Origin of the sequence: Paraburkholderia sp. CNPSo 3281 (genome assembly GCF_024206515.1) — a bacterium.
GTDB lineage: Bacteria > Pseudomonadota > Gammaproteobacteria > Burkholderiales > Burkholderiaceae > Paraburkholderia > Paraburkholderia nodosa.
In genome coordinates this window covers 1-56,749 of sequence record NZ_JAMBPS010000002.1, presented here as the reverse complement: position 1 = coordinate 56,749, position 56,749 = coordinate 1, and the positions used below count along the sequence as shown (strand labels likewise).

Below are 56,749 nucleotides of genomic sequence, written 5' to 3'. Positions count from 1 at the left end.
GCGGCGACGCGAAACGGGTCGAGGGGGGGAGCGCTCATCGGCAGATCTTGAATGGGTTCGGGGTGCATGGCGCGCATACCGCGTGCCCATGGGGCAGCGCACCTGGCGGCAACTCAGTGCACTGCGGCCGGCGTCTGCGCGTCCATCTTACCCTGATCGCCATGCAGCCGCTCGACGTGCGGTTTGGCCCACGGGCCCGTGATCGCGAAGTCCATCGCGAACGCGTGCTCGAGCGTCTGCGAGAGCACGACGTCGCCGATCAGCGCGCCGAGGCCGAAGAGCGGATTGATGATGGCCGCCGCGATCACGCCCGCGCCCGCGCTGACCGTCGGCACCACGTGGACGCGCAGGTCCTGGGTTTCGTGCGCGAGGTCGACGCTGCCCGCCATCGTCGCGCGCCCGGGGGCGGTGACGAGCTTGAAATCGTTAGTGCTGCCGATGCCGTTCTGGATCTGCGCGGTGGCCGTCGCGCTCGTGAAGGGCAGGCCTTCGCCGATGATGTCGCGGAAGTCCGTCGTGACGAAGCGCGCGAGGCTTTGCAGGCTCAGCACGCCGAGCAGCCTTGCCACGCCCGGATCGACCTTGAGAATCTGACCATGACGCAGGTCGAGCGTGAGGTTGCCGTTGAGCGACGGGAAGTCGATGCGCGAGGGGCCGCCTTGCCATTCCAGGTTGCCCGAGAGCGTGCCCGAGCCGCTCTTGAGCACGTGCGGCTTGCCGGCGCGTACGAGCAGCGCGCCGGCGTCCTTGATGTCCAGATGGAAGTCGAGCGCCGTGCGACGCGGCGTTTGCATGCCGGCGGCGGCCGAGTCGTCGCCGGCCGCCGTGTCGCCCACCGCGCGCCAGTTTTCCGTGGCGGTGAGGTGCGCGTCCGGGTTGCTGATGTCGAGCTGGTCGAGCTGCCAGACCGGCACGCCGTTATCGTCGAAGTTGTGCGCGTTCACCTGGAGGCGGCCGAGATCGCGGTCGCGCACGATGAGCTGGTTCACGACGAGGTCGATCGACGGCATGTTCTGCGCGGGCTGCGACATCGCCTGGCCGAGCAGGTCGTTTTCGGTGGCGGCGGGCACGGTGAGGCGCGCGAGCCGCGCTTCGAGCGTGCCGGGCGCGCCCGGCACGGCGCCCGGCTTCCACGAGACGTGGCCCGAGACCTGGTTGGAGGCGACGTTGGCCTGCCATTCGTTGCCGCGCTCGCCGATGCGCGACGCGCCGAGCACGACGTTCTCCCAATGGCGCTTGAGCAGCGTGAGCGTGCCGACGTGGACCGCGAAGCGCGACGGCAGGAACTGGCCGACCGCGCCGTTGGGCGCGAGCGGTGACGAGGCTGCGGCCGGCGCGGCCGCCGTGGTTGCCGATGCCGGGCTTTGCGGTGCGGCAGTGGCGGCGGCGGGGTTCTCCGCTTGCGATTCGGAGGCGGCGCCCGGAGCCGCGTTTCGAGCCATCCGCTCGGCCGCTCTTTCTGCGGCGGTTCGCGGCGGGGGAACCGGCGCCTGGACACCGCTCGCCGCAGCGCTCGCAGCTGTCGAGCCCTGGGGCTGCGCCGCTACGGTCCCGCGCAATTGCTGCACCACGGCGCGCCAGGCGTCGGCGTCGAAGGTGGGCAGATCGATGGCGGCGGTCACGCCTTCCGAGGGCAGATCTGCCGGGCGGTTCATCCCGATCGCGCCGCGCACCACTTCCGGTATGTGACCTGGATGGCGGCGCATCACGTAACGCGCGGCAAGCGGCCCGAGCGTGAGTTCTGCGTGTTCGAAGGCGGCGTCGCCGGCCCTGGCATCGGTGCCGATGGCGGATTCGGCGGGCACACCCGTGCCCGGCTGCAATTCGAAGTTCAGCGGCATCGGCGTGCCTGCCGCCTTGCCGAACGGCGCGGGCAGGTCGAGCGCGAGGCCGGTGAGATCGGCGTTGGCCCTCACGTCGGGCAGGCGGCCGCGCTGGCCGGCCACCGAAAGCGAGTAGGGCGCCGCGCCCGAAAGGCGTCCGAGCGCCGCCGCCGCCATGCCATGCAGATTCAGGCCGCGCGCCGCATCGACCGCGACGTCGCCGGCCACGTCCACCTTATAGTGCCCGTCGTCGCGCATGCCGCCGCTGGCGCGCAGATCGCCGCCGAGAAAGCGCGCCGTGAGCCGGTCGACATTGGCGCTGTGGTTCGTGAAGCGCACCCGGCCGGTGAGGTTCGAAACGGGCGGCACGTTGTTCGCGGTGAGCGTGTTGTTCTCGAAGCCGATGGCGCCCGCGAGCAGCACCTTCGGCATCGGATGGCGCGGGATCGTGAGCTTGAGCGCGAGCGTGGACTGCCCTTGCGCGCGCACCTTCGCGGTGGCGTGCTTCGAGATGTAGCCGATCGAGCTGTTGTCCGCGTAGTCGAGCAGGTCCGCGAGCGGACCGCGCCCGCTGCCCTCGATCACGATATCGGAGCCCTTGACGCCCAGCTCCTCGATGCGCCCGCTCACGTTGCGCAGCACGAAGTTGCGGTAGTGGCCTCGATCGACGTCGAAGCGCAGCTTGTTCTCATGCATCTTGAACACGCCGTCGATGCCGTCGAACGCCGGCCAGACGTTTGGCGCACCGTTGCGCATCTTGCGCGGCGGGAACGGCGACGGGTCGAAGCGCCCGCCCGTGAACGGCGCGACGATGCGGAACTGGCCCGCGTCGGGGTCGCGCGAGTAGGGGAATTTGGTGAGGTCGCCGTGAATCTCGATCGTCGCGCCTTTCGAGCGCCCCGCCTGCAAGCCGTGGCCGAGGTAGATGCGCGTCTTCTCGCTGATGGCGGTGGGCAGGTAACGCGGGATGGCCTTGACCTTGGCCTCGTCGAAGTGGGCGACGAGGTCGAGCGAGCCGCGCCCTTTGCCGGGATTCGTGTAGTGCGCGGTCATCTTCGCGCGCGCGTCGGCGTTCTCGATACCCAGGCTCGCGACATCGACGGTGAACGCCTTCATCCGGTTGCCGGGCTCGCGCTCGGCGGCCACGGCCCATTTGGCCGCGCCGTAGAGCCGGTCGAGCGTGAGGCGCGGATTGTCGAACACGCCGGGCAGCGTGATGGCGACGTTGTCCGTGTCGAGGTTGATGGTGCCGTGCGACTCGTCGGCGTCGATGTGCCCCCAGAGGTTCTCGACCCCCGGCAGGCCCGCGCGCGGGTGACCGCGCGGCGTGAGGCCCGGCCCCGGCTCCTGCGCGTTCACGCTGATACCCTGCAGGTCGCCCTTGAAGCGATAGTGGGTGACCGGCTCGACGCTCGTGGAGCGCTGCTCGGCGGCCGCTTCGCCCGACTCGGGCTTCGCGCGTTCGAGGGAGAGATCGTAGTTCGCCACCAGCCCGCGCGGGTCGAAGCGCACGAGCGCGCCCTGCACGCGCCCGGGCAGCGGCAGCGCGCGCATGAACTCGGCGAGGATGCCGAGATCGATGCGGTCGCCGTGCACGCTCATGAGCTGGCCGTGCTGGAGCGTTTGCTGGCGAAAGCGCGCGTCGAGCGTTGTGAGGGCGAGCGAGCGCGTGAGCGGCGTGCCGTCCTCGAGCGGCGGTTGGCCCAGTTCCGCATGCATGTCGCGCAGTTTGAGCGCGTAGTCGCCGGGCTGAATGCCCATGCTCCAGTGGAAGCTCGCGACCGGCATGTCGAGCAGCGGCTGGGTGGCACGCGTGCGCAGCGATATGTTTGCGCCTTCCAGCGCGCCGCTCGCCTCGAGGATGTGCCCATTGGCGAAGTGCGCCCAGATCGAGTTGTCGATGCGCCCGGCGTAGGTGGCGATCGGGAAGCTGATGTAGCGCGAGAGCGTGGGCAGATCGACGGGGCCGGTCGAGAGGTAGGTGTCGCCCGTCCAGCTGATCGGCTTGCCGGCCTGTGCGAAGTGCGCGTGCGTGAAGTGCGCGCGGAAGTCGAGCGGGCCGTGCAGCACGGTGCCCTCGGCCGGCGCCTGGAGCGCGACGCGGTGATCGTAGCCGTCGTTGAGAATCGCGAGGCGGATGTGCGAGAGCGCGAGGTCGGGCACGTCGCGCGTGGCGTCGTGCCAGCGCAGCGTGCCGCCGCGCAGCACGATGGCCTGCTGGCGCATAAGCCACGTCGTGAAGGTGGCGTTGCCCGTGTGTGCCGTGGGCACCGGCACGCCCGCGACGGTGAGCGTACCGTCGTCCTCGCGCGCGATGTGCACGTCGGGCTGCTCGACCACGATGCTCGAGAGCAGCGGTTCGAGCAGCACGACCGAGCGCCACGATACCGAAGCCGTGGCGTGCGGCACGTCGAGCGCAATGTTGCCGTGGCGGTCGCGAATCGTCAGATCAGTGACGTCGATGCCGGGCTGGAAGCCCGACCAGTGCGGGGCGAGCTTGCCGATGCGGAACTCGGCGTGAATCTTCGAGGAGACCAGCTGCTCGATGCGCGGACGGAAGTTGTCCACGTACGGCAGCACGACGTAGCGCAGCCCGAGCAGCAGGACCGAGACGATGAAATACAGGACGAGCGCGATGATCGCCAGCACGCGCAGCGTCTGGCGCAGTACCGGGTGATGATGGTGCGGACCCCCTGGCTCGGTAGCCTGGCTGGCATGTCCAGATTGGGGTAGGCCGGCGTGATCGTTTCGCTCGGACATGCTGCGGCGGGTGGGGTATGGTAGCGTTGCGTTCTAACGACGAAATGTATCACAGAGGGCCGCCAGAACGCCCATCCGGGGAAGCCGGGATGGCCGCGCGGCGCGTGACACGCATGATTTTTTGCACTGCGGCGGCTATGCCGGACGCATCGGCGAGGCGGATCGCGAGAGCCGGTGGGCGGTGCGCGCGTGGCGCGGGGCGAACCCTCGCGGTCGAGCCATCGGTATCGGCATCGTCACACTGGCATCGTCATCAACCCAGGCGCGCGATACGACAGCGAGCCTTCCCGGCAAGCAGCACTTCATGACCGACATCCCTCTTCTGAGTTCCAGCTATTCCCGTTTTGCGGCACGTGCTTACGCCGCGCGCCCCGAACTGGCGGCGCAGGTCGAGGCGCTGGCCGCCGCGCCGCTCTCGCGCGAACGCATCGTCGCGCGGCTCGACGCGTTGAGTGGGCAACTGCTCGCCGCAGCAAACGCCGCACCCGGCGCACCGCTGGGCGACGAGCAGTTGAAGAAGGTCCTGCGCCAGTTGCGCGCGGAAGTGATCTGCGCCGTGATGGAGCGGGATCTCGGCGGCGTGGCCGACGTCGCCGAAGTGACCGGCAGCATGACCGATCTGGCCGAAGTCACGATCCAGCGCGCGCTCGCCTGCGTGAGCGCCGACCTCGAGACGCTCTTCGGCGAGCCGCGCGGCCCGGGCGGCGAGCGCCTCACGCTCGGCGTGGTGGGTATGGGCAAGCTGGGCGGGCGCGAGCTGAACGTTTCGTCCGACATCGACCTGATCTTCGTCTACGAGGACGACGGCGAAACCACGGGCGGCCAGCGCTCGCCCATCGCCACGCAGGACTTCTTCACGCGCGCGGGCAAGCGCCTGATCGCCGCGCTGAGCGACGTGACAGCCGATGGCTTCGTGTTTCGCGTCGACATGCGCCTGCGCCCGAACGGCGACTCCGGGCCGCTCGTGTGCAGCCTCGGCATGCTCGAAGAGTACTTCTACGTGCAGGGCCGCGAGTGGGAGCGCTACGCGTGGATCAAGGGGCGGCTCGTTTCCGAGGACGAGAGCGACAGCGCGCTGCGTCTTGCACGCCAGCTCGATTCGCTCGTGAAGCCCTTCGTTTACCGGCGCTATCTGGACTTTGGCGTGATCAGCGCGATCCGCTCGCTGCACGTGCAGATCCGCCAGGAAGCACAGCGGCGCGCCATGATGCGCCCCGACAAGGCCGACGACATCAAGCTCGGGCGCGGCGGGATTCGCGAGATCGAGTTCAGCGCCCAGGTGTTCCAGCTCATACGCGGCGGCCAGGACGCGGGCTTTCGCGTGCGCCCGACGCTCGCCGTGCTCGGCTACGCCGCCGCGCGCGGACTGATCGCGTCGGAGGTATGCGGCGAGCTCACGCGCGCCTACAACTTTCTGCGCGACCTCGAGCATCGCCTGCAGTACCGCGACGACGCGCAAACGCACGCCATGCCCGTCGATGCCGAGGAGCGCGCCGCGCTCGCGAAGTCGCTGGGCTTTGCCGACTACGCCGCGCTGATGACGACGCTCGATGGCCACCGCGACAACGTCGAGCGCCAGTTCGTGCAGATCTTCTCCGACAAGATGGGCGGCGAGGGCGGCTGCGGTGCGTCCGAAGACGGCGCGGCGGCATGGGTCTGGAGCGGCGCGCTCATGGAAGAGGGCGCCGAAGACTCGTTGCTCGAACGTCTCACGGAACTGGGCATCGACGACCCCGCGCCGTTGCTCGCGCGCCTGCGCGGACTCTGGCAGTCGTCGCGTTACGCGGGGCTGCCCGAGAAGAGCCGCGAGCGCTTCGACAGCGTCGCGCAGCGCGCGCTCGAAGCCGCGCGCACGCTCGAGCCGCGCGAGCGCCGCGGCGATACGCTCGCGCGCATGTTCGACCTGCTCGAAGCCGTGATCCGTCGCGGCGCGTATCTCGCGCTGCTCACCGAATACCCAGATGCGCTCAGCCGCGTGCTCAAGGTGTTGGGCGGCTCTCGCTGGGCGGCGGGCTATCTGATCCGCCATCCGCAACTGCTCGACGAGCTGCTCGACGACGAGGCGGTTGCGTCGCCCTTCGACTGGCCCGAGTTCTCGCGCCTGTTGCGCGCACGGCTCGCCGCCGCCGCCGACGTCGAGCAGCAGATGGACCTGCTGCGCCACGCGCACCAGGCTGAGGTGTTCCGCATCCTGCTCAACGACCTGGCGGGGCGGCTCTCGGTGGAGCACGTGAGCGACCGGCTCTCCGAACTTGCCGACGCCGTGCTCGACGCGACCATCGAGACCGTCTGGAAGCAGTTCGCCAAACGCCATCGCGAGGTGCCGCGCTTCGCGGCGATCGCTTACGGCAAGCTCGGCGGCAAGGAGCTGGGCTACGCATCGGACCTCGACATCATCTTTCTGTACGAAGACGAGGACGAGCGCGCCTCGGAGATCTACGCGACCTTCGCGCGCCGCCTCATCACGTGGCTTACCACGGCCACCGGCGCGGGCACGCTGTTCGACGTCGATCTGCGCCTGCGGCCGAACGGCGAGTCGGGCCTGCTCGTGACCGACCTCGACGCGTTCCGCCGCTACCAGCTTCGCGAAGGGGACGCCGCGAACACGGCGTGGGTCTGGGAGCACCAGGCGCTCACGCGTGCGCGCTTCTCGGCCGGGGACGCGGCGATCGGCAGCGCCTTCGAGGCGATCCGCGTGCAGGTGCTGACCACGCCGCGCGACGCCGCGCCGCTCGCGAAGGAAATCGTGGAGATGCGCCAGCGCGTCGAAGATGGCCACCCGAACCGCACCGAACTTTTCGACCTGAAGCACGACCGCGGCGGCATGGTGGACATCGAGTTTCTCGTCCAGTACTGGGTGCTGCTGCACGCGGCGCAGGACCCCGAGCTGATCCGCAACACGGGCAATATCGCGCTGCTGCGCGAGGTGTCGCGCTTCGGGCTGATGAGCGAGGAGGAGGCCGAGACGATAGGCTCGGCGTACCGGCTTTATCGCAAGCTGCAGCACCAGTTGCGGCTCGACGGCATGGAAAAGGCGCGTGTCGATCCGGCGCGTGTGGAGCGCGAGCGCGAGGCCGTGCTGGCGTTGTGGAAGCGCGTGTTTGGGGAGCGGGGAGAGGCGTAGCGCGAGTGCGCTACGCGTCGATGGGCGGTGCGGCTGATGCGCCTCATACGTGAGGCGCAGTCTCGATCACGCCGCCAACATCTCCTTCGCATGCCGCCTGGTCGTCGCGGTAATCTCCAGCCCGCCCAGCATGCGCGCGACTTCTTCCACCCGGCCGCCCTTGTCGAGCGGCGTGACGTCCGAGACCGTGCCGCCGTTGCCGTCGCCGGACTTCGCCACCTGGAAGTGGTGATCGCCGCGCGCCGCGACCTGCGGCAAGTGCGTGACGCACAGCACCTGGCGTGCGCGCCCGAGCTGGTGCAGCAGGCGGCCCACCACTTCGGCTACGCCCCCGCCAATGCCCGTATCGACTTCGTCGAAAATCAGCGTGGGCGTGGGGCTCGCCGCGCTCGCGATCACGGCGAGCGCGAGGCTGATACGCGCGAGTTCGCCGCCTGAAGCGATCTTCGCGAGCGGACGCAGCGGCACGCCGGCGTGGCCCGCCACGCGGAATTCGATCTGCTCCAGACCGTGCGCGCTGCCGATCGGCTCGCCGGTCGAGCTGCTGCCGAGCGCCACGAGCGCGACTTCGAAGCTGCCGCCCGCCATCGACAGTTCCTGCATGCCTTGCGTGACCGCCGTGCCGAGCGCCTTCGCCGCCTTGGCGCGCGCCTTCGAGAGCTGGCGCGCCTGCGCGAGATAGGCGTCCTGCGCCTTCTGCCCGGCGGCGCGCAGGCCGTCGAGATCGGACGCGGCGTCGAGCGCCGCGAGCTGCTGGCGGCGCGCCGCGTGTTCCTCGGGCAGCGTCTCGGCCGGCAGGCGGAACTTGCGCGCCGTCGAATGCAGCGCGTCGAGGCGCCGTTCGACCTGCGCGAGATGCTGCGGATCGAGATCGAGGCGTTGCGCGTAATGCGAGAGCGAGTAGGCCGCTTCCTGGATCTGGATCGCGGCCGGTTCGAGCGCGGCGAGCGCGTCGTCGAGCTCGGCGTCGACTTCGGCGAGAGAGCGCAGCTTCGAGACGATCGAATTCAGCTGCGAGAGCATCGCCTCGTCGGATTCCGATAACGCCGCGAGCGCGCCTTGCACGCCTTCGATCAGATTGGCCGAGTTCGAAAGCCGCACGTGCTCCGCGTTCACTTCTTCCCATTCGCCCGGCTGCGGCGCGAGCTTGTCGAGCTCGGCGAGCTGCCACGCGAGGCGCTCGCGCTCGAGCTGCAGCTCTCGGTCGCGCGACATGGCGCTTTGCAGTGCGAGACGCGCGTCGCGCGCGTCGCGCCACGCGCGCGTGACGGTGGCGGCGAGATCCGTGAGGCCTGCGTGCGTGTCGAACAGTTCGCGCTGCGCGTCGGGGCGCATGAGCAGTTGGTGCGCATGCTGGCCGTGGATGTCCACGAGCATTTCGCCCAGCTCGCGCAGCTGCGCGAGCGTGGCCGGCGTGCCGTTGATGAAGGCACGCGAGCGCCCGCCGCTGTCCACCACGCGGCGCATCATGACCGTGTGCTCGCCATCGCCGTTCGTGAGCGCCTGCTCGTCGAGCCAAAGCGCGGCATGCGCGGGCACATCGAACTCGGCGGTGATGTCGGCGCGGCTCTCGCCCGTGCGCACCACGCTCGCGTCGGCGCGCGTGCCGAGCGTGAGGGCGAGGGCGTCGATCAGGATCGACTTGCCCGCGCCCGTCTCGCCGGAAAACACGGTGAAGCCGCTGTCGAATTCGAGGTCGAGCGCGGCGACGATCACGAAGTCGCGAATCGAGAGATGGCGAAGCATGGCGTCTGGTTCTGCTCTTTTTGGATTGGCTTTGATGACCGTGGGACTGCTGGCTGCATGGCAACGGCCCCGCGCGCTTCACGCGAAGACGCGGGTTTAGTCCTCCGGATCGCCCTGCAGCGAGGGGTGCTCGTTCCAGTGCAGCTTCTTGCGCAGCGTGCGGTAGTAGCTGTAGCCGACCGGGTGCAGGAAAGGCACGGTGTGGCGCGAGCGGCGCACCTCGATCACGTCGTTCAGCTCCAGCGCCGTGAACGACTGCATGTCGAAGTTCACGTTGACGTCGCGGCCCGCCACGATCTGGATACTCACCTTGCAGTCGTCGGGCAGCACGATCGGGCGGTTCGAGAGCGCGTGCGGCGCGATCGGCACGAGCACGATGCCTTGCAGCTGCGGATGCAGGATCGGCCCCTGCGACGAGAGCGCGTAGGCGGTCGAGCCCGTCGGCGTCGCGACGATCAGACCGTCCGAGCGCTGGTTGTACATGAAGCGGCCATCCACGTTCACGCGCAGTTCGGCCATGCCCGAAAAGCCGCTCCGGTTCACGACCACGTCGTTGAAGGCTAGCGCGTGGTAGATCGGGTCGCCGTCGCGCGTGATGCGCGACTCCAGCAGCGAGCGTTCCTCGCGCTCGAACGAGCCCGCCAGCAGTTGCGGCACGACCTCCTGCATCTCGGAGAACGCGATGTCGGTAATGAAGCCAAGCCGCCCGTGGTTGATGCCGATGAGCGGCGTGCGGTAGGGCGCGAGCTGGCGGCCGATGCCGAGCATCGTGCCGTCGCCGCCGAGCACGACGGCCACGTCCGCGCGCGCGCCGATTTCGGCCGGCTGCAGCGCGGGATAGCCTTGCGCGCCGATTTCCTCTGCGGTCTGCGCTTCGAACACGACCTCGAAGCCGCGCTTCGAAATGGTCTGGGCGAGCGCCGTCAGCGGCTCGGCAATGCCTGGCGTATTGCTGCGCCCAACGAGCGCAACCGTCTTGAACTGGCTCTGGATCTTCTGGATCTGCATGCCGGCATTACACCATAGTCAGGTCACGAAAAGAACCTGGCGCAAGCCGGGTGCGGCCCGCCAGGCCTTGCGCGCCGCGCCCTCCAGCCCGAAGCCGGTGACACGGCGATGACAACGCGCGTTGTGCCGGGCGAGGGGGCGTGCAATGTGTCGTGCAATCCGCCGGGCGACGGCGGCCGATACCGGGCCGCCCCACCCTGCGGGCAGGCCCGCCGGGCCCGGCCTGGCGGCGCACTCGCAGCCAACCCGCCATTAGGCTAAAATTTTGAGTCATGCTAGATCCTCGCGCACAAACCCTCCTCAAGACGCTGATCGAGCGCTACATCGCCGAAGGTCAGCCGGTCGGCTCGCGCACGCTGTCGCGCTATTCCGGCCTGGAGTTGAGCCCGGCGACGATCCGCAACGTCATGTCGGACCTCGAGGAGCTGGGTCTCGTGTCCAGCCCGCATACCTCGGCCGGGCGTGTGCCCACGCCGCGCGGCTATCGCCTGTTCGTCGACACCATGCTCACCGTCGAGCCCAGCTCCGACGACGACGCGCTCACGCGCGCGGTGAAGACCACGCTGCGCCCCGGCGAGCCGCAGAAAGTGGTGGCGGCGGCCGCCAGCGTGCTGTCGAACCTCTCGCAGTTCGCGGGTGTGGTGCTGACGCCCCGGCGCAGCCACGTGTTCAAGCAGATCGAGTTCATGCGCCTGTCCGACAAGCGCATCCTGCTCATCATCGTAACGCCCGAAGGCGACGTGCAGAACCGCATCATGGCGACGCAGCGCGACTTCACGCCTTCCGAGCTCATCGAAGCCTCGAATTACATCAACGCGCACTTCGCGGGCCTGTCGTTCGACGAGGTGCGCCGCCGTCTGCGCGAGGAAATCGACGCGCTGCGCGGCGACATGACCACGCTCATGCACGCGGCCGTGACCGCGAGCACCGAAGAGCCCGAAAGCGGCGACACCTTGCTCATTTCCGGCGAGCGCAACCTGCTCGAAGTGGCCGACCTTTCCTCGGACATGGCGCGCCTGCGCAAGCTCTTCGACGTGTTCGACCAGAAAACCAGCCTCCTGCAGCTGCTCGACGTCTCGAGCCACGCGCAGGGCGTGCAGATTTTCATTGGCGGCGAGTCGCAACTCGTGCCGATCGAGGAAATGAGCGTGGTGACGGCTCCCTACGAGGTGAACGGCAAGATCGTCGGCACGCTCGGCGTGATCGGGCCGACGCGCATGGCGTACAACCGGGTGATCCCGATCGTCGACATCACTGCGCGCCTGCTCTCGCTCACGCTCAGCCAGAACTGAGCGCCGCATCGGGCATACCGGCATCGGGCATACCGGCATCGGGCACACCCGCCTTTCCGACGATCATCCCCGCAAGGCGTGGCGCACGCCATCGGCCGAATGGCCAACGCGCGGTGAGTCGCTGCGTCGCGGCTCCGGCTTGGCCCGTCAGGGGCGCCCGCTATAATGCTTGTTTCATGCAATCGTTGCTGCGCATTCGCGCGGCGCCACTGATCGCCTATGCGTTTCGACCTGGAGCGGCCTTCGCAGTCCGCCGCGGCGCATCGCGTCGCCGTGCTGCTCATCAACCTGGGCACGCCGGACGCGCCCACGCCGCGCGCCGTGCGCCGCTATCTCGCGCAGTTTCTCTCGGATCCGCGCGTGGTCGAGATTCCGGCGCCGGTCTGGCAGGTCATCCTGCGCGCGCTGATCCTGCCGTATCGCGGCCGTTCTTCGGCGAAGAAGTACGCGGCGGTCTGGACGCCCGAAGGTTCGCCGCTGCGCGTGCACACGCAGAAGCAGACCGACGGCCTGCGCCATCTGCTGCAGATCAACGACTACACGGTCCTCGTCGATTACGCGATGCGCTACGGCACGCCCGACATCCCGGCGATACTGAACCAGCTCAAGCTGGCGGGCGCGGAACGCATCCTGCTCATGCCGATGTACCCGCAGTACTCGTCGTCGACCACGGCCACGGCGTTCGACGCGGCCTTTGCCGCGCTGCGCCGCATGCGCAACCAGCCGGAAATCCGCACGGTGCGCGGCTATCACGACCATCCGGCGTATATCGCGGCGCTCGCGGCCCAGGTGCATCAGTACTGGCACGCGCACGGCAAACCCAATTTCGCGGCGGGCGACCGGCTCGTGCTGAGTTTTCACGGCGTGCCGAGCCGTACGCTCGATCTGGGCGACCCGTACCACGACCAGTGCCAGCAAACGGCCACGCTCCTCATGCACGCGCTGGAGCTGACGCCGGTCGAATGCCGGGTGACGTTCCAGTCGCGCTTTGGGCGGGCGCAGTGGCTCCAGCCGTACACGGCGCCCACGCTGCGGGAACTGGGCGCGGGCGGCGTGCGCCGTGCTGACGTGTTCTGCCCCGGTTTCACGGCGGATTGCCTGGAAACCATCGAGGAAATCGGCATGGAAGTGCGCGACGAGTTCCTGCACGGCGGCGGCAAGGAGTTTCACCGCATTGCGTGCCTGAATGCCTCGCCGGCGTGGATCGCGGCGCTAGGCGAGATTGTTGCGCAGCACCTGCAGGGCTGGCCCGTGCAGGCCGCAGCGCCGGCTGGCGCAGTGGCCTGACCGCGCGGACTGAGCGTGAACTGAGCGGCGCATCCGGAAAGCTTCTGATGAACTACAAGATTTCGACTGACCCTGGCGCGCGGCTGCGCATCGACAAATGGTTATGGGCGGCGCGCTTCTTCAAGACGCGCTCGCTGGCCTCGGACGCCGTGGGCAAGGGGCATGTGCGCATTGGCGGCGACGCCGTGAAGGCGTCGAAGGACGTGCGCGTGGGTGACCTCGTCGAAATCGAGATCGATCACGTGGTCTGGGAAGTGCAGGTGCTGGGGATTTGCGAGGTGCGCGGACCCGCAAGCATCGCGCAGACGCTTTATGCGGAAACCCAGGCCGGGCGCGAGAGGCGCGCGGCGGAGCAGGACCGGCGCCGGCTCTTTCGCGAACCGGCTGCCGTGTTGCAGGGCAGGCCGACCAAGCGCGACCGCCGCACTATCGACAAATTTTCGCGTGAGGGTTGAAGAGCGCTTCCATCGTAGCGTGCACGCCCCCGTATTCCGTCGTGTTTTCGTTCACGGCGCCCGACATGCAGATGGTCGTAGTTCCGGCGATGAGTACCAGCGCGACCACCGATATGGCAAAGGTCAGTTTCACGGTACTCCCCTTGGGATCGCGGCAAAACGGCCAGTTTCGAGGCCCGGTTAGCGTTTTTATGCGCGGCGATGCCGCTAAAAAATGTGCTGACCGTGGGCCCATTCGGTGCGGTGCCGGGCTCAGGGTAAACGCGCCATGAGCAGCACCTGTTCCTGAGTGTAGGTCAGGGATGTCCCTTACTCAATTTCATTTTTGCGGCGCTGCAGTAATGGTTGTTACGGGCGATTTCGCGGCTTGGATCTCTGTATAAAAAAGCCGCGGGAGCCCCTTGAAACAAGCGATCCGGCACCCATGTGCTGTCGCAATGCACGAAGCCTCTGTCGCGTTGGCGCAACGGTCGTCGGCGCGGTAGAGCGGGTCGCGGAATGGCGCCCGAAACTTTGTTCCCTTTTTCACTATTCAACGACGTTCAGCGACATGGAAAACACGCAAGAGAACCCGACGAGCCAGAACCCCACGCCCGCGGACGAGGCGTCGCAAGCAGCCCAGCCCCAAAAGGCTGACGCCGCCGAGCAGGCAGCCCAAGGCGGCGTGGACCAGAATGCTGCGGCGCCTGCCGAGGCCGCACTGGCCGAAGCCCAGCTTAACGAAGCCCGAGCGAAGGTCACCGAATTGCAGGACGCCTTCATCCGCGCCAAGGCCGAGACCGAGAACGTGCGCCGCCGCGCGCAGGAAGACGTCGCCAAGGCGCACAAGTTCGCGATCGAAAATTTCGCCGAGCATCTGCTGCCGGTGATGGACAGCCTCGAGGCCGCACTCGCCCATAACTCGGACGACCTCGCCAAGGTCAACGAAGGCGTCGAGCTCACGCTCAGGCAGCTGACCGGCGCGCTCGAGAAGGGCAAGGTCCTCGCCATCAACCCCGTGGGCGAGAAGTTCGATCCGCATCGTCACCAGGCCATCTCGATGGTGCCGTCCGAGCAGGAAGCGAACACGGTGGTCAGCGTGCTGCAAAAGGGCTATGTGATCGCCGACCGCGTGCTGCGTCCGGCGCTCGTGACCGTTTCGGCACCGAAGTAAGAATAATGTAAGAAGCGCGGCGGCGTGAAGGAACCAAAAGGAACCCAAACGGCCCTGCGATTGAAAAAAATGATGGAACGCATAGCCCAAACCCCTTGAAATCGCCGTAGCGGCACTTATTTGGGCAGTAGTTCCGTATTGAAGTGGACGCCAGCCGCGCACAAGGGAAAACGCGGCTCGAGCAGGCAGTTACCTGCGCAGCGCGAAAGCGGCGTCCGCACAGCGACCAAAATCTGGAGATTTGACAAAAATGGGCAAAATCATTGGTATTGACCTCGGCACCACCAACTCGTGCGTGGCGCTGATGGAAGGCAATCAGGTCAAGGTGATCGAGAACTCGGAAGGCGCCCGTACGACGCCGTCGATCATCGCTTACATGGACGACAACGAAGTGCTGGTCGGCGCACCGGCCAAGCGCCAGTCGGTCACCAACCCGAAGAACACCCTGTACGCAGTCAAGCGCCTGATCGGCCGCCGCTTCGAAGAGAAGGAAGTGCAGAAGGACATCGGCCTGATGCCCTACAAGATCGTCAAGCACGACAACGGCGACGCCTGGGTCGAAGCGCATGGCTCGAAGCTCGCGCCGTCGCAGGTTTCGGCTGAAGTGCTGCGCAAGATGAAGAAGACCGCTGAAGACTACCTCGGCGAGCCGGTCACCGAAGCCGTGATCACGGTTCCCGCGTACTTCAACGACAGCCAGCGTCAGGCCACCAAGGACGCAGGCCGCATCGCCGGCCTGGAAGTCAAGCGCATCATCAACGAGCCGACGGCAGCCGCACTCGCGTTCGGTCTGGACAAGGCCGAAAAGGGCGACCGCAAGATCGCCGTATTCGACCTGGGCGGCGGCACGTTCGACATCTCGATCATCGAAATCGCGGACGTCGATGGCGAAATGCAGTTCGAAGTGCTCTCGACCAACGGCGATACGTTCCTCGGCGGCGAAGACTTCGACCAGCGCATCATCGATTACATCATCGGCGAGTTCAAGAAAGAGCAGGGCGTCGACCTCTCGAAGGACGTGCTCGCGCTGCAACGTCTGAAGGAAGCCGCTGAAAAGGCCAAGATCGAACTGTCGTCGGGCCAGCAGACCGAAATCAACCTGCCGTACATCACGGCAGACGCGTCGGGTCCGAAGCACTTGAACCTCAAGATCACGCGCGCCAAGCTGGAAGCGCTGGTCGAAGAACTGATCGAGCGCACCATCGAGCCGTGCCGCGTGGCGATCAAGGACGCAGGCGTGAAGGTCAGCGACATCGACGACGTGATTCTCGTCGGCGGCCAGACGCGTATGCCGAAGGTGCAGGAGAAGGTGAAGGAGTTCTTCGGCAAGGACCCGCGCCGTGACGTGAACCCGGACGAAGCCGTGGCCGTTGGCGCCGCGATTCAGGGCCAGGTTCTGTCGGGCGACCGCAAGGACGTGCTGCTCCTCGACGTGACCCCGCTCTCGCTCGGTATCGAGACGCTCGGCGGCGTGATGACCAAGATGATCAACAAGAACACCACGATCCCGACCAAGCACGCACAGGTCTATTCGACGGCGGACGACAGCCAGTCGGCCGTGACGATCAAGGTGTTCCAGGGCGAGCGCGAAATGGCAGCGGGCAACAAGCTGCTGGGCGAGTTCAACCTCGAAGGCATCCCGCCCGCACCGCGCGGCGTGCCGCAGATCGAAGTGACCTTCGACATCGACGCGAACGGCATTCTGCACGTGGGCGCGAAGGACAAGGCCACCGGCAAGGAAAACAAGATCACCATCAAGGCGAACTCGGGTCTGTCGGAAGCGGAAATCGAGAAGATGGTGAAGGACGCCGAAGCGAACGCGGAAGAAGATCACCGTCTGCGCGAGATTGCCGACGCGCGCAACCAGGGCGATGCGCTGGTTCACAGCACGAAGAAGGCCGTGGCCGAGTACGGTGACAAGATCGAAGCCAGCGAGAAGGAAGCGATCGAAGCCGCGCTGAAGGATCTGGAAGAAACGCTGAAGAGCTCGTCGGCTGACAAGGCGACGATCGAGGCGAAGGTCGAGACGCTTTCGACCGCGTCGCAGAAGCTCGGCGAAAAGATGTACGCCGACATGCAGGCACAGCAGGCAGGCGCGGCCGGTGCAGCCGGTGCGGGTGCCGCAGGTGGCGCGGGTGCTGCTGAGCAGGGCGCACAGAACAACGCCGACGACGTGGTCGACGCCGAGTTCAAGGAAGTCAAGAAGGACTAAGTCGGTTCGTGGCGTCATGACCGTTTTGCCTGATCAGCGAACGGTCGTGATCCGATGAAAGCGGCTACGAAAGCGGCCGCATCGGTTACGATGCGTGTCAGCATTGCAGCGCCTGGCGAGCCATCCGGCTCTCCGGGCACATTTGTTTTATGGAGGCCGTTCTCTTTCAGGGGCCGCCGCGGCGTGAGAAGCGCCCGTGCGGATGTTCGAAGGAACGGCAAACGGGTCACGAGATCCAGCATTCAAGAGGAGCCGGCGCGCGCCGTGAAGCGCGAGGCCGGCGTTGAACCGATATGGCGAAACGGGATTACTACGAGGTTCTGGGCGTCGCGAAGAACGCGAGCGACGACGAAATCAAGAAGGCGTATCGCAAGCTCGCGATGAAGCATCACCCCGACCGCAATCCGGACAACAAGGATGCGGAAGAGCATTTCAAGGAGGCCAAAGAGGCCTACGAAATGCTGTCGGACTCGCAAAAGCGCGCGGCTTACGACCAGTACGGCCACGCCGGTGTCGATCCGAACATGGGCGGCGCGGGCGCGCAGGGCTTCGGCGGTTTCGCGGACGCTTTCGGCGACATCTTCGGCGATATCTTCGGCCAGGCCGCTGGCGGCGGCCGCGGTGGCCAGCGCAGCGGCCCGCAGGTGTATCGCGGCGCGGACCTGCGCTACAGCATGGAAATCTCGCTGGAGCAGGCGGCGCACGGCTACGAGACGCAGATCCGCGTGCCGGGCTGGAGCGGCTGTGAAGTCTGTCACGGCTCGGGCGCGAAGCCCGGCACGAAGCCCGAAACCTGCCCGACCTGCCATGGTTCGGGTTCGGTGCGCATGTCACAAGGCTTCTTCAGCATCCAGCAGACCTGCCCGAAGTGCCACGGCACGGGCTCGTACATTCCTGAACCCTGCACGAACTGCCACGGCGCTGGCAAGGTCAAGGAAACCAAGACGCTCGAAGTGAAGATTCCGGCGGGCATCGACGACGGCATGCGCATCCGCTCGGCCGGCAATGGCGAGCCGGGCATCAACGGCGGGCCGTCGGGCGATCTGTACGTCGAGATCCACATCAAGCAGCACGCGGTGTTCGAGCGCGACGGCGACGACCTGCACTGCCAGATGCCGATTCCGTTTACCACGGCGGCGCTTGGCGGCGAGATCGAAGTGCCGACGCTGGCGGGCCGCGCATCGTTCACGGTGCCTGAAGGCACGCAGTCGGGCAAGACGTTCCGTCTGCGCGGCAAGGGCATCAAGGGCCTGCGTTCGAGCATCGCCGGCGATCTGTATGTGCATGTCCAGGTGGAAACGCCGGTCAAGCTCACCGATCACCAGCGCGAGATGCTGCAGCAGTTCGAGAAGTCGCTCGTGGAAGGCGGTTCGCGCCACAGCCCGCAAAGCAAGAGCTGGTTCGACCGCGTGAAGAGCTTCTTCGACTGATGCGCTTTTCCGGCGACGCCATGCAGCAGCAGGTCAATAGCAGGTAGTTAGCGTAATGGCAGTCAATCCTGGCGGCGCGGCGGGTGATGCGACGAGTGTTGCAACTTTCGCGCTGCTCGACGACGGCGACTCGACGGCGGCTAGCCGCTCGAGCCGCCTCTATACGGGGTTCGTGCGCGAGCTTGCATGCGAGCGCGCGGCGGATCTCGACGCAGTGTGCGCGCAAGTGAATGCCGAACTTGGCAAGGGACTTCACGCGCTCGTGATCGGCGACTACGAGTTCGGGCGCACGCTCGAATTCGCAAAGCGCGACACGGCCTCATCCATCGAAACGCAGCACGGCCACGCCGCGCTGCGTTTTTTATTGTTCGAACGCTGCGAAAAGCGCTCGCGCGAGCAAACTGATGCGTGGCTCGCGGCGCAGGAGGGCTGTGAAGCGCCTGCGCCGGCAGGCGTGGCGGGCGTGACGATCGGTGTCGATCGCGAGCGCTTCGAGCAGGACATCGCCGCCGTGCAGGACGCCTTGCGCGCGGGCGACTCGTATCAGATCAACTACACCTACCGGCTCGGCTTCGAGGCGTACGGTTCGCCGCTCGCGCTTTACCGGCGCTTGCGCGAGCGTCAGCGCGTGCGTTACGGCGCGCTGATTGCGTTGCCGGGCGACCGCTGGGTGCTCTCGTGCTCGCCGGAGCTGTTCGTGGAGAAGCGCGGCAAAACGTTGCGTGCGAAACCGATGAAGGGCACGGCCGCACGTTCCGACGATGCAGAGCAGGACGCCGCCGCCGCGCGTTTTCTCGCGAACGATCCGAAGAACCGCGCAGAAAACGTGATGATCGTCGACTTGCTGCGCAACGACCTCTCGCGCGTCGCGCAAACCGGCTCGGTGCGCGTACCGGCGCTCTTCAGCGTGGAGCCTTACCGTTCCGTCTGGCAGATGACCTCGACCGTCGAAGCGACGCTGCGCGAAGGCACGACCTTCGCCGCCGCCATGCGCGCGCTCTTTCCGTGCGGCTCGATCACGGGCGCGCCCAAGCACCGGACAATGGAGCTGATCGAAGCGCTCGAGCATGCGCCGCGCGGGCTCTACACGGGCACGATAGGCTGGCTCGAAGCGCCCACGGCGGCCGAGGCCTGCGGCGACTTTTGCCTCTCGGTCGTGATCCGCACGTTGACGCTCGATGCGCCCTCGAGGGGCGCGGGTGACACGCGCCGCGGTGAAATGGGCGTGGGCGCTGGCATCGTGCTCGACAGCGTGGCCGCCGACGAATACGAGGAGTGCCGCTTGAAAGCCCGTTTTCTGACCGATGCCGACCCGGGCGTCGAATGCTTCGAAACGATGTACGCGACGCGCGCTGACGGTGTGCGCCACGCCGAGCGCCATCTCGCGCGGCTCGCGGCGAGCGCGGCGTGGCTCGGTTTCCCGTGCGACGTTCAAGCGTTGCGAGCAGGCATCGACGAAACCTGCGCCACGTTTGCGGACGATAACGCGCCACACCGTGTGCGCCTCGCGCTCGGCAAGAGCGGGGCAGCGACGATTACCAGCGCACTGCTTGCGCCGCTCGCGCAGGACGCCGTGGGCGTGCTGCTCGCGCCGGATCACGGCTTTGCGCCGGTCGAATCCGCCGACGCGCTGTTGCTGCGCAAAACCACGCGCCGCGCCGATTTCGATCGCGCCTGGCGCGAGGCCGAAGCACAGGGCGCCTTCGACATGCTCTTCTTCAACGAACGCGGCGAGCTGACCGAAGGCGGCCGCTCGAACGTGTTCGTGAAGCTCGACGGCAAGTGGTTCACGCCGCCGCTCGCCTCGGGCGTGCTGCCGGGCGTGATGCGCGGCGTGCTGCTCGACGACGAAGCGTTCGGCGCACAGGAGCGCGTGCTCACGCGCGACGACGTGCTCGACGCCGAAGCCTTGATGCTCACGAACGCGCTGCGCGGCGCAGTGCCGGCGCGCCTGATTCGATGAGATTACGGTCGTAGCGCATCACAAAAACAAAGCGCGCTCCAGACAGAGCGCGCTTTTTTCATCCTGCGAAGCAAAGCTGCCGGATCAGAACACGTGCTCGGGCCCCGGGAACGTGCCTTCCTTCACGGCCTGCACATACGTGCGCACGGCCGATTCGATATCGGGCTGCCCCGTCATGAAGTCCTTCACGAAGCGCGGCCGCTTGCCGGGGAAAATGCCGAGCATGTCGTGCAGCACGAGCACCTGGCCCGAGCAGTCCACGCCCGCGCCGATGCCGATGGTCGGAATGCGCAACTGCTTCGTGACTTCCGCGCCGAGCGCCGCGGGCACGGCCTCGATCACCACGAGCTGCGCGCCCGCGTCCTGCAGCGCCAGCGCGTCGCGAATCATCTGCGTGGCGGCCGCATCGCTCTTGCCCTGCACCTTGAAGCCGCCGAACGCATGCACCGACTGCGGCGTGAGGCCGATGTGCGCGCACACGGGCACGGCGCGCTCCACCAGCATCTTCACCGTAGGCGCGAGCCATTCGCCGCCCTCGATCTTCACCATCTGCGCGCCGGCGCGCATGAGCTTCACCGAGTTTGCGAACGCATCTTCGGGCGTGCCGAAGGTGCCGAACGGCAGATCGGCGATGATCAGCGCCCTGGTTTGCGCGCGCGCCACGCACGCCGTGTGATACGCGATGTCGTCGATGGTGACGGGCAGCGTCGTGGTGTGCCCCTGGAGCACGTTGCCGAGCGAGTCGCCGATCAGCACCGTATCGACGCCCGCGCGATCGCACAGCGCCGAAAAGCTCGCGTCATAGCACGTCAGCATCGCGATGCGTTCGCCTGCATCGCGCATGGCCTGGAGTTTGGGCACGGTGACCGCGCTGCGGCTCGTTTCCTGCAGGTAAGTCATGGGGAAATCCGTTGGGAAAGGGAAAATCGAAGAGGGGCTGCGCCGCTTGATCGTTCGATCGCACCGATGAGGCGGTTATAGCGACGTGCCCTTGACGAAGGATTCCTTGCGGCCGCGCATCGTCTCGATACGTTCGGCGACGAGCGCGAGGTCCGCATCGGAACCTGGCAGATCCAGATGCTCCGCGCCGACGGTGAGCACCGGCGCATGATCGTAATGATAGAAAAAATCGTTGTAGCTGTCGCAGAGCGCTCGCAGGAATGCACTCGAGATAGGCAGCTCGCGCGGCAATGCCCGCTTCTGGATGCGCGCGTACAGCGCCTCGGGGCTCGCCTGCAGATAGACCACGAGGTCGGGCGCGGGCGCGGACGAGGTCAGACGCGAGGCGAGCGCTCGGTAGAGCGGCAGTTCGTCTTCGGCGAGTGTGAGGCGTGCGAACAGATCGTTGCGTTCGGCAAGGAAATTCGTCACGAGCGGTACGCCCGCTTCGCGGCGCGCCGCCACGTCGCGCGAAAGCTGCTCGCGCTGCAAGGCGATATGCAACTGCGCCGCGAGCGCATGTGACGAGGGCGCGGTGTCGCGATACACGCGCTCAAGAAACGGATTCTCGGCGTTCGATTCGAACAGCGTCTGCATCGACCAGCGTTCGGCGAGACGCGTGGCGAGCGTGGTCTTGCCCGCGCCGATCGGCCCTTCGATCACGATGTACTGGAGCGCGGCTGGCCGCGTGGCGCGCGCGCTGACGACGGGCAGGGGTGTCGTGCTCATCGGCAATTGCCGGAGGGCGGCGTGTCTGGCGCGGGGGGCGCGGGGGGCGCGCCCATGCACTGGCACAACGGCTTGACCTTCTCGATGCGCTGGTCGGCCACGGCGGCGAGGAACGCGCTGGCGGGCCCCAGGTCCGGAATCACGAGTTCGGGATCGATCTCGACGAGCGGCACGAGCGCGAACGCGCGACCGGTCATGCGCGGATGCGGCACGACGAGGTCGGTTTCGTCGATCGTGGCGTCGCCGTAAAGCAGGATGTCGATGTCGAGTGTGCGGGGCGCGTTGCGAAAGGGACGCTCCCGGCCGAAGTGATGCTCCACGCGCTGGCACAGCGCGAGCAGCGCGTGAACGTCGAGACTCGTCTCGATCTTCACGACGCAGTTGTAATAGTCGTCGCCGCCCGCGTCGATAGGCGCGGTGCGGTACAGACTCGATTTGGCGACGACGGTGAGGGTGTGCTGTTGTGCCAGGCACACCACCGCGTCTTTGAGGGTCTGGCGCGCATCCCCCAGATTCGCGCCAACTCCCAGCCAGGCAACCGTCATGGCTTCACTTCCTGCGACTTTTGTTGCGGTTCGACACGCGTGCGCCGCGGCTTGCCGCGACGCACGCACGGCGTCAGTCCTCGTGCGGACCGGCGTGCCCGTCATAGTCTGCACTGCTGCTGGCTTCCTGCTCGTCACCGGCTGCGCCGGCTTCCGACTCAGCACCTTCGCCCGTTCTGCGGCTTTTCGCACCGCCGCGGCGGCGGCGCTTGCGCGGCGCGCGTTCCTTGCCGCCCTGCGCGAGAAGGCCCTCGCGCGCGGCAATGTCGCCGGAAATGAAGTCGGTCCACCATTGGCCGACCTCGGCGTCCAGCTCGCCCGATTCGCAGCGCAGCAGGAGGAAATCATACCCCGCTCTAAATCTTTGGTGTTCCAGCAGCTTGATCGCGCCGCGGCCACGTTTTTCGAGGCGCTGCTGCAGGCCCCAGATTTCGCGCATATCCGACGAGAAGCGGCGATGAATCGCGAGCTTTTCCGTTTGCGCGTCGATCACGTCGTCCATCGCGCGATGCAGCGCCGGCACGGGCAATTCACCCTCGGCCGTGTATTGCTGCCAGCGCTGCTGCACGTCGTGCCACAGCAGCGTGGCGAACAGGAAGCCCGGCGAAACCGGCTTGCCCGCGCGCACGCGCGAGTCGGTGTTCGAAAGCGCGAGCGTGATGAAGCGCTCCCCCTGCGGCTGCTCGAGGACCACGTCGAGGAGCGGCAGGAGGCCGTGATGCAGCCCTTCCTTGCGCAGCCACCTGAGGCACTCGAGCGCATGGCCCGAGAGCAGCAGCTTGAGCATCTCGTCGAAAAGACGCGCCGCCGGCACGTTGTTGATGAGGTCCGCGAGCTTCACGATGGGGTCGCGCGTGTGCTCTTCGATCTCGAAGCCGAGCTTCGCCGCGAAACGCACCACGCGCAGCATGCGTACCGGGTCTTCGCGGTAGCGCGTGGCCGGGTCGCCGATCATGCGCAACAGGCGCGCGCGCATGTCGGCCATCCCGTTGTGATAGTCGAGCACCGTCTGCGTGGCCGGGTCGTAGTACATCGCGTTGATCGTGAAGTCGCGGCGCGTGGCGTCTTCGTGCTGCTCGCCCCAGACGTTGTCGCGCAGCACGCGGCCGCTCGCATCGACGTGGTGCGTCTTGCGGTCGAGTTCGTCGCGGCGCATGCGCTTTGGCGGCGCTGCGGGGGGCGCGGCCTCGGCGGACGGCGCATCGACCAGCGCGCGGAACGTCGAGACCTCGATGATTTCCTGGCCGAACTGCACGTGCACGATCTGGAAGCGCCGGCCGATGATGCGCGCGCGGCGGAACAGCTTCTGCACCTGGTCGGGCGTGGCGTCGGTGGCGACGTCGAAGTCCTTGGGCGCGACGCCGAGCAGCAGGTCGCGCACCGCGCCGCCCACGATGAACGCGCGGAAGCCCGCTTGCTGCAGGCCTTCGGTCACGCGCACGGCGTTGCGCGAGATGAGCGCGGGATTGATGCCGTGGACGTCGGCGGAAAGGATGACGGGCGTGGTCGGGTCGGGCGCGCCAATGCCTGCGCGCGGCTTCGAGGTCTTCTGCGCGCTGGCCGGCTTGCGGCGCGCGCGGGTGCTGCCGGCGACGGCGGCCGCGCCCTCATGCGAGGCCGTGTCCGGATCGGCGGCGGGGGCTTCGGTGTCTTGCGCCGCTTCGGCGTCGTCCTGGCCGAACAGCTTGCGGATGAGTTTCTTGATCACTGGGCTTGGAACAAATCGAGAATGCGCCAGCCCGCTTGTTGCGCGTGAGCGCGCAGGGTGTCGTCGGGGTTGGTGGCGATCGGGTCGGTGACTTTTTCGAGCAGCGGAATGTCGTTGTGCGAGTCGCTATAGAAGTAGCTGTGCTCGAAGTCCGACCAGTGCTTGCCGAGCGAGGCGAGCCATTGCTCGACGCGCACGATCTTGCCTTCGCGGTAGCTCGGCGTGCCCGTCGGGCGGCCGGTGAAGGCCGATGCCGGATGGCCGTCCACGGTCTCGACTTCGCACGCGATCAGCTTGTCGACGCCGAACACCTCGGCGATGGGCGCCGTGATGAATTCGTTGGTCGCCGTGACCACGCAGCAGAGGTCGCCCGCTTCCTTGTGCTTTTTCACGAGCTCGACTGCGCTCGGCAGGATGGTCGGCTTGATCACCTCGTGCATGTACTGGTCGTGCCACTCCGTCAACTGCGCGCGCGAATATTTCGCGAGCGGCGTGAGCATGGCGACGAGGTAGGCATGGATGTCGAGCTTGCCGGCCTTGTAGTCGGCGTAGAAGCGGTCGTTTTGCTGCGCAAAGCGCTCGCCGTCGACAATGCCGAGCTTCACCATGAAGCGGCCCCATTCGTGGTCGCTGTCGGTGGGGATCAGGGTGTGATCGAGGTCAAAAAGTGCAAGGTTAGCCATGGGCGCTCATTTTACTTGAAGCGGGAGACGCCGTTGCCGCCGCCGGCGGGCGGCGTCGGCGCGGCGGGGTCCGCAGGGGATTCGGGGCCAGGAGGCGCGTCGTTCTGGGCGGGCGCTTTGCTGTCTTGAGATTGCGGACTAGCCGACGTATCGGGCGTCGACGGTGCCTGTCCCGGTGTCTCGCCTGCGTTCGCCTCGGGTGTGGCGGTTGCGGCCGGCGGATCGAGATCGCCGCGCAGCTCGCCGCTCATCTCGTTGCTCACGTCGGCTTCGACTTCGCCCTGGAGTTCGGTGCCCAGTTCCTTGTGGACGACGTGACGATATTTGGCCCCCAATTCGCCTTCGACGTTGTCGGTCGGCTTGTCGAAGGGCACGCTCGCCGGTGGGCGCGCCTGCAAGGCCGGTGCTTTCGGCGCCTCGTAGGGCTGGGCGTCGTCGGGCTCGGCGGCGGGGGCTTGCGGCTCGCTGGAGAAGAGCGTTGGCGGTGCCGACGGCTCGTCGGCTTCAGCGGGTGGCGTTTGCGCGGCCGCGTTGCCGCTGGCCTCAGCTTCGTGCGCGTCGCTCGCGTCGTCCGTTTCTGCCGGCTCTTCGCTGGCGAGTTCCTCGTCCGTCGGCAATGCGCTCGCTGCGCTCACCAGATCACCCACGCCATTCGCGAGCATCGCGCGCAACAGCGGCAGCGTCACCGCGCGCTTCTGTTCGAGCGAAAAGCGGTCGAGTGCGTCGAGCAAGCCCATCAGGCTCGGCATGTCGCGCCGGAAATGCGTGAGCAGGTAGGCGGGCACGTCGTCGGCGAGCGCAATGCCGCGCTCGCGCGCCGCGAACTTGAGGATGGCCGCCTTGCCTTCGTCGGAGAGCGGCGCGAGGTGGAACACGAGGCCCCAGCCCAGGCGCGTGCGCAGGTCCTCGCGCACGGCCAGGCCCATGGGCGGCGCGTTGCCCGTCGCGACGAGCGCGCAGGCGGGGTAGGAGCGCACCTCGTTGAACAGGTTGAAGAGCGCGATCTGCTGGGCGCCCGAGAGCGAATCGCAGTCGTCCACCGCGTAGATCGTCACGCGCGGATCGAACGTGAACGCCGCCAGCGCGCTTTGCGGCCCCAGATAGCGCACGTGGCCCGGCGGCGCTTCGTCGGCGAGTGCGTGCAGCAGGTGGCTGCGCCCGTTGCCGGGCTCGCCCCAGACATAGAACGTGCGATCGGCGATCGGGCCCGCCATGAGCGCCGCGTCGAGACCGCGCAGGCGCGCGACCAGCTCGGCGTTGGCGCCGATATGGAAGTTGTCGAAGGTCGATGGCGGCGGGGTGCCGAGATCGAGCGTTAACTGTCGCTGCACGGTGTGTCTGGACGGAGTCGGTTCTAGTAAAGCGTGCTCTCGTGAGAACTGCGGAGATCACTGGGCCGCGGCCGCCGCAGCACGATGCCGAGGGCGAGCGCGATCCCGGTCCAGATAACGGCCCGACGCTGGTACGGTGCGAAATGCGGTGTGTTCTGCGGCAAAACTCGGTTTCCGGTTGTGGGGCGCCAAGCGAGGCGCGTTCCAAATCTCGCTCCACCCGCGGCGGCGGGGCGCCGTCAATCGGTTAAAATCGCATTTTACCGACCTTCTGGCGCTTCCCCATGAATCAACCGAAATCCGGCCCCGCTAATCAGGCACAGTCGCAGGACCAAGGCCTCTCCTACCGCGACGCGGGCGTGGACATCGACGCGGGTGACGCGCTCGTCGACCGCATCAAGCCGTTTGCGAAGAAGACCCTGCGCGACGGCGTGATGGGCGGCATCGGCGGATTCGGCGCGCTTTTCGAAGTGCCGAAGAAGTACAACGAGCCCGTGCTCGTTTCGGGCACCGATGGCGTGGGCACCAAGCTGCGCCTCGCGTTTCATCTGAACAAACACGACACGGTCGGCCAGGATCTCGTCGCGATGAGCGTGAACGACATCCTCGTGCAAGGCGCCGAGCCGCTGTTCTTCCTCGACTACTTCGCCTGCGGCAAGCTGGATGTCGACACGGCGGCCACGGTCGTGAAGGGCATCGCGCAAGGCTGCGAGCTGTCGGGCTGCGCGCTGATCGGCGGCGAAACGGCCGAAATGCCGGGCATGTACCCCGACGGCGAATACGATCTCGCCGGCTTCGCAGTGGGCGCGGTCGAAAAGAGCAAGATCATCGACGGCAGCACGATCGCCCCGGGCGACGTGGTGCTGGGTCTCGCCTCGAGCGGCATCCACTCGAACGGCTTCTCGCTCGTGCGCAAGATCATCGAGCGCGCGCAGCCGGATCTCGCCGCCGACTTCGACGGCCGCTCGCTCGCCGACGCACTGATGGCGCCGACGCGCATCTACGTGAAGCCGCTGCTCAAGCTGATGGAAACCATCACGGTGAAGGGCATGGCGCACATCACGGGCGGCGGCCTCGTCGAGAACATTCCGCGCGTGCTGCGCGAAGGCCTCACGGCTGAACTGGATCACGCGGCATGGCCGCTGCCGCCGCTCTTCACGTGGCTGCAGAAGCACGGCGGCGTGGCCGATGCGGAAATGCACCGCGTGTTCAACTGCGGCATCGGCATGGCCGTGGTCGTGGCGGCGGATCAAGCCGATGCGGCGGCTTCCCTGCTGGCCGCCGCGGGCGAGCAGGTGTGGAAGATCGGCGTGGTGCGCGCAAGCAAGGAAGGCGAAGCGCAGACCGTGGTGGTCTAAGCCTCACGCGTTTCCGCGCAAAAAAATGCCCGCCATCGATTGGCGGGCATTTTTGCTTTTGGCCGCAGCGATTGGCGTTACAGCACCGTGCGCACGTGCCACAGTTCGGGGAACAGCACGACGTCGAGCATCTTGCGCAGATACGGCGCGCCATTCGTGCCGCCGGTGCCCTGCTTGAAGCCGATGATGCGCTCGACCGTCGTCACGTGGCGGAAACGCCATTGACGGAACGCGTCTTCGAGATCGACGAGTTCCTCGGCCATCTCGTACAAATCCCAGTACTCCGAAGGATTGCGGTACACCTCCAGCCACGCCGCCTCGACCGTGGCGTCGTGTTCGGTCGGCTGCGTCCAGTCTCGGTTCAGGCGCTCGGGCGCGATCGCAAAGCCGCGCCGCGCGAGCAGGCGTATGACTTCGTCGTAGAACGAGGGCGCTTCGAGCGTCGCTTTCACCTGCTCGAAAATCTCGCCCCGATGCTCGTGCGGCTTGAGCATCTGCGCGTTCTTGTTGCCGAGCAGGAACTCGATCTGCCGGTATTGATACGACTGGAAGCCCGACGAGGCGCCAAGATATGGCCGCATGGCCGTGTACTCGGAGGGCGTGAGCGTCGAGAGAACGCTCCACGCCTGCACGAGCTGCTCCATGATGCGCGAGACGCGCGCGAGCTGCTTGAACGCGGGCGGCAGTGCGTCGCGATGCACGTTGGCGAGCGCTGCGCGCAGCTCGTAGAGCGCGAGCTTCATCCATAGCTCGCTCGTTTGATGCTGCACGATGAACAGCATCTCGTTGTGATCGGGCGAGAGCGGATGCTGCGCGCCCAGCACGGCGTCGAGCGCGAGGTAGTCGCCATAGCTCATCGACTTCGAGAAGTCGAGCTGCGCGTCGTGCCAGCCTTCGCCTTGTGCCTCAGGCGCTTGCGCAGCCGGCGCGGGCGCGGCGGCGCCGTGTCCGAACGGGCAGCCGCCACGTGCGGCGCCGTGGGTCTCACTCGCGGTTTCACCCGCGTCGGGCATACCCGGGACTTGCATGTGATCGTTCATCTGCCGCTCCTCAGGTCACCGCGCCGCGCTCGGCGAATTCCGGCTTGCGCCAGGACTCGGTGGCAAGCACGTCGCGCAGCGTCTCCACGGCGTCCCACACGTCGACGTAACGCAGATACAGCGGCGTGAAGCCGAAGCGCAGCACGCGCGGCTCGCGATAGTCGCCGATCACGCCGCGCGCGATCAACGCCTGCATCACCTCATAGCCGTGCGGATGCTCGAAGCTCACGTGCGAGCCGCGCTCTGCATGCCCGCGCGGCGTGACGAGCGTGAGGTCGTATTCCTTGCAGCGCGTCTCGACCAGTTCGATGAAGAGGTCGGTGAGCGCGAGCGACTTGCGGCGGATCGCCTGCATGTCGGTTTGGAGGAATACGTCGAGACCGCATTCGACGAGCGCCATCGACACGATCGGCTGCGTGCCGCAGAGAAAACGGCCGATGCCGTTGTCCGGACGATAGACAGGGTTCATCTCGAACGGCGACTTGTGGCCCCACCAGCCCGAGAGCGGCTGCGAGAACGCATCCTGGTGGTGCTTGGGCACCCACACGAAGCCGGGCGAGCCGGGGCCGCCGTTCAGATATTTATACGTGCAGCCCACGGCGTAGTCGGCGTTCGCGCCGGTCAGGTCGACCGGCACGGCGCCCGCCGAATGTGCGAGATCCCACAGCGCCAGCGCGCCCTGCGCGTGAATATGTTCGGTGAGCGCGCGCATGTCGTGCATCTCGCCAGTGCGGTAGTTCACGTGCGTGATCATCGCGACGGCCACGTCTTCGCGGATTGCCGCGCGCAGTTCGGCGGGATCGTCGACGAGGCGCAGCTCATAGCCGCGGTCGAGTTGCTCGATGAGCCCTTGCGCGATGTACAGGTCGCTCGGAAAGTTCGAGCGCTCCGAGACGATCACGCGGCGCTTCGGGTCGCGCGCGTTCTGCACGCGCAGCGCGGCGGAGAGCGCCTTGAAGAGATTGATCGAGATGGTGTCGGTGACGACGACTTCGTCGTCGGCCGCGCCGATCAGCTTCGCGAGCTTGTTGCCCAGACGCTTGGGCATGGCGAACCAGCCTGCCGTGTTCCAGCTGCGGATGAGGCCTTCGCCCCATTCGCCGCCGATCACGGCCTGCGCGCGCGCGGCCGAGGCCGAGGGCGGCACGCCGAGCGAGTTGCCGTCGAGATAGATGGTGCCGGCCGCGAGCGTGAATTGCTCGCGCAGGGCGGCGAGCGGATCGGCGCGATCGGCTGCCAGGGCTTCGTTGCGGTCGTTCATGTCTAACGTTTCGTCGTTTGGCGGATTGAGTGGGATTCAGTTGGCGGCGGCGGAAGGCAACTCGCGCAGCACGGCGCGCACCGGGCTGGCGTCGAGCGTCGAGAACTTCAGCGGCAGGGCGATGAGTTCGTAGTCGCCGGGCGCGACGGTGTCGAGCACGATGCCTTCGAGGATCGCCATGCCATGTGCGCGGATGCGGTGATGCGCATCCATCGTTTTCGATTCCTGCGGGTCGAGCGAGGGCGTGTCGATGCCGATCAGACGCACGCCGTGCGCGGCGAGCAGATCGATCGTTGCCGGCGCGACGGCGCAAAACTTGCTGTCCCAGTGGTCCTGCGGCGCGTGCGCGTAGGTGCGCAGCAGCACGCGCGGCGGGATGTCAGGCAATGCGCCTTCCACGTGTTCGGGCAGCACGAGCGGCGCGGCGCCCACGCAATGAATCACGCGGCACGCGCCGATATACGTGTCGAGCGGCACCTCGCCGATCGGCGCGCCTTCGGCGTCGTAGTGCAGCGGGGCGTCGGTGTGCGCGCCGGTGTGCGGCGAGAGCGTTACGCGTGCGACGTTGACCGGCGAGCCCGCCTCCATGCGCCACACGCGCTCGACGCCAACGGGCGTATCGCCGGGCCAGACGGGCGTCTCGGGGTGAATCGACGGGGAAATGTCTTTGATCTGTGTCATGTCAACGGCGCCTTGCATCTACGTTGTCTACCTGATGCTTCGAATGATAGGCAACTCCCCGTGAAATGTGCTTGCGAAAAAAACGCCGCAAACTTCGGTTGTTGGCACATAATTTGTCTTAAGACGGGAATGGAGACCAAATATGAACGCAATCTCGCTGGATGCTACCGATTGTCGTATTCTCGCCGTGCTGCAAAACGAGGGGCGGATCAGCAATCTCGATCTGGCGGAGCGCATTTCGCTTTCGCCATCGGCGTGCCTGCGCCGTTTGCGGCTGCTCGAGGAGCAGGGCGTGGTGGAGCGCTACCGCGCGAGTCTGAACCGGGAGCTTCTCGGCTTCGAGATGGAGGCGTTCGTGCAGGTGTCGATGCGCAACGACCAGGAGAGCTGGCACGAGCGCTTCGTCACGGCGCTGCGCGACTGGCCGGAGGTGGTGGGGGCGTACGTGGTGACGGGCGAGACGCACTACCTGCTGCGCGTGCTCGCGCACAACCTCAAGCACTACTCGGACTTCGTGCTCAACAAGCTGTACAAGGCGCCGGGCGTCATGGACATCCGCTCGAACATCGTGCTCACGACGCTCAAGGTGGAAGTGGGTGTGCCCGTGGACCTGATCGCGCAGCGCGAGCCGAAGAGCGCGCCGGCATAAACGGGAGCGGCGGAGCGCGCGCCCCGCTGTATCAGAGCGACTGGAGCTGGTGGAACGCGCCGCCGTGGAACACGAGCGGCGAAGCGTCCGTGCCGTCCTCGCGCACGCCGCAGCGTTCCACTTCCCCGACGAAAATCACGTGATCGCCTTCGTCGTAGCGGCTGCGGTTGTGGCACTCGAACCACGCGATCGCGCCGTCGAGCACGGGCATGCCGGTGTCGCCGGCCGCGTGCGAGACGCCCTCGAAACGGTCGCCCTTCACGGTCGCAAAGCGCTTGCAAAGGTCGAGCTGCGACGCGGCGAGCACATTGATCACATAATGGCTGTTCGAGCGGAACACGGGCATGGACGCCGAGCGCGTGGCGAGGCTCCACAGCACGAGCGGCGGATTGAGCGAGACCGAGTTGAACGAACTGGCCGTGATGCCGATGAGCGTGCCGTCGGGCGCGCGCGTCGTGATCACGGTCACGCCGGTGGCGAACTGGCCAAGCGCGCGGCGGAATGCGCCGTCGTCGAAATTGGGCGGGCTGGGGCGGCGGATCATCGGTGCAGGCCTTCACGGGCCGCGCGCGCGGCGGCGAGAGCAGAAATCGGGATCAACGTCATGTGGAAAATCGGCGAATTGTCACAATTTTAGCGGAAGCGGCGGATGGCGGGTCGCGCGGGGCACCGCGCAGTGGTGTCCGGCGTGCGGTCCGCGATGGCGTCCGCAGTCACGATCAAAGGAGCGAACAGCATGAGTCAGACAGTCGAAACGGCCACCCTGGGCGGCGGATGCTTCTGGTGCCTGGAGGCGGTGTATCTGCGCGTGGAGGGTGTGAGTGCGGTGGAGTCGGGCTACGCGGGCGGCCACGTGGCGAACCCGAGCTACGAGCAGGTTTGCGACGGCGACACCGGCCACGCCGAGGTCGTGAAGGTGGAGTTCGACCCCGCGAAAATCACGTATCGCGAGATTCTCGACATCTTTTTCGCGATTCACGATCCCACGCAGCTGAACCGCCAGGGTAACGACGTGGGCACGCAGTACCGCTCTGCGATCTTCACGCACTCCGAGGCGCAGCGCGAGACGGCCGACCAGGCGATTCGCGAACTGGCCGCCGAAGGCGTGTACGACGGCAAGATCGTCACCCAGGTGCTGCCGCTCGACGGCAACTACTTCCCCGCCGAGGCGTATCACCAGAACTACTTCGCGCAGCACCCGAACCAGGGCTATTGCTCGTTCGTGGTGGCGCCGAAGGTCGCGAAGTTCCGCCAGAAGTTCGCCCACCGGCTCAAGGCTGAATAAGTTCCAAAAGGCGCGCGGGCGGTTTCGATGCCCGGTTTCGATACCGTTGCGCGCCTCAGTCTTCCTTTTCTTCTTCTTCCTGCTCGCCGGGCGGCGTTTCGTCCGGCGTCGCGTCGCGCGCGGCGTCCAGCGCCATTTCCCCGCGCAAGCGTTCCATCTCGTCCGCAATCGCCCGCGCGAGCTTCGCGCAGGTGAGCGGCGCCGATCCCTCTGCCTTGTTGTTCGTCGTGATCAGCACGGGCTGGCCCGCCATCGCGTAGCGTGCGGCCAGTTCCGCGAGCGTGACGCGCGTATGCGGGTCTTCGTCCACCAGCTTGTCGAACGGCTCGTAGCGCGCCTTCGCCTGCTCGTACTTGAAGCCGCTGTGCAGGCTCCAGCGCACGATCAGCGGGCCCGCCGGGGCTTCGCCGTCCATCAGCGCGAGTGCGGCGGCCTGGCGCAGCGGGTCCGGCATGCGCGCATGCAGGCCGACGCAGTAGCGCACGCCCGCGATGCGCAGCGTACGTACGAAGCGCGGCGTGAGCAGGATCGCGTCTCGGATCTCGACGGCGTAGCAGGGGCCGTCGCCGGCTGCGGCGGGCTCGGTTGATTGGGGCAGCGGCGGCAGCGCGACGAGGAAGGCGGTGAGCCGCTCGACGAACGCCGTCGGGTCGGACAGCAGCTGGTCGGGCAGCGGCGGGAACTGGAACACAAGCGCGCCGGCCTTGCCGCCGAGGCCCGCGAGGCACGGCTCGACGAATTCGCGTGCGGCCAGCTCCGCGTTCAGAAAGCACGGGTTCGCGGAAACGGGCTCGCCCCGCTCGCCGCGCACACTGGCGTCGGTGACGAGCGCCGGCGCCTTCACGATGAAGCGGAAGTGCTCCGGCACCTGCTGCGCGTAGCGCAGATAATCGGTGACGGTGAGCGGCGCATAGAACGATCGGTCGATGCTCACCGAGCGCAGCAGCGGATGCGCGCCGTAGGCCGAGAGGCCGTCGCGGGCGAGCTTCGACTGGCTGTAGTCCTCGCCATAGACGATGCCGCGCCAGCCCGGAAACGACCACGACGAGGTGCCAAGACGCACGCTCGCGGGCAGCGCGGCGGCGACGTCGAGCGTGTCTTGCGTCGCTACGGCGGGCAGCACGCCGCGGCCACGGCGTTTCGGGGCGCCGGCGGGGTTGGGCGTGGGCTTTTTCGGCTTTGTTTCGCGCGGCTCGCCATCTTCGTGTGCTTCGATTTCCGCGTCGTCGTCGCCCATGGCGCGGGTAGGGCGCTGGGTGGCGGATTTCGTGACGGGCTTCGTCGCAGGCGTGGGGGCTGGCGCCGCAAAGCCGAACAAGTCAGGCTGCGGCTCCGCGCGGGCTTCGGCTTTCGGCGCGTTGCGGCGCGCAGCCGGGCGTGCGCCCGGGTGGGCGTCGTCGGGGCCGGAGTCGTTGGCCGGCCCAAGCGTCCTATCGCCAAACAGGTCGTGGCCGTCGTCGCGTTCGTTCATGCAGTGGCGTCGCGCAGTGGGGTCGTGATGGCGGTCGTGGGGCGAAGCCGCCTGGGCCGGGCACAACTGCGGGAACAGTTGATACGCTGGCGGCGCGGCGAACCGCGCCGCCGCCTGCGTCAGAGCGGCTTCTCGTACATATACCGGCGCGACCACGGCAGCGTTGTCGCGCTGCGGCCGGCCTTGCGGCAGACGATCTGGAAGATCGACACGTCGTCGTGCTCGAACGCGTATGCGCAACCCGCCAGATAAACGCGCCAGATGCGGAACTTCTCGTCGTCGACGAGCTGCTTCGCTTCCTCGGCGCGCGCCTCGAAATTCTCCGCCCACAAATCGAGCGTGTGCGCATAGTGACGGCGCAGGCTTTCCACGTCAACCGCTTCGAGGCCGCCGTGCTGCGCCGCCTGGAGCGCGAGGCCGATGTGCGGCAGCTCGCCGTCGGGGAACACGTAGCGGTCGATGAATTCGCCGCCGCCCAGTGCCGTTTCGCCCGATTCGGCGTCCGACGAGGTGATGCCGTGATTCATGGCGACGCCGTCGTCGGCGAGCAGGTCGTGGACCTTGCGGAAATAGCCCGACAGATTCTTGCGCCCGACGTGCTCGAACATCCCCACGCTCGTGATGCGATCGAACTGGCCCTGGATGTCGCGATAGTCCTGCAGGCGGATCTCGATGCGGTCTTCGAGGCCCGCCGCCTTCACGCGTGCGGTGGCGAGATCGAACTGGTTTTGCGAGAGCGTCACGCCCACGCAGCGCGCGCCGAACTTCTGCGCCGCGCGCAGCACGAGCGCCCCCCATCCGCAGCCGATGTCGAGCAATGTGTGACCCGCCTTCACCTGGATCTTCGTGAGGATGTGGTCGATTTTCTTGAGCTGGGCGGTGGCGAGGTCTTCGTCGCCGTTTTCGAAGTACGCGCACGAATAGACCAAGTTCTCGTCGAGCCAGAGCTTGTAGAACTCGTTCGAGACGTCGTAGTGGTACTGGATGGCCCGCTTGTCCGTGGACTTCGAATGCGTGAAATAGCGGCGCACGCGCGCGAGCTTGCCGGCGCTCGTGACGGTGTTGCGCGCGAGCAAATAGCTGATGTTGATGATGTCGGCGAGCTTGCCTTCTATGTCGATCTTGCCCTTCACATAGGCCTCGCCGAGATTGTCGAGGCTCGGCGTGAGCAGGAGCGGCAGCGCCGACGCGCTATTGACCTTGAGCGTGACCTGAGGCGCGGCGAAGTGGCCGAAGTCGTATTGCTGCCCGCTCCAGAGCACGAGGCGGGCGGGCAAGTCGGCCTTGCTGCGCACTTCTTCCACCCACTGTGCGAGTTTTTTCTCCCAGAACATGCGTTTCTCTCCGTGTCAGATGAACGATTGAAGCCCAATGACAAAAGCGAATTGCGATGCAGGTTTTTGGCGACAGCGTTATGGCAACAGCGAGCTACTGAACGACGTGCAACGAAAGCGGTGAGACGAAAACCCGGTGGGCGCGGCGCAAGTGCGGTAAGTGCGGAACATGCGTTACGCCGCGCGCATGCGCTCAGGGCGCGAGCCGCTCGATTTGCCAGGCCGCGCCCGCGCGCTCACGCGTGTAGCGGATGCGGTCGTGCAGGCGCGACGGGCGGCCCTGCCAGAACTCGATGGCCTCCGGCACCAGCCGGTAGCCGCCCCAGTGCGGCGGGCGCGGCGGCGCTTCGCCATACTGCGCGGCGATTTCGCGCTCGCGGGCTTCGAGCGTCTCGCGGTTCGCGATCACTGTGCTTTGCTCCGAGGCCCACGCGCCAATGCGCGAGCCGAGCGGGCGCGAGTTGAAGTAGGCGTCGCTTTCCTCGGCGCTCGTGAGTTCGACCTTACCCTCGATGCGGACCTGGCGCTCCAGCTCGATCCAGTGAAAGAGCAGTGCCGCATGCGGATTCGCACCCAGCTCGCGGCCCTTGCGGCTTTCGTAGTTCGTGAAGAACACGAAGCCGCGCTCGTCCACGCCCTTGATGAGCAGGATGCGCGCGGCGGGGCGGCCCTGTGCGTCGACCGTGGCGACCGTCATGGCGTTGGGCTCGGGCAGCTTGGCGTCGAGCGCCTGGGCGAACCAGGTCTGGAACTGGCGGATCGGATCGGGATCGACGTCGGCGGCGTCGAGGGAGCCGAGCGAGTAGGTCTTGCGGAGATCGGCGAGGGAGGTCATCTTTTAGGCAGACGCTTCAATACGGACAAGTATATCGAACAGGCGAGGAAACAGGGGCGCCCGGCTAGGGGCGCCCGGCCAGGGGCGCCCGGCGAGGGGCGCCCGGCCTCGTTCGGCGAGATCAGGCAAAATACGGGTCCTGCGAGGACCGCGACAGCAGCGTGCGACCGGTCCGCTTACGATTGCCTACCGTCATGTCCAGTACTCCGATTTCCCCTGCCGCCGGCTCCGTCGATCTTACCCCGAGCCCTGCTGACGATGTTGCCGACCGCGCCCGCCGATTCGGCGGAATCGCGCGGCTTTATGGCGCACCGGCGCTCGATGCGTTCGAGCGCGCCCACGTTGCCGTAATCGGCATTGGCGGCGTGGGCTCATGGGCCGCCGAGGCGCTCGCGCGCAGCGCGATCGGCAAGCTCACGCTGATCGACCTCGACAACGTGGCCGAAAGCAACACCAATCGCCAGATCCACGCGCTCGACGGCAACTACGGCAAGCCCAAGGTCGAGGCCATGGCCGAGCGCATCAAGCTCATCGACCCGGCCTGCGACGTGCGTCTCGTCGAGGATTTCGTGGAGCCGTCGAACTTTGACGCGTTGCTGGGCGGCGGCTTCGACTACGTGATCGACGCCATCGACAGCGTGCGCACCAAGACCGCGCTGATCGCCTGGTGCGTGGAGCACCGCGTGCCGCTCATCACGGTGGGCGGCGCGGGCGGGCAGCTCGACCCAACGCGCATTCGCATCGACGACCTCGCGCTGACGATCCAGGATCCGCTGCTCTCCAAGGTGCGCGGCCAGTTGCGCAAGCAGCATGGCTTTCCGCGCGGGCCTAAGGCGAAATTCAAGGTGAGCGCTGTGTATTCGGACGAGCCGCTGATCTATCCCGAGGCGGCCGTGTGCGATATCGACGCCGAAGCCGAGCACGTCACCACGTCGCCGGGTCATCACGGTCCGGTTGGGCTGAACTGCGCGGGTTTCGGTTCGAGCGTGTGTGTGACTGCGAGCTTTGGTTTCGCGGCGGCTTCGTATGTGCTGCGCGCATTGGCGCATCAAGCCAGCGGGCGTTGAAGCCGGGCGGCAAGAACGCAAGAAAGCGTGCCTGATAAGGCACGCTTTCGTATAGCACAGGAAAGCGAACGAACCGCGCGCGTCGGTCGCGTTATTCGACCGCTTCCGCTTCGTGCAGACGCGGCAGCAGGCGATCGAACTCGCGGCGTACGAGACCGTAGCACTCGCATGCGCGCGCTTCGAGGCGCTTGCGGTCGAGTACGCGGATCTTGCCGCGGCTGTGATGGATCAGACCTTCGTCATGCAGCTTGCCGGCTGCTTCCGTGACGCCTTCGCGGCGCACGCCGAGCATGTCGGCGATCAGTTGCTGCGTCACGCTCAGATCGTTCGAGTCGACTCGGTCCACTTCGATCAGCAGCCACCGGCACAGCTGCTTGCTCAGCGAGTGGTGCCGGTTGCAGGCGGCCGTCTGTGCGACCTGCGTGAGCAGTGCATGCATGTAAAGCAGCGTAATGCGACGCAGGAGGTCCGAGCGCGCAAACTGCTGCTTGAGAGCCTGTGCGCTGATGCGATAGGCGAAGCCCGAGCTTTGCACCTGCACGCGGTTGGGCATTGTTTCGCCACCGGTCAGCACCGGTACGCCAGTCATGCCTTCCCGGCCCACGGCTGCAATTTCGACGGAACTGCCGTCTTCCATTGTCGTGAGCATCGAGATGACAGCGGTCGTCGGAAAATAAACGTGATGAATACGCTGGCCGCAATCGCAGAGCAGCTGTTCGGTGCGTAGTTGAACAAGTTCGAGATGCGGCGCCAATGCCTGCCACTCGTTTGACGGAAGTGCGCCAAGCAGATGATTGCCGTGCAGATCGGATTGAAGGGTCAACATGATCGGTCCTCGCGTAAAGCGGCGTATGCCGCCTCCTGTTTTTTCTGTTTCCGGCTGCCGAACTTTTTGTTATCGCCGTTACCCGTACGGCTATTCGTTCGTTGCGCCAGCCCCATAAGCCCCATAAGCCCCATTAGCGTTTTGCGATCTCGATTGTCGGCATCGACGCCTGTGTGGTGAACTCTACTTAGCAGGGGTTATGCCAGCAGCCGCGAAAGTGAGGACGCTTGCGGCTCTGCGCGGCGCGAGTTATTTCCGGGGCGACGCAAAGCCGCATTATTGTTTCAGTTTTGTACAGCGCCAGCGCGGCGCCGTTTGCGAAGTCGCTAGAGTTTGATGTCGCCAACCCCTTGATTTATATGACTACTTTCGCTCCGCGCGCGGATGCCCGGAAATGAGTCCTTGCTGAAACATCGTTGGGCCATCGTCTTGAACGCGTTGTGCGCCTGCCTCTGAAGCGACGCGGTTTTGATTCAGTTCTGTTGGGGGGCCACCGACACTGTCGCAAAAACGTTCGGATGTGAAACATCACATTGCATGGCCGTCTTCGCGCTTCGTGCGTTGCCGCACATAACGATGACTGCACCTCCGTCCCAAAGAAAAATTTCCTGACCGCCCGTGCGATCAATGTGGTTGCGCGTACAGATTCGCGCGATGCGTATTGTTCAAATGTCACCTGTACGCGAACCGATAACGGGACTCGGTGCATGACTTCGGGGGAGTGACCTGAATGAACAACGATGTGGCATCTGCCGGCCTGATAGCCGCGATGAGCGAGGGTGAGGCCGAACTCATCGTTCAGCCCGTTGTGCTGGCGGGCGGTTCCGGCACGCGGCTATGGCCCCTTTCGCGCGAACACTGTCCCAAGCAACTGATCGATCTGCTCGATGGCGAATCGCTGCTCGAGGCGACTGTACGGCGCCTCGATGGCGTGTTCCTGCACGCCGGCGCCGCATTGCCTGAAGCGCACACCGCGGTTCGCAAGGCTGCGCCATTCGTCGTGAGCAGCGAGGACTTGCGCCATCTGACCGCTGACCGTCTCGGTCGCAGTGGCATGGTCGCTCGCTTCGTACTCGAACCGCTCGCGCGCAACACGGCGCCCGCGCTGACGGCGGTCGCGCTTGCCGCCAGCGGCGACGGCGATCCCGTGCTCGTTGCGATGCCCGCCGACCATCTGATCGCCGATGGCGCGGCGTTTGCCGCCGCGCTCGAGGAAGCCGTGGCGCACGCGGCGCGCGGCGCCATCGTCACACTTGGCGTGCCGCCGCAGCGTGCCGAAACGGGCTACGGCTACATCGGCGCGGGTTTGCCGCTTGGCAGCAGCGGAGCGCGCAGCATCGAGCATTTTGTGGAGAAGCCCGATGCCGAGCGCGCTGCAAGCTATGTCGCCTCGGGCAACTATCTTTGGAACAGTGGGATTTTCGTTGTGCGCGCATCGGTCTGGCTCGCGGCGATCGCGCGCAGCCGGCCGCTCATCGCGTCGCAGTGCGCGGCGGCCTTCGCAAGTGCCTGCGTCGACGCTGACGGCACCGTCCACTTGAACCGCGACGCGCTCGCCGCCTGTCCGTCCGATTCGATCGACTACGCGGTGATGGAGTCGGTCGGCGTGAACGCGCGGCTCGCGGGCGTGGTTGTGCCGCTTCGTTCGGGCTGGTCGGACGTCGGGGCGTGGGATGCCCTGTGGCAGGTCTCGCAGAAGGACGAGAATGGCAACGTCGCGCGCGGGCGCGTGTTGTTCGAGGATGCGGCGGATACCTTCGTGCATTCGGACGGCCGGCTCGTTGCCTGCGTGGGCGTGCGGGACATGGTGGTGGTCGAGACAGCGGACGCCGTGCTCGTTGTCGCGAAGGACCGCGTTCAGGACGTCAAGGCGGTGGTTGCAAAGCTCAAGGCGCAGCACAGTGAGGTGGCCCGGCAGCACCGGCGCGTGGAGCGCCCGTGGGGCTGGTACGACTCGGTCGATCAGGGCGAGCGCTTTCAGGTCAAGCGCATTGTTGTCAAGCCGGGTGGCCGGCTTTCGCTGCAGATGCATCACCACCGCGCGGAGCACTGGACCGTGGTGCGCGGCACGGCGCGTGTCACGCGCGGCGACGAGGTGCTCCTGCTTTCCGAAAACGAATCGACCTATATCCCGCTTGGCATGACGCACCGGCTCGAGAATCCAGGCAAGACGGCGCTCGAGATCATCGAGGTGCAGTCGGGCTGTTATCTCGGCGAGGACGACATCGTGCGCTTCGACGACCAGTACGGTCGTGTTCAGCAGGCATAGCTGACTGAACGTAAGGCGACGCTGTAACGCGAGGACGCGCGCGGCGTCCTCAGCGTGCCCAATATCAGTTCAGCGTCGCGCTCAGCTTGCGTCGCCACTCGCTCACGAGCTGCGGCTGATGCGCCGCGAGATCGAACACGGAAAGCATGGTCTTGCGGCCCACGTCGTCGCGAAAGGCGCGGTCGCGCTTCACGATCTCCAGCAGATGCTCGAGCGCGCCCGCGTACTTGTGCCGCGCGATCAGCGCGCTCGCCAGATCGAAGCGCGCTTCGAGGTCGCCGGGATTGGCGGCGACCTGGGCTTCGAGCGCGTCGGTGGGCGGCAGGTCGGCGGCGGCGTCGAGCGCGTCGAGGCGCGTCTTCAGCGCGTTAAAGCGCGCGTCGATGCCCTGTGTGGTCTTGGGCGAGAGCAGCTCGACTGCCTTTTGCGCGTCGTCGGCGCGGTTGTCGGCGAGCAGCATCTCGATCAGGTCCATGCGCACTTCGTCGTTGCCCGGATCGAACGCCAGTGCGGCCTGCAGCGCTTCATAGGCTTCGTCGCGGCGGCCCTCGGCCAGCGCTTCCTGTGCGGCCTGGCGCGCGGCGTCGGCACCGTCGGGGATCAGGCCGTCGAGGAACTGGCGTAGCTGGCCTTCGGGCAGCACGCCCACGAACTGATCGACCGCCTGGCGGTCCGCGAACGCCACGACGTGCGGAATGCTGCGCACGCCGAAGTGCGCGGCGAGCTCCTGGTTCTCGTCGACGTTCACCTTCACGAGCTTCCATTTGCCCGCGTAGTCGGCCTCGAGCTTTTCGAGCATCGGGCCGAGGCTCTTGCAAGGGCCGCACCAGGGCGCCCAGAAGTCGACCAGCACCGGCGCGAGCGCCGACGCTTCGATCACGTCTTTTTCGAAAGTGGCGAGAGTGGTGTCCATTGCGTCCTCGTTGAGATAACCGTTATGCCGCTAGTTGGGGACGAAACGCCCGGGTTTCAATCATCCTCCGAAGCGGCGAGCCGTTAGCGCGGCTTCTTTTCCGGCAGCGGAATCCATTCCGTTTCGCCGGGAACATGCCCCATTTCCTGGCGCGTCCAGGCTTCTTTCGCGGCTTCGATCTTCTCGCGCGAGCTTGCCACGAAGTTCCATTCGATGAAGCGCTCGCCTTCGAGCTTTTCCCCGCCGAGCAGCATCACGCGTGCCCCATTTGCGCTCGAGAGCGTGACGGTTTCGCCCGGCACCAGCACGGCCATGGTGTGCTGTTCGAGCGGGGTGCCGTCGATCGCGAGATCGCCTTCCACGAGATACACGCCGCGCTCTTCGTGCTCCGCGTCGAGCGCGAATGCGCTGCCCGGCGCGAAATCTGCGGCGACGTACAGCGTGCCGGAAAAGGTCTCGACCGGCGAGGTGGCGCCGAACGCCGTGCCGGCGATCACGCGCATCGTGACGCCGTTGCGCTCGATTTCGGGCAGCGTGGCGGCGGCGTGATGGAAGAACGACGGCTGGGCGTCTTCGTGATCGAGCGGCAGCGCCACCCAGGTCTGGATGCCGTGCATGGTGAGGCCGGTGGCGCGGTCCTCGTCGGGCGTGCGCTCGGAGTGGACGATGCCGCGCCCGGCCGTCATCCAGTTCACGTCGCCGGGCACGATCTTCTGGCTGGAACCGATGCTGTCGCGATGCATGAGCGCGCCGTCGAAAAGATAGGTGACCGTCGCGAGCCCGATATGCGGGTGCGGACGCACATCCACGCCCGAGCCCGGCGCGAGCGTGGCGGGCCCCATGTGGTCGAAAAAGATGAACGGGCCGACGAGGCGTGCGGCGAGCGCGGGCAGCACGCGCCGCACATAGAGATTGCCGATGTCGCGTTGATGAGGCTTGAGAACCGCTTTGATCGATGAGGACATGTTGCTTCCTGGATGAGTCGTACGGCACGCTGTGGGCCAACTAGTGGGCGAAATCGGCGCGCGGGTAGGCCGCGCGCGAGGCTGGCGCTCATTCTAACGCCGGCTTTCCCGGCGTGCGGCCAACCCAGGGGCCCGGCGCTGGCGGCTCGGCGCGCCGCGGCGCGAGGCGGTAAGATCGCCGCTTCGAAGAAGAGGCATGACGCAAAAGAGGAGAGAGGGGATGTCGCCGAAGGACTTGTTGCTCGCGCTGGTGGTGGTGCTAGCGTGGGGCGTGAATTTCGTCGTGATCAAGGTGGGGCTGCACGGCGTGCCGCCACTCCTGCTCGGCGCGCTGCGCTTCATGCTGGCGGCGTTCCCCGCGGTGCTGATCGTGAAGCGCCCGCGGATGCCGCTGCGCTGGCTGCTGGCCTACGGCGCGACCATCTCGCTCGGCCAGTTCGCGTTCCTCTTCACGGCAATGTACGTGGGCATGCCCGCGGGCCTCGCTTCGGTCGTGCTGCAGGCGCAGGCGTTCTTCACGCTCGGTTTTGCGGCGGTATTTCTGCGTGAGCGCTTTCACGCGCAGAACGTCATCGGCCTGTTGATCGCCGCGGGCGGTCTCGCGCTGATCGGCGTGCAGTCGATGGGGGGCACAGCGGGCAAAAGTGCGCAAGGCATAACCATCGCCGGTTTCGTGCTCACGCTATGTGCGGCCTGCATGTGGGCGCTCGGCAATATCGTCACGAAAAAGGTGGGCAAGGTGGACCTCGTCGGCCTCGTGGTGTGGGCGAGCCTCGTGCCGCCGCTGCCGTTTCTCGTGCTCTCGTACTGGATGGAAGGCCCGCAGCGCATCGTCGCCGCGCTCTCGGGCATCGGCATGACGTCGGTGGGCGCGATCGTCTATCTCGCGTTCGTGGCGACGCTCATCGGCTATAGCCTCTGGAGCCGCCTGCTCTCGAAGTATCCCGCAAGCCAGGTGGCGCCGTTCTCGCTGCTCGTGCCGATCGTCGGGCTGGCCTCGGCGTCGCTGCTGCTCGGCGAGCAGTTGAGCGCGGCCGAGATCGGCGGCGCCGTGCTCGTGATGGGCGGCCTCGCCGTCAACGTGTTCGGGGGCTGGGTCAAGCAGCGCCTCGGGGCCGTGCGCTCGTAAAGTCTGCGCGCCAGATGAAAAACGCCGCGCGAGCCCGAAGGCTTGCGCGGCGTTTCTGAAGCCGCCGGACGCCTCACACGGCACTCAGGTCATGCGGTTCTTCGCAAGCGGCGGATTGGCCGCGAAATAGCGCTTGATGCCCTTGAGAACCGCGTTCGCCATCTTGTCGCGATAGGCGTCGTCGTTGAGCTTGGTCTCTTCTTCGGGATTGCTGATGAAGGCCGTCTCCACGAGGATCGACGGAATGTCAGGCGCCTTGAGCACCGCGAAGCCCGCCTGCTCGACCGAGCCCTTGTGCAGCTTGTTGATCTCGCCGACCTCGTTGAGCACGAAGCCGCCGTAACGCAGCGAGTCGCGGATCTGCGCCGTCGTCGACATGTCGAAGAGCGCGCGGTTCACGGCGGCGTCGGCCGTCTGCACGCTGATGCCGCCGATCTGATCCGACGCGTTTTCCTTGTTCGCCATCCAGCGCGCCGCGGCGCTCGTCGCGCCGTGCTCCGACAGCGCGAACACCGACGAGCCGCGCGCCTCGGGCGTCGTGAACGCGTCGGCGTGGATCGAGACGAACAGGTCCGCGCCCACGCGGCGCGCCTTCTGCACGCGTACGTTCAGCGGCACGAAGAAGTCGGCGTCGCGCGTCATCATCGCGCGCATGTTGGGCTGGGCGTCGATTTTCGCGCGCAGCTTCTTCGCGATGTCGAGCGCGACGTGCTTCTCGTAGGTGCCCGCGCTGCCGATCGCGCCCGGGTCCTCGCCGCCGTGGCCCGGATCGATCGCGACCGTCAACAGGCGCGTGGTGCCGCCCCTGGTGGACTTCGGCGCGGTGAAGCCGTAGTTGTCGTCGGCGCTGGCGTTGTCGTCGTCGTTGTTGCGCTGGGCGACGACAGGCGGCTTCGGCGCGGCAGGCCTCGGCGGACGCGGCGCAACCACGGGGGGCGCGGAACGCGGCGTGCCGGGCGAGGCGCCCGCGTCGTTCTGCGCGTAGCGCTCGAAAAATGCGTCGCTGTTGTCGTGCGCGGGCGGCGCGCCGATTCCGGCATTGGGACCGGCGAGCGTGGGCGGCGTGGAGGGCGGCACGCTGTCCTTCATCGCTTCGTGCGCGTCGAGCTGCTGCTGCTTGTGCTCGGTTTGCGCCAGCAGGTCCATGAGCGGGTCGGGCGCGACCGCCGGGTAGAGGTCGAACACGAGCCGGTACTTGTACGAGCCGATAGGGGCCAGCGTGAACACCTGTGGCTTCACGCCGCCCTTGAGGTCGAACACCATGCGCACCACGTGCGGCTGGTACTGGCCCACGCGCACGGCCTGGATCTGCGGATCGTTCGGCGTGATCTTGGAGACGAGGTTCTTGAGCGCGTCGTCGAGATCGAGTCCGGTGAGATCGACGACGAGCCGATCCGGGCCCTGCAGCAGTTGCTGCGTGTTCTGCAGCGGCTGGTCCGATTCGATGGTGACGCGGGTGTAGTCGCGCGCGGGCCACACCCGCACGCCGACGACCGAAGTGGCCCACGCGAGGCGCGGCACGGCAAGACCGAGCACGAGCGTGGAGGCGCCCGCCTTCAGAATCTGCCGGCGACGCCAGTTGTGCGTGGCGGTGGCGGCCGATTCGATCGAGCGGAACGGTTTGATTAACATCTTTCTAGACATGCCTTTCCTGATGCGCTGTATGCGTAGGCGGTGAGCACGCGGCCTTCGCCGCTTGCATCCGGCTCCAGCGAGAACACGAGATCGGGTACGCCAAGCAGGCCGCCCGCGCGTTGCGGCCATTCGACGAGGCACACCGCATCTTGCGCGAAATATTCGCGAAAGCCCGAGTCGGCCCATTCGGCCGGATCGCTGAAACGGTACAGATCGAAGTGATAGAGCTGGAGTTCCCCACAGGGCGTGGCGACGGTGTACGGTTCGACGAGCGTGTAGGTGGGGCTGCGCACGCGGCCCGCGTGGCCGAGCGCGCGCAACGTGGCGCGCACGAGCGAGGTCTTGCCCGCGCCGAGGTCGCCATGCAACTGCACGTGCAGCCCGTGAAAGGGCGGTGCGTCGTGATTCTGCGCGCTCTTTTGTGCAACATTTGCGCGCAGCGAATCGAGCGCGTGCGCAAAGCGTGCGCCGAAGGCGTCGGTGGCGTCGGCGTTTGCAAGGTCGAAACGGCGTTCGAGGAGAACGGCGGCGGATGGATCAAGCAAAAGCGGCGCGTGGTCGTGACCGGGCGTGTCGGGCATTCTCGTAAAATGGCGTAATGAACCCCACGCACTCCCCTTCCAACTCCGCGCAGGATGCGCGCGCGTCTTCGGAGGCGCTCGACCCAACGTCCGCTCAGGCGTGTGCTCAAGCGCATGCTCGAGCTAACGCACCGCGAGAGTCGTCTGTGCCGGCCGTCGAGCAGGCCACGCTGCTCGATGAGGCGGCGCTTGCCGCGCTCGCGGCGCGCATCCGGACGTGGGGGCGCGAGCTGGGGTTCGGTGCGATCGGTATCAGTGACGCCGACCTTTCCCATGCCGAGGCGGGCCTCGCCGCGTGGCTCGAAGCAGGCTGCCACGGCGAGATGGATTATATGGCCAAACATGGGATGAAACGCGCGCGGCCCGCCGAGCTTGTGGCCGGCACGCGACGCGTGATCACCGCGCGCATGGCCTATTTGCCCATCGATACGCTCGCGCCGAATGCAGAGGGAAAGACGCACGAAAGTGCTTCGCAAGGCGGCCCGGATCGCAGCGAGAGCGCTGGCACGAACGTTGCCCACCAGAGCGTTCACGCCGACTGGCGTCTGCGCGAGCACGCGCGCCTCGCCGACCCGCATGCCGCCGTCGTGTCGATTTACGCGCGCGGCCGCGACTATCACAAGGTGTTGCGCGCGCGACTCCAGCAGCTTGCCGAGCGCATCGAGGGCGAGATCGGCCAGTTCGGTTTTCGCGTGTTCACCGACTCCGCGCCGGTGCTCGAAGTCGAGCTTGCGCAGAAGGCGGGCGTGGGCTGGCGCGGCAAGCACACGCTGCTGCTGCAGCGCGACGCGGGCTCGCTCTTCTTTCTCGGCGAGATCTACGTGGACGTGCCGCTGCCCACCGACGCCGACGACCCAGCCAGCGCCGCACCGGAAACGCCGGGCGCACATTGCGGCAGTTGCACGCGCTGCATCGACGCGTGCCCAACGGGGGCGATCACCGGGCCGTATCGCGTGGATGCGCGCCGCTGCATCTCCTATCTCACGATCGAGCTCAAGGGCATCATTCCCCTGGAACTGCGCGAGCTGATCGGCAATCGTGTGTATGGCTGCGACGACTGCCAGCTCGTGTGCCCATGGAACAAATTCGCGAAGGCCGCGCCCGTCGCGGATTTCGACGTGCGTCATGGGCTCGATCGCGCGAGCCTCGTCGACCTGTTCGGCTGGAGTGCGGCGCAGTTCGACGAGCGCATGCAGGGCAGCGCGATACGGCGCATCGGCTACGAGAGCTGGTCGCGCAATATCGCGGTGGCAATGGGCAATGCACTGCGCGCAACGCGTGAGGCCTCGAGCAACGATGGCGGCGCCGCGCGCGCTGCGATCGTGAAGGCGCTGCGCGAGCGCGAGCATGACGCGTCGGCCGTCGTGCGCGAGCACGTGCTTTGGGCGCTGGAGGCGGCTTGACGCAAATGGACACCGCGGAGGCTGGCATGGACATGAAACTGAACGACGGCGCGCTGGAAATCGCGCGCACAACGCGGCACCATGGCGTGCAACATTCGCGCGCGAAGGAGACGACGATGTTCAACGCAGTGATCGACGCGCCGTTCGGCAAGGTCGGCATCCGTACCGTCGGGCAAGCGCTGCGCGAGATCGTCTATCTGCCGCGGCACACGGCGAGCGTCGAGCCCGATTGCGAACTCGCCGCGCGCGCGGCCGCGCAGATCGGCCAGTATTTCGAGAGCGCCGACGCCGGCTTCGACCTGCCGCTCGCACCGCTCGGCACCGAATTCCAGCGGCGCGTGTGGGACGGCATCTGCGCAATCGAGGCGGGAGAAGTCCTCACCTACGGCGAACTCGCGAAGCGCATTGGCGGCGTGAGCCCGCGCGCCGTGGGCCAGGCGTGTGGCGACAATCCCTTTCCGCTCGTGATTCCGTGTCATCGCGTGGTGTCGGCGAGCGGCCTCGGCGGCTTCGCGCATCACGGCGGCGAAGGCTTCTTTCGCGACGTGAAGCGCTGGCTGCTCGCCCACGAATGCACGTCGAACCGATTTGAGCTGCGATAACACGATGACGATGACGACGAATCCGCCGCTTGCCGCAAGCGACGCCGCCGACGAAACGGAGCAGGCGCTCGACCCCGCCGCGGCCGAAGTGCTCGCGTCGAGCCTCACCTCCATCGACACGTTCTGCGACGCCATGTGGCTCGAGCATGGCCTCTCGCGCAACACGCTCGACGCCTACCGGCGCGATCTGCGCCTCTTCGCGCAATGGCTCGCGCGCGAGCGCTCCAATGCGCTCGATACGACCCACGAAGACGACTTGCTCGCCTACAGTGCGCGCCGCAAGGACGATAAATCCACGTCGGCGAACCGGCGCCTTTCGGTGTTTCGGCGCTACTACGGCTGGGCGCTGCGCGAGCAGCGCGTGCATTCGGACCCGACCGTGCGCATCCGCTCGGCGAAGCAGGCGCCGCGCTTTCCGTCTACCTTGAGCGAGGCGCAGGTCGAGGCGCTGCTGGGCGCGCCCGATGTCGAGACGCCACTCGGCCTGCGCGATCGCACGATGCTGGAACTGATGTACGCGAGCGGCCTGCGCGTGACCGAACTCGTCACGCTCAAGACGGTCGAGGTGGGCTTGAACGAAGGCGTCGTGCGTGTCCTCGGCAAGGGCTCGAAAGAGCGGCTCATTCCGTTCGGCGAGGAGGCGCACGCGTGGATCGAGCGCTACCTGCGCGAGGCGCGGCCGGCGCTGCTCGGCGCACGCACGACCGACGCGCTCTTCGTGACCGCGCGCGCCGAAGGCATGACGCGCCAGCAGTTCTGGCACATCATCAAGCGCCACGCGGCGGCGGCCGGTGTCCATGCGCCACTTTCGCCGCACACGATGCGCCACGCGTTCGCGACTCACCTGCTCAATCACGGCGCCGATTTGCGGGTCGTGCAGCTTCTGCTCGGCCACAGCGACATCTCGACCACGCAGATCTATACGCACGTCGCGCGCGAGCGGCTGCGGCTGTTGCACGCGAAGCATCATCCGCGCGGCTGACCCTGGCAAACGCGTTTGGCGCAGTTGTTGCAAAGCGTGCGATTACAATGCGCCGATGAGCAAAACGAAACACGTGTCTGAAACGCCCGCCACGCAGATGCTGCGCCGCGCGGGCGTCGCATTCGGCGAGCATCCCTACGAGTATGTCGAACACGGCGGCACGGAAGAGTCCGCGCGCCAACTCGGCGTGGACGAGCATCGCGTCGTCAAGACGCTCGTGATGGAGGACGAGAATGCGAAGCCGCTCATCGTCCTCATGCATGGCGACCGCAAGGTGTCGACGAAGAATCTCGCACGGCAAATCGGTGCGAAGCGCATCGAGCCGTGTAAGCCCGAAGTCGCGAACCGTCATTCGGGGTACCTGGTGGGCGGCACGTCGCCCTTCGGCACGAAGAAAGCCATGCCCGTGTATGTCGAATCGACCATACTCGAACTCGACGAGATCTGGCTCAATGGGGGCCGTCGCGGCTACCTCGTGAGCCTCGCCCCGGCGGTGCTCACGACGCTCCTGAACGCGAAGCCGGTGCAGTGCGCGAGCGTCGAATAACGGTTGAATAACTCGCGACGCTCGCTGAGCGGATCCGCCCCTCAGTTCCCGTTGCTTCCCTGATTACCCTGGTTTGTGCGTGGTTGTGCCGGCGCTGCGGGCAGGGCGCGCCCGCGCTTCGGTAGAATGAGCGCCGTCGCGCGTTGCCGGGCGGCGATGACCATCGCTACCGCCCGGCGCGCATCGTTCCACTTCCTCCGGGTTTTGTGCATGTACAACCTGTTCGTCGCCGTTCTCGCCTATCTGATCGGCTCGGTTTCGTTCGCCGTGATCGTGAGCGCCTTCATGGGCCTCGACGATCCGCGCTCCTACGGCTCCGGCAATCCCGGCGCGACCAACGTCCTGCGTAGCGGCAACAAGAAGGCCGCGATCCTCACGCTGATCGGCGACGCGTTCAAGGGCTGGCTGGCCGTCTGGCTCGTCGCGCACTTCGGCCCACGTTACGGTCTGGGCGACGCTGCCGTCGCGCTCGCCGCGATCGCCGTGTTCCTCGGCCACCTGTATCCGGTGTTCTTCCGCTTCAAGGGCGGCAAGGGCGTCGCCACCGCTGCCGGCGTCCTGCTCGCCGTGAATCCGATTCTCGGTGTCGCCACGCTCGCCACCTGGCTCATCGTCGCGTTTTTCACGCGCTACTCGTCGCTCGCGGCGCTGGCGGCCGCCGTGTTCGCGCCGCTCTACTACGTGTTCATGTTCGGCCCGCGCATCGTCGCGCTTGCCATCCTCGCCATGAGCGTGCTGCTGTTCTGGCGGCATCGCGCGAACATTTCCAAGCTCATCGCGGGCAAGGAAAGCCGCATCGGCGAGAAGAAGGCGGCGGGCGCCAGCAAGTAGGCCGGCGCGACGGGAGAGGACGGCGCTGCGGCGCCGTTTTTTCACCTTGACATGCAACCGTAAGGTTGCATAATCAATGCATGAACGACGACGCCGTATTCCGCGCGCTGGCGGACGCGAGCCGCCGTCAACTGCTCGACCGCCTCCATGCGAAAAACGGCCAGACGCTGACCGATTTATGCGAGGGGCTGGCCATCTCGCGCCAGGCGGTCACGAAGCATCTCGCCGTGCTGGAAGAGGCGAATCTCGTCGCGACGCAGCGGCATGGGCGCGAGAAGCGGCATTTCATCAATCCGGTGCCCATCGGCGAGATTGCCGCGCGCTGGATCGGCAAATTCGAGCACGAGCGCGTGGGCGCGCTCGTCGACCTCAAGCGATCACTTGAAGGAGACAGTCATGAGTAGCGACAAGCACACGCAAGGCAGTGCCGCCGGCGACTCGACGTTCGTCTACGTCACGTTCATCCGCACCACGCCGCAGGCGTTGTGGACGGCGCTCACGAGCCGCGAGTTCACCGAGCGCTACTGGTTCGGCATGCATCACGAATGCGACTGGCAAACGGGGTCGCCCTGGTCGCTGCGCTTCGCCGACGGCCGGATTGCCGACTCGGGCGCGGTGGTCGAATCCGATCCCCCGCGCCGGCTCGTGCTGCGCTGGCGCAACATGTTCCTGGCCGAACTCCATGCCGAGGGCGATTCGCACTGCACGATCGACATCGAGCCCGTTGAGCACGCGGTCAAGCTCACGATAACGCACAGCATGGCGCGGGCGGGATCGATCTTCATCGAAAAGGTGTCGGGCGGCTGGCCGCGCATCCTCTCGAACCTCAAGACCCTGCTGGAAACCGGCGAAGTGCTCATGCCGCTCGTGGTGACGGCGGACTGAGCGCGAGAAAAAGCGGGGCGTGTGAAATGAAACGGGGCGGCCCGAGCCGCCCCGCCATGCGATGGACTTGCCGCTTTAATCGCGGAAGTTGTTGAAGTCGAGCGGCGTGTCGGTCACGTCTTTGCGCAGCATGGCGATCACGCTTTGCAGGTCGTCGCGCTTGGTGCCCGTTACGCGCACCGCGTCGCCCTGGATGTTGGCCTGGACCTTGATCTTGCTGTCCTTCACGAGCTTGACGATCTTCTTCGCGAGGTCGCCCGACACACCCTTCTTCACGGTGATGACCTGCTTGACCTTGTCGCCGCCGATCTTCTCGATCTTGCCGTAGTCGAGGAAGCGCACGTCCACATTGCGCTTGGCCATTTTCGACACCAGCACGTCCTTCACCTGGCCGAGCTTGAAGTCGTCGTCGGCGAACGCGGTCAGCTCGCGCTCCTTTTGCTCGACGCGCGAATCCGAGCCCTTGAAGTCGAAGCGCGTGGAGATCTCCTTGTTGGATTGCTCCACGGCGTTCTTTACTTCGATCATGTTGGCTTCGCTGACGACGTCAAACGATGGCATTGCTTTCTCCAAAAAGTACGAGGTGCGCAAACGGCGATGCAAAAGCTACGCAAGCTAAATGCCCGCGGGTCGCAGCCGTATTCCGCGGCCCGCCGACGCATTTTCAGGCCGCGGTTCGCGCACTCGCTATAATCACGGACCGACGCCATTCTACCGGCGCTGTTGCGTTTGCCCAAGGCGGCTTGCCGCCGCCCGGTGGCGAGTCCGTGGTGCGCAGGTGCCCGCCGGCGGCCTTTCCGGCCATTTTTCGTCTGCTGTCCATGTTCCGTTCTTCCTCGATGCCCGTCATCCAAACGCCCGTCACGACGTGGTTTGCCGCCGGCTTTGCGCTGCGCGCGCACAACACGTTCGGCTTCGACGTGCGCGCGCGCTACGCGTGCCGGGTCGAAAGCGAGACCGACCTCGCCGCTGCTGTGCGCGATCCGCGCGCCCAGGGCTTGCGCACGCTCGTGCTGGGCGGCGGCAGCAACGTCGTGCTCACGCGCGACTTCGACGGTCTCGTGCTGCTCATGGGGCTGGCGGGCAAGCGCGTCGCCTACGAAGACGGCCACGCCTGGTACGTGGAGGCGGCCGCGGGCGAGAACTGGCACGATTTTGTGTCCTGGACGCTCGAAGCGGGCATGCCGGGCCTTGAGAATCTGGCGCTGATTCCGGGCACGGTAGGCGCGGCGCCCATTCAGAATATCGGCGCCTACGGGCTCGAGATGGCCGAGCGCTGCGTGGCGGTGCGGGCCATCGAGATGGCGACGGGCAAAGCCGTCGAGTTCGACGCGGCCGCCTGCCGCTTCGGCTATCGCGACAGCTTCTTCAAGCGCGAAGGGCGCGATCGCTTCGTCATTACCTCGGTCACGTTCCGCCTGCCGAAGGCCTGGCAGCCCAACGCGGGCTATGCCGACCTCGTGCGCGAGCTGGCGCAGCACAACGCCGGCGAGACGCCGCATGCGCGCGCCGTGTTCGACGCCGTGGTCGCGGTGCGGCGCGCGAAGCTGCCTGACCCGCTCGAACTCGGCAACGCGGGCAGTTTCTTCAAGAATCCCGTGATCGAAGCACAGCAGTTCGATACGCTCGTCGTGCGCGAGCCGCAGATCGTTTCGTACCAGCAGGCCGACGGGCGCGTGAAGCTCGCGGCGGGCTGGATGATCGACCGGTGCGGCTGGAAGGGCCGTGCGCTGCGCGCGGCGGCCGTGCATGAGCGTCAGGCGCTCGTGCTCGTCAATCGCGGCGGCGCGACCGGCGCTGACATTCTCGAACTCGCAGCGGCGATCCAGCGCGACGTGCTCGCGCGCTTCGGCGTGGAGCTGGAGCAGGAACCCGTCAGCCTCTAAGGCCTCTCAGGCGCCGCCCGGCGCCGCGCTTGCATCACACCCTCAAATCACCTTGTCCTGGGCCGCGAACACCGGCCCCTGCACGAAGCGCACGTCGTATTGCTGCAACTGCTCGAACTGCGCCGCATCGGTCACGCGGTTGAAAATGAGCGGAATGCGCAGCCGCGCCGCATAGCTCACGAGCGGCTTCACCATCGAATCGCGCAGCGCGGACGCCGCATCCATCTTCACGAAGTCGGGCCGAGGCACGTCCGACACCGAAAGAATCTGCCCGGCATTGGGCAGATTGCCCGCCACCTTGAACCCGTACCGCTGATAGCTCTTCGTGAGATAGCCGAGAAAGGTGCGGTGCGCGACCGCCGCCGCCGGCAGCTCGATCACGATGCGCCCGGGGTTGAGCCCGAACGACACCAGCACGTTCGAGAAATGCCTTCCATGGTCGTACTTCACGCTCTTCAGGAGCCGCTCGTGCACACGCAGGAAGAGTAGCCCGTGCTGCTGGCCACCCAGAAAATTGATGGCGTGCAGCGCGCGCACCATGCGGTCGACCGCGACGAGGTCGGGATCGTCGAGCGTGTCGCTGAATGCGTCGCAGGGCGCGAGCAAGCCGTCCTGTTCGCGCAGCGTGACTGCCTGAAAGCCGAGTTCATCGCCAAAGCGTGAGGCCATCGCGAGATCGGCGGTGAGCGACTGCGCCCCGCTGTGCACGCTGATGTCGTAAATCGGCTCGTAGGCGCTCAATAGCTCCATGCCGCGCCGCCGCGCCACGGCCTCTTTGGCGTGAGTGCCAGTGCCCATCGCCAGGTGCTCGCCGAGAAACGGATGGTCGGCGGCGCGGGCAACGAGCTCGGGAATGGTGGGAGCAATCATGGTGATGTAGCGGGAAGCGGGTGAAAGCGGGTGAAAAGCGAGAGCCCCGCACGGGGTCGCATGACCCGATGGTAGCAGCCCGCAGCCGCGCCGGATGGACTGTTTGGTCATAACGTTATCGACCATTCGCGCCCGTTCTGGAGGCGACCGGCCGTTCGTCAGGGTTTACGCCTAATTTCACTAATCGTAATTGGTTTTACTATTCGTAAATCTCGTGACCTTACGTCACGGCCCGAGAACGTGGAGAGACAGCTATGAACGCACCTTTGCGGCACCCAACCGAAGTCCAGCATGGCTACATGAGCGGTTTTGCCAACGAATTCGCGACCGAGGCGCTGGCGGGCGCGCTGCCCGCAGGCCAGAACTCGCCGCAGCGATGCGCCTATGGCCTGTACGCCGAGCAGCTCTCGGGCACCGCGTTCACCGCGCCGCGCTCGCACAACCGCCGCACGTGGTTCTACCGGATCCGTCCGGGCGCGGTGCATCAGCCGTTTGTCCCGGTCACGTCGCGCCTCGATGTGAATGGTGCGCCGCGCCTCGTCGCCGATTTCGGCGATGTGCCGCCCACGCCGCCCAACCAGCTGCGCTGGGATGCGCTGCCCATGCCCACGGAGCCCACCGATTTCATCGACGGCTGGGTGACGATGTCGGGCAACGGCTCGGCGGCCTCGATGAGCGGCTGCGCGATCCACCTGTACGCAGCGAACCGGCCGATGGTCGACCGCTTTTTCTACAACACCGACGGCGAGCTGCTGATCGTCCCGCAGCAAGGGCGTCTTGCCATCCGCACGGAGATGGGCCGGCTCGACGTCGAGCCCTTCGAGATCGTCGTGATCCCGCGCGGTGTGCGCTTTACGGTGGATTTGCCCGATGGCGAAGCACGCGGCTATATCTGTGAGAACTTCGGCGCGCTCTTGCGTCTGCCCGATCTCGGCGTGATCGGCTCGAATGGTCTCGCGAATCCGCGCGACTTCCTCACGCCCGTCGCCGCGTATGAAGACCGCGAAGGCGAGTTCGAACTCGTTACCAAGCTTAACGGCCAGCTCTGGCGCGCCGACATCGGCCACTCGCCGCTCGACGTGGTGGCGTGGCACGGCAACTACGCGCCCTACAAGTACGACCTGCGCCGCTTCAACACGATTGGCTCGATCAGCTATGACCACCCCGATCCCTCGATCTTTCTCGTGCTGCACGCGCCCACGGACACGCCGGGCGTCGACTCGATCGACTTCGTGATCTTCCCGCCGCGCTGGCTCGCGGCGGAGAACACGTTCCGTCCGCCCTGGTACCACCGCAACGTGGCGAGCGAGTTCATGGGCCTCGTGCACGGCGTGTACGACGCCAAGGCCGAAGGCTTCGTGCCGGGCGGGGCGAGCCTGCACAACTGCATGTCGGGTCACGGCCCGGATGCCGAGACCTTCGAAAAAGCCTCGCATGCCGACACGACGAAACCGCACAAGGTCGGCGACACGATGGCCTTCATGTTCGAGACCCGCACGCTGATCCGCCCGACGCGCTACGCGCTCGAAACGAGCCAGCTGCAGGCGCATTACTACGAGTGCTGGCAAGGCCTCACGAAACACTTCAATCCGGAGCAGCAATGAACAGCACCATGACGGACGAACTCAAGGCAACGCTCGACGCGAGGCGCAAGAGCTGGGTCGAGAGCGCGAACGACGCCCAGTGCGATTTCCCGATCCAGAACCTGCCGTTCGGTGTGTTCAGCAATACCCACAACGCAAAGGCGCGTGTGGGCGTGGCGATCGGCGACCTCGTGGCCGACCTTGCGGTGCTGCACGAAGCCGGGCTGCTGAGTCTGCCCGCGGGCGCGCAGCAAGACGTCTTTGCGCGTGCCGCGCTGAACGACTTCATCGCGCTTGGCCGCGAGACGTGGCGCAGCGTGCGGGTGCAGCTTTCGTCGCTGCTCGCGCGCGAAACGGCCGCGCTGCGCGACGACGCGGCGTTGCGCCAGCGCGCCTTCGTGAAGCTCTCCGACGCGAAGCTGCATCTGCCCGTGCAGATTCCGGGCTACACCGACTTCTACTCGTCGAAGGAACACGCGACGAACGTCGGCTCGATGTTTCGCGATCCGAAGAATGCGCTGTTGCCGAACTGGTCCGAGATGCCGATCGGCTATAACGGCCGCGCTTCGTCGGTGGTGGTGAGCGGCACGCCGGTGCGCCGCCCGAACGGCCAGTTGAAGCTGCCCGATCAGGATCGCCCGGTGTTCGGCGCGTGCCGCAAGCTCGATATCGAGCTGGAAACGGGCTTCATTGTCGGGCGCGGCAATGCGCTCGGCGAGCCGATCGCGTGCGAAGACGCCGAGGACCACATCTTCGGCATGGTGCTGCTCAACGACTGGAGCGCGCGCGACATCCAGCAATGGGAGTACGTGCCGCTCGGGCCGTTCAACGCGAAGACCTTCGCTTCCACGATCTCGCCGTGGGTTGTGACGCTCGACGCGCTGGCGCCGTTCCGCGTCGCGCAGCCGGTGCAGGAACCGCAGCCGCTCGAATACCTGCGTCACGAGGGCGACCACGCATTCGACATTTCGCTCGAAGTGCTGATGCGCCCCGATGGCGCGGCCGAGGCGACGACCATCGCGCGCACGAATTTCCGCCACATGTACTGGTCGATGGCGCAGCAACTCGCGCATCACACCGTGGCGGGGTGCAACACGCGCGTGGGCGACCTGATGGGTTCGGGCACGATCTCGGGCCCGACGCCGGACTCGTTCGGCAGCCTGCTCGAGCTCACGTGGAACGCGAAGAATCCGCTCGAACTGAAGAGCGGCGGCACGCGCGGCTTCATCGAAGACGGCGACGAACTCACGCTCGCGGGCTGGTGCCAGGGCGATGGCTATCGCGTGGGCTTTGGTGCCTGCGTCGGCAAGATTTTGCCTGCGGTGAAGTGATTTTGTTTGGGCTGCGTGCGGAGTTGGCCTTTCCTTGTTTTCGTGTCGGTATGCCTGGGTTGCCCCTGTGCGGGGCGGCACCTCCTTTCTTTGCAGCGGTGTACAGACTGGAGACATGATTGACACATGTATGAGGACATCGTTGACACCTGATACTCACGGCAATGCTGCTTTCAGGTCAAGTGTCGCGACACGGTGATGGGCAAACCAGAGCTCGAATACACCGTCTTCGTCGTCCTTTGGACGGGCCGCCACGCGCAGCCCCTTGAGCGCAATCGAGAGCTTCAGTTTCTGCCCCCGCAAGCGCACCAGACCACTCGAATTGACCAGCAACACCTCATC

At 66.4% G+C, this 56,749-nt stretch carries 47 protein-coding genes and 2 pseudogenes (1 of these 49 cut by a window edge); 24 read left to right on the top strand and 25 right to left on the bottom strand.

The genetic code is table 11. The features are described 5' to 3' along the window. Both M3I56_RS02310 and M3I56_RS02305 read right to left on the bottom strand, forming a co-directional pair. Window positions 1-38, bottom strand: partial view of a carbon-nitrogen hydrolase family protein gene (locus tag M3I56_RS02310; protein WP_254352390.1) — the 5' portion only. Its footprint begins 790 nt before the window's first position; the window shows 38 of its 828 coding nt (coding positions 1-38); it begins with the start codon at window positions 36-38; its stop codon lies beyond the left edge, outside the window. Between the two features lie 75 nt (window positions 39-113). Continuing rightward, on the bottom strand, window positions 114-4,583 hold the full coding sequence (locus M3I56_RS02305) for a YhdP family protein (protein WP_254352389.1): 4,470 nt from the start codon (window positions 4,581-4,583) through the stop codon (window positions 114-116). Window positions 4,584-4,887: 304 nt separating this feature from the next. On the opposite strand from M3I56_RS02305, the gene glnE reads away from it, so the two are divergent. Continuing rightward, window positions 4,888-7,707, top strand: coding sequence for a bifunctional [glutamate--ammonia ligase]-adenylyl-L-tyrosine phosphorylase/[glutamate--ammonia-ligase] adenylyltransferase (gene glnE, locus M3I56_RS02300; RefSeq protein WP_254352388.1), 2,820 nt, complete (start codon window positions 4,888-4,890; stop codon window positions 7,705-7,707). Between the two features lie 66 nt (window positions 7,708-7,773). Here the strand turns inward: glnE and recN are convergent, their stop codons facing one another. After that, the gene (gene recN, locus M3I56_RS02295; protein ID WP_254352387.1) at window positions 7,774-9,453 is read right to left on the bottom strand and encodes a DNA repair protein RecN; all 1,680 of its coding nucleotides are present in this window, start codon (window positions 9,451-9,453) and stop codon (window positions 7,774-7,776) included. 96 nt (window positions 9,454-9,549) lie between these two features. After that, window positions 9,550-10,461: an NAD kinase gene (locus M3I56_RS02290; RefSeq protein ID WP_028202022.1), complete on the bottom strand. Its 912-nt coding sequence runs from the start codon at window positions 10,459-10,461 to the stop codon at window positions 9,550-9,552. A 272-nt stretch (window positions 10,462-10,733) separates the two neighbouring features. Between M3I56_RS02290 and hrcA the strand changes: the two genes are divergently transcribed. From hrcA to pabB, 7 genes are all read left to right on the top strand, one after another. Further along, on the top strand, window positions 10,734-11,753 hold the full coding sequence (gene hrcA / locus M3I56_RS02285) for a heat-inducible transcriptional repressor HrcA (RefSeq protein ID WP_028202023.1): 1,020 nt from the start codon (window positions 10,734-10,736) through the stop codon (window positions 11,751-11,753). Between the two features lie 219 nt (window positions 11,754-11,972). Next, window positions 11,973-13,040, top strand: coding sequence for a ferrochelatase (gene hemH / locus M3I56_RS02280; protein ID WP_254352386.1), 1,068 nt, complete (start codon window positions 11,973-11,975; stop codon window positions 13,038-13,040). Window positions 13,041-13,087: 47 nt separating this feature from the next. Beyond that, window positions 13,088-13,495, top strand: a complete 408-nt coding sequence (locus tag M3I56_RS02275) for an RNA-binding S4 domain-containing protein (protein ID WP_254352385.1) — start codon at window positions 13,088-13,090, stop codon at window positions 13,493-13,495. A gap of 550 nt (window positions 13,496-14,045) precedes the next feature. After that, window positions 14,046-14,648: a nucleotide exchange factor GrpE gene (grpE, locus tag M3I56_RS02270; RefSeq protein ID WP_254352384.1), complete on the top strand. Its 603-nt coding sequence runs from the start codon at window positions 14,046-14,048 to the stop codon at window positions 14,646-14,648. A 250-nt stretch (window positions 14,649-14,898) separates the two neighbouring features. Next, window positions 14,899-16,860, top strand: coding sequence for a molecular chaperone DnaK (dnaK, locus tag M3I56_RS02265; RefSeq protein ID WP_254352383.1), 1,962 nt, complete (start codon window positions 14,899-14,901; stop codon window positions 16,858-16,860). A gap of 293 nt (window positions 16,861-17,153) precedes the next feature. After that, entirely contained in the window at window positions 17,154-18,290 is a 1,137-nt protein-coding gene (gene dnaJ / locus M3I56_RS02260) for a molecular chaperone DnaJ (protein WP_254352382.1), read from the top strand. A gap of 55 nt (window positions 18,291-18,345) precedes the next feature. Continuing rightward, a complete protein-coding gene (gene pabB, locus M3I56_RS02255; protein WP_254352381.1) occupies window positions 18,346-20,253 on the top strand; it encodes an aminodeoxychorismate synthase component I in 1,908 nt (635 codons plus the stop codon). 84 nt (window positions 20,254-20,337) lie between these two features. Here pabB and panB read toward each other — a convergent pair whose 3' ends face one another. The 6 genes and pseudogenes from panB to hda form a co-directional block, all read right to left on the bottom strand. Beyond that, window positions 20,338-21,153, bottom strand: coding sequence for a 3-methyl-2-oxobutanoate hydroxymethyltransferase (gene panB / locus M3I56_RS02250; protein ID WP_254352380.1), 816 nt, complete (start codon window positions 21,151-21,153; stop codon window positions 20,338-20,340). A gap of 75 nt (window positions 21,154-21,228) precedes the next feature. Beyond that, window positions 21,229-21,921, bottom strand: coding sequence for a deoxynucleoside kinase (locus M3I56_RS02245; RefSeq protein ID WP_254352379.1), 693 nt, complete (start codon window positions 21,919-21,921; stop codon window positions 21,229-21,231). Next, window positions 21,918-22,466 carry a 2-amino-4-hydroxy-6-hydroxymethyldihydropteridine diphosphokinase gene (gene folK, locus M3I56_RS02240; RefSeq protein WP_254352378.1) on the bottom strand — a complete coding sequence of 183 codons (549 nt, stop codon included), beginning with the start codon at window positions 22,464-22,466 and terminating at the stop codon, window positions 21,918-21,920. Before folK ends, M3I56_RS02245 begins: the two co-directional genes overlap by 4 nt. 73 nt (window positions 22,467-22,539) lie before the next feature. Further along, window positions 22,540-24,174: a polynucleotide adenylyltransferase PcnB gene (gene pcnB, locus M3I56_RS02235; RefSeq protein WP_254352377.1), complete on the bottom strand. Its 1,635-nt coding sequence runs from the start codon at window positions 24,172-24,174 to the stop codon at window positions 22,540-22,542. After that, window positions 24,171-24,857, bottom strand: coding sequence for an HAD family phosphatase (locus tag M3I56_RS02230; protein ID WP_254352376.1), 687 nt, complete (start codon window positions 24,855-24,857; stop codon window positions 24,171-24,173). Before M3I56_RS02230 ends, pcnB begins: the two co-directional genes overlap by 4 nt. 653 nt (window positions 24,858-25,510) lie before the next feature. Continuing rightward, window positions 25,511-26,188 (bottom strand): annotated as a pseudogene (gene hda / locus M3I56_RS02225) (DnaA regulatory inactivator Hda); the annotation flags it as partial. A gap of 284 nt (window positions 26,189-26,472) precedes the next feature. On the opposite strand from hda, the gene purM reads away from it, so the two are divergent. After that, window positions 26,473-27,546 carry a phosphoribosylformylglycinamidine cyclo-ligase gene (purM, locus tag M3I56_RS02220; RefSeq protein ID WP_254352375.1) on the top strand — a complete coding sequence of 358 codons (1,074 nt, stop codon included), beginning with the start codon at window positions 26,473-26,475 and terminating at the stop codon, window positions 27,544-27,546. 77 nt (window positions 27,547-27,623) lie between these two features. Here purM and kynA read toward each other — a convergent pair whose 3' ends face one another. The 3 genes from kynA to kynB are packed head-to-tail and all read right to left on the bottom strand — an operon-like array spanning window position 27,624 to window position 30,528. Next, window positions 27,624-28,586, bottom strand: coding sequence for a tryptophan 2,3-dioxygenase (gene kynA, locus M3I56_RS02215; RefSeq protein ID WP_254352374.1), 963 nt, complete (start codon window positions 28,584-28,586; stop codon window positions 27,624-27,626). A gap of 10 nt (window positions 28,587-28,596) precedes the next feature. Then, complete coding sequence (gene kynU / locus M3I56_RS02210) at window positions 28,597-29,847, bottom strand: kynureninase (protein ID WP_254352373.1); 1,251 nt, start codon at window positions 29,845-29,847, stop codon at window positions 28,597-28,599. Between the two features lie 36 nt (window positions 29,848-29,883). Next, a complete protein-coding gene (gene kynB / locus M3I56_RS02205; protein ID WP_254352372.1) occupies window positions 29,884-30,528 on the bottom strand; it encodes an arylformamidase in 645 nt (214 codons plus the stop codon). Between the two features lie 142 nt (window positions 30,529-30,670). Between kynB and M3I56_RS02200 the strand changes: the two genes are divergently transcribed. Next, entirely contained in the window at window positions 30,671-31,177 is a 507-nt protein-coding gene (locus M3I56_RS02200; RefSeq protein ID WP_254352371.1) for an Lrp/AsnC family transcriptional regulator, read from the top strand. Window positions 31,178-31,208: 31 nt separating this feature from the next. On the opposite strand, the gene M3I56_RS02195 is transcribed toward M3I56_RS02200, so the two are convergent. Continuing rightward, window positions 31,209-31,718, bottom strand: coding sequence for a flavin reductase family protein (locus M3I56_RS02195; RefSeq protein WP_028202040.1), 510 nt, complete (start codon window positions 31,716-31,718; stop codon window positions 31,209-31,211). Window positions 31,719-31,913: 195 nt separating this feature from the next. On the opposite strand from M3I56_RS02195, the gene msrA reads away from it, so the two are divergent. After that, window positions 31,914-32,462 carry a peptide-methionine (S)-S-oxide reductase MsrA gene (gene msrA / locus M3I56_RS02190; RefSeq protein ID WP_254352370.1) on the top strand — a complete coding sequence of 183 codons (549 nt, stop codon included), beginning with the start codon at window positions 31,914-31,916 and terminating at the stop codon, window positions 32,460-32,462. Between the two features lie 55 nt (window positions 32,463-32,517). On the opposite strand, the gene M3I56_RS02185 is transcribed toward msrA, so the two are convergent. From M3I56_RS02185 to pdxH, 3 genes are all read right to left on the bottom strand, one after another. Continuing rightward, entirely contained in the window at window positions 32,518-33,933 is a 1,416-nt protein-coding gene (locus M3I56_RS02185; protein WP_254352369.1) for a DUF72 domain-containing protein, read from the bottom strand. A 119-nt stretch (window positions 33,934-34,052) separates the two neighbouring features. Continuing rightward, window positions 34,053-35,267 (bottom strand): cyclopropane-fatty-acyl-phospholipid synthase family protein, encoded by a 1,215-nt coding sequence (locus tag M3I56_RS02180; protein ID WP_254352368.1) that lies wholly within the window; start codon window positions 35,265-35,267, stop codon window positions 34,053-34,055. 193 nt (window positions 35,268-35,460) lie between these two features. Continuing rightward, window positions 35,461-36,102: a pyridoxamine 5'-phosphate oxidase gene (gene pdxH, locus M3I56_RS02175; RefSeq protein WP_254352367.1), complete on the bottom strand. Its 642-nt coding sequence runs from the start codon at window positions 36,100-36,102 to the stop codon at window positions 35,461-35,463. 194 nt (window positions 36,103-36,296) lie between these two features. Between pdxH and tcdA the strand changes: the two genes are divergently transcribed. Continuing rightward, window positions 36,297-37,169, top strand: a complete 873-nt coding sequence (gene tcdA / locus M3I56_RS02170; protein ID WP_246089019.1) for a tRNA cyclic N6-threonylcarbamoyladenosine(37) synthase TcdA — start codon at window positions 36,297-36,299, stop codon at window positions 37,167-37,169. A gap of 91 nt (window positions 37,170-37,260) precedes the next feature. Here tcdA and M3I56_RS02165 read toward each other — a convergent pair whose 3' ends face one another. Beyond that, window positions 37,261-37,995, bottom strand: a complete 735-nt coding sequence (locus M3I56_RS02165) for a Crp/Fnr family transcriptional regulator (protein WP_254352366.1) — start codon at window positions 37,993-37,995, stop codon at window positions 37,261-37,263. Window positions 37,996-38,725: 730 nt separating this feature from the next. On the opposite strand from M3I56_RS02165, the gene M3I56_RS02160 reads away from it, so the two are divergent. Then, window positions 38,726-40,264 (top strand): mannose-1-phosphate guanylyltransferase/mannose-6-phosphate isomerase, encoded by a 1,539-nt coding sequence (locus M3I56_RS02160; RefSeq protein WP_375541665.1) that lies wholly within the window; start codon window positions 38,726-38,728, stop codon window positions 40,262-40,264. Window positions 40,265-40,328: 64 nt separating this feature from the next. Here M3I56_RS02160 and trxA read toward each other — a convergent pair whose 3' ends face one another. Both trxA and M3I56_RS02150 read right to left on the bottom strand, forming a co-directional pair. Continuing rightward, window positions 40,329-41,177 (bottom strand): thioredoxin, encoded by an 849-nt coding sequence (gene trxA, locus M3I56_RS02155; protein ID WP_254352365.1) that lies wholly within the window; start codon window positions 41,175-41,177, stop codon window positions 40,329-40,331. Between the two features lie 83 nt (window positions 41,178-41,260). Then, the gene (locus M3I56_RS02150) at window positions 41,261-42,142 is read right to left on the bottom strand and encodes a pirin family protein (protein WP_254352364.1); all 882 of its coding nucleotides are present in this window, start codon (window positions 42,140-42,142) and stop codon (window positions 41,261-41,263) included. A 220-nt stretch (window positions 42,143-42,362) separates the two neighbouring features. Between M3I56_RS02150 and M3I56_RS02145 the strand changes: the two genes are divergently transcribed. Next, window positions 42,363-43,271 carry an EamA family transporter gene (locus tag M3I56_RS02145; RefSeq protein WP_254352363.1) on the top strand — a complete coding sequence of 303 codons (909 nt, stop codon included), beginning with the start codon at window positions 42,363-42,365 and terminating at the stop codon, window positions 43,269-43,271. 84 nt (window positions 43,272-43,355) lie between these two features. Here M3I56_RS02145 and M3I56_RS02140 read toward each other — a convergent pair whose 3' ends face one another. Further along, on the bottom strand, window positions 43,356-44,915 hold the full coding sequence (locus M3I56_RS02140; protein WP_254352362.1) for an N-acetylmuramoyl-L-alanine amidase: 1,560 nt from the start codon (window positions 44,913-44,915) through the stop codon (window positions 43,356-43,358). Further along, window positions 44,897-45,487, bottom strand: a complete 591-nt coding sequence (gene tsaE, locus M3I56_RS02135; protein WP_254352361.1) for a tRNA (adenosine(37)-N6)-threonylcarbamoyltransferase complex ATPase subunit type 1 TsaE — start codon at window positions 45,485-45,487, stop codon at window positions 44,897-44,899. The genes M3I56_RS02140 and tsaE overlap by 19 nt, the downstream gene beginning before the upstream one ends. Before the next feature lie 146 nt (window positions 45,488-45,633). Here tsaE and queG point away from each other — a divergent pair, with 146 nt between their 5' ends. The 7 genes from queG to M3I56_RS02100 all read left to right on the top strand — a co-directional run bounded on the left by queG (window position 45,634) and on the right by M3I56_RS02100 (window position 50,737). Continuing rightward, window positions 45,634-46,890, top strand: a complete 1,257-nt coding sequence (gene queG / locus M3I56_RS02130; protein ID WP_254352360.1) for a tRNA epoxyqueuosine(34) reductase QueG — start codon at window positions 45,634-45,636, stop codon at window positions 46,888-46,890. Between the two features lie 116 nt (window positions 46,891-47,006). Then, entirely contained in the window at window positions 47,007-47,492 is a 486-nt protein-coding gene (locus M3I56_RS02125) for a methylated-DNA--[protein]-cysteine S-methyltransferase (RefSeq protein ID WP_254352640.1), read from the top strand. Window positions 47,493-47,496: 4 nt separating this feature from the next. After that, entirely contained in the window at window positions 47,497-48,474 is a 978-nt protein-coding gene (gene xerD, locus M3I56_RS02120) for a site-specific tyrosine recombinase XerD (RefSeq protein WP_375541664.1), read from the top strand. 55 nt (window positions 48,475-48,529) lie between these two features. Further along, complete coding sequence (gene ybaK, locus M3I56_RS02115) at window positions 48,530-49,021, top strand: Cys-tRNA(Pro) deacylase (protein ID WP_254352359.1); 492 nt, start codon at window positions 48,530-48,532, stop codon at window positions 49,019-49,021. A 210-nt stretch (window positions 49,022-49,231) separates the two neighbouring features. Continuing rightward, window positions 49,232-49,852: a glycerol-3-phosphate 1-O-acyltransferase PlsY gene (gene plsY / locus M3I56_RS02110; RefSeq protein WP_254352638.1), complete on the top strand. Its 621-nt coding sequence runs from the start codon at window positions 49,232-49,234 to the stop codon at window positions 49,850-49,852. An 80-nt stretch (window positions 49,853-49,932) separates the two neighbouring features. Further along, window positions 49,933-50,256, top strand: coding sequence for a helix-turn-helix transcriptional regulator (locus M3I56_RS02105; protein ID WP_028202056.1), 324 nt, complete (start codon window positions 49,933-49,935; stop codon window positions 50,254-50,256). After that, window positions 50,249-50,737, top strand: a complete 489-nt coding sequence (locus M3I56_RS02100) for an SRPBCC family protein (RefSeq protein ID WP_254352358.1) — start codon at window positions 50,249-50,251, stop codon at window positions 50,735-50,737. The genes M3I56_RS02105 and M3I56_RS02100 overlap by 8 nt, the downstream gene beginning before the upstream one ends. Window positions 50,738-50,812: 75 nt before the next feature. On the opposite strand, the gene M3I56_RS02095 is transcribed toward M3I56_RS02100, so the two are convergent. Further along, complete coding sequence (locus tag M3I56_RS02095; protein ID WP_254352357.1) at window positions 50,813-51,298, bottom strand: YajQ family cyclic di-GMP-binding protein; 486 nt, start codon at window positions 51,296-51,298, stop codon at window positions 50,813-50,815. 287 nt (window positions 51,299-51,585) lie between these two features. On the opposite strand from M3I56_RS02095, the gene murB reads away from it, so the two are divergent. Further along, a complete protein-coding gene (murB, locus tag M3I56_RS02090) occupies window positions 51,586-52,623 on the top strand; it encodes a UDP-N-acetylmuramate dehydrogenase (RefSeq protein WP_375541674.1) in 1,038 nt (345 codons plus the stop codon). Between the two features lie 42 nt (window positions 52,624-52,665). Here murB and M3I56_RS02085 read toward each other — a convergent pair whose 3' ends face one another. Then, window positions 52,666-53,493, bottom strand: a complete 828-nt coding sequence (locus M3I56_RS02085; protein WP_254352355.1) for an EAL domain-containing protein — start codon at window positions 53,491-53,493, stop codon at window positions 52,666-52,668. 254 nt (window positions 53,494-53,747) lie between these two features. On the opposite strand from M3I56_RS02085, the gene hmgA reads away from it, so the two are divergent. Together hmgA and fahA are read left to right on the top strand one after the other, a co-directional pair. Further along, the gene (gene hmgA, locus M3I56_RS02080; protein ID WP_254352354.1) at window positions 53,748-55,097 is read left to right on the top strand and encodes a homogentisate 1,2-dioxygenase; all 1,350 of its coding nucleotides are present in this window, start codon (window positions 53,748-53,750) and stop codon (window positions 55,095-55,097) included. Beyond that, a complete protein-coding gene (gene fahA / locus M3I56_RS02075; protein WP_254352353.1) occupies window positions 55,094-56,407 on the top strand; it encodes a fumarylacetoacetase in 1,314 nt (437 codons plus the stop codon). The genes hmgA and fahA overlap by 4 nt, the downstream gene beginning before the upstream one ends. 156 nt (window positions 56,408-56,563) lie before the next feature. Here the strand turns inward: fahA and M3I56_RS02070 are convergent. Then, window positions 56,564-56,749, bottom strand: a pseudogene (locus tag M3I56_RS02070) (IS481 family transposase); the annotation flags it as partial.

Excerpts from the sequence above, each read along its gene's own strand:
- M3I56_RS02305 (WP_254352389.1), bottom strand. The coding sequence starts at position 4,583 with ATGTCCGAGCGAAACGATCACGCCGGCCTACCCCAATCTGGACATGCC.
- glnE (WP_254352388.1), top strand. The coding sequence starts at position 4,888 with ATGACCGACATCCCTCTTCTGAGTTCCAGCTATTCCCGTTTTGCGGCA.
- recN (WP_254352387.1), bottom strand. The coding sequence starts at position 9,453 with ATGCTTCGCCATCTCTCGATTCGCGACTTCGTGATCGTCGCCGCGCTC.
- M3I56_RS02290 (WP_028202022.1), bottom strand. The coding sequence starts at position 10,461 with ATGCAGATCCAGAAGATCCAGAGCCAGTTCAAGACGGTTGCGCTCGTT.
- hrcA (WP_028202023.1), top strand. The coding sequence starts at position 10,734 with ATGCTAGATCCTCGCGCACAAACCCTCCTCAAGACGCTGATCGAGCGC.
- hemH (WP_254352386.1), top strand. The coding sequence starts at position 11,973 with ATGCGTTTCGACCTGGAGCGGCCTTCGCAGTCCGCCGCGGCGCATCGC.
- M3I56_RS02275 (WP_254352385.1), top strand. The coding sequence starts at position 13,088 with ATGAACTACAAGATTTCGACTGACCCTGGCGCGCGGCTGCGCATCGAC.
- grpE (WP_254352384.1), top strand. The coding sequence starts at position 14,046 with ATGGAAAACACGCAAGAGAACCCGACGAGCCAGAACCCCACGCCCGCG.
- dnaK (WP_254352383.1), top strand. The coding sequence starts at position 14,899 with ATGGGCAAAATCATTGGTATTGACCTCGGCACCACCAACTCGTGCGTG.
- dnaJ (WP_254352382.1), top strand. The coding sequence starts at position 17,154 with ATGGCGAAACGGGATTACTACGAGGTTCTGGGCGTCGCGAAGAACGCG.
- pabB (WP_254352381.1), top strand. The coding sequence starts at position 18,346 with ATGGCAGTCAATCCTGGCGGCGCGGCGGGTGATGCGACGAGTGTTGCA.
- panB (WP_254352380.1), bottom strand. The coding sequence starts at position 21,153 with ATGACTTACCTGCAGGAAACGAGCCGCAGCGCGGTCACCGTGCCCAAA.
- M3I56_RS02245 (WP_254352379.1), bottom strand. The coding sequence starts at position 21,921 with ATGAGCACGACACCCCTGCCCGTCGTCAGCGCGCGCGCCACGCGGCCA.
- folK (WP_254352378.1), bottom strand. The coding sequence starts at position 22,466 with ATGACGGTTGCCTGGCTGGGAGTTGGCGCGAATCTGGGGGATGCGCGC.
- M3I56_RS02230 (WP_254352376.1), bottom strand. The coding sequence starts at position 24,857 with ATGGCTAACCTTGCACTTTTTGACCTCGATCACACCCTGATCCCCACC.
- purM (WP_254352375.1), top strand. The coding sequence starts at position 26,473 with ATGAATCAACCGAAATCCGGCCCCGCTAATCAGGCACAGTCGCAGGAC.
- kynA (WP_254352374.1), bottom strand. The coding sequence starts at position 28,586 with ATGAACGATCACATGCAAGTCCCGGGTATGCCCGACGCGGGTGAAACC.
- kynU (WP_254352373.1), bottom strand. The coding sequence starts at position 29,847 with ATGAACGACCGCAACGAAGCCCTGGCAGCCGATCGCGCCGATCCGCTC.
- kynB (WP_254352372.1), bottom strand. The coding sequence starts at position 30,528 with ATGACACAGATCAAAGACATTTCCCCGTCGATTCACCCCGAGACGCCC.
- M3I56_RS02200 (WP_254352371.1), top strand. The coding sequence starts at position 30,671 with ATGAACGCAATCTCGCTGGATGCTACCGATTGTCGTATTCTCGCCGTG.
- msrA (WP_254352370.1), top strand. The coding sequence starts at position 31,914 with ATGAGTCAGACAGTCGAAACGGCCACCCTGGGCGGCGGATGCTTCTGG.
- M3I56_RS02185 (WP_254352369.1), bottom strand. The coding sequence starts at position 33,933 with ATGAACGAACGCGACGACGGCCACGACCTGTTTGGCGATAGGACGCTT.
- M3I56_RS02180 (WP_254352368.1), bottom strand. The coding sequence starts at position 35,267 with ATGTTCTGGGAGAAAAAACTCGCACAGTGGGTGGAAGAAGTGCGCAGC.
- pdxH (WP_254352367.1), bottom strand. The coding sequence starts at position 36,102 with ATGACCTCCCTCGCCGATCTCCGCAAGACCTACTCGCTCGGCTCCCTC.
- tcdA (WP_246089019.1), top strand. The coding sequence starts at position 36,297 with ATGTCCAGTACTCCGATTTCCCCTGCCGCCGGCTCCGTCGATCTTACC.
- M3I56_RS02165 (WP_254352366.1), bottom strand. The coding sequence starts at position 37,995 with ATGTTGACCCTTCAATCCGATCTGCACGGCAATCATCTGCTTGGCGCA.
- M3I56_RS02160 (WP_375541665.1), top strand. The coding sequence starts at position 38,726 with ATGAACAACGATGTGGCATCTGCCGGCCTGATAGCCGCGATGAGCGAG.
- trxA (WP_254352365.1), bottom strand. The coding sequence starts at position 41,177 with ATGGACACCACTCTCGCCACTTTCGAAAAAGACGTGATCGAAGCGTCG.
- M3I56_RS02150 (WP_254352364.1), bottom strand. The coding sequence starts at position 42,142 with ATGTCCTCATCGATCAAAGCGGTTCTCAAGCCTCATCAACGCGACATC.
- M3I56_RS02145 (WP_254352363.1), top strand. The coding sequence starts at position 42,363 with ATGTCGCCGAAGGACTTGTTGCTCGCGCTGGTGGTGGTGCTAGCGTGG.
- M3I56_RS02140 (WP_254352362.1), bottom strand. The coding sequence starts at position 44,915 with ATGTCTAGAAAGATGTTAATCAAACCGTTCCGCTCGATCGAATCGGCC.
- tsaE (WP_254352361.1), bottom strand. The coding sequence starts at position 45,487 with ATGCCCGACACGCCCGGTCACGACCACGCGCCGCTTTTGCTTGATCCA.
- M3I56_RS02125 (WP_254352640.1), top strand. The coding sequence starts at position 47,007 with ATGTTCAACGCAGTGATCGACGCGCCGTTCGGCAAGGTCGGCATCCGT.
- xerD (WP_375541664.1), top strand. The coding sequence starts at position 47,497 with ATGACGATGACGACGAATCCGCCGCTTGCCGCAAGCGACGCCGCCGAC.
- ybaK (WP_254352359.1), top strand. The coding sequence starts at position 48,530 with ATGAGCAAAACGAAACACGTGTCTGAAACGCCCGCCACGCAGATGCTG.
- plsY (WP_254352638.1), top strand. The coding sequence starts at position 49,232 with ATGTACAACCTGTTCGTCGCCGTTCTCGCCTATCTGATCGGCTCGGTT.
- M3I56_RS02105 (WP_028202056.1), top strand. The coding sequence starts at position 49,933 with ATGAACGACGACGCCGTATTCCGCGCGCTGGCGGACGCGAGCCGCCGT.
- M3I56_RS02100 (WP_254352358.1), top strand. The coding sequence starts at position 50,249 with ATGAGTAGCGACAAGCACACGCAAGGCAGTGCCGCCGGCGACTCGACG.
- M3I56_RS02095 (WP_254352357.1), bottom strand. The coding sequence starts at position 51,298 with ATGCCATCGTTTGACGTCGTCAGCGAAGCCAACATGATCGAAGTAAAG.
- M3I56_RS02085 (WP_254352355.1), bottom strand. The coding sequence starts at position 53,493 with ATGATTGCTCCCACCATTCCCGAGCTCGTTGCCCGCGCCGCCGACCAT.
- hmgA (WP_254352354.1), top strand. The coding sequence starts at position 53,748 with ATGAACGCACCTTTGCGGCACCCAACCGAAGTCCAGCATGGCTACATG.
- fahA (WP_254352353.1), top strand. The coding sequence starts at position 55,094 with ATGAACAGCACCATGACGGACGAACTCAAGGCAACGCTCGACGCGAGG.